Consider the following 53,014-nt stretch of genomic DNA (forward strand, 5'->3'; position numbering starts at 1 on the left):
GCTGGGCCGACATGTTCGACACCAAGAAATTCCCGGGCAAGCGCACCTTCTACAAATGGTCGGCGCCCGGCGTCATCGAGATCGCGCTGCTCGCTGACGGCGTTCCCGCCGACAAGCTCTATCCGCTCGATCTCGACCGCGCCTTCAAGAAGCTCGACACCATCAAGTCGGACATCGTCTGGTGGGGCGGCGGCGCGGAGTCGCAACAGTTGATCGCCTCCGGCGAAGCGACGTTCGGCCAGCTGTGGAACGGCCGCGTCTTTGCACTGGAGAAGGATGGCGCCGATGTCGGCGTCTCCTGGAACCAGAACCTGACCGCGGCCGATGTCCTGGTGGTGCCGAAGGGCGCCAAGAACAAGGACGCCGCGATGAAGTTTCTAGCTGCGGCAAGCAGCCCCACCGGCCAGGCGAAGTTTGCCGAAGCCAGTGGCTATGCGCCTGTAAACACGAAGGCCAAGGCCGAGATGCCGGCCGATGTGGTGAAGGCGCTGCCGGATGCTCATGTCGACGGGCAGATCAACCTCGACATGAACTATTGGGCACAGAATCGCGACGCCATCGCCGCACGCTGGTATGCCTGGCAAGCGAAGTAAGCCCGCTCCTTGAACAGCAAGGAACGAGACGGTCTCCGCCGTCTCGTTCCGTAGCCCGGGTCCGCTGCAATGTCGGTCGAAACACGCCAGAGCTTACCAACGTTTCGGATGCCGGCAGGCCTCAATGGGCTGCTGCCGGCCCTGGTCCTGATCGTGCTGTTCTTCGTCGTGCCGGTTCTGGCCCTGCTTTTGCGCAGTGTTACGGAACCCGAGCCCGGCTTGCAGAACTACGCGGCCCTGCTTGGCGACGGCACCTATGCGCGGGTATTCTTCAACACCTTCCTGGTCGCTTCGGTGGTCACTATCGTCACCGTCCTCGTCGCCTTTCCGGTCGCCTGGATGCTGGCGATCATGCCCTCGGCGCTGGCCTCGATCGTCTTCGGCATCATCATCCTGTCGATGTGGACGAACCTGCTTACCCGCACTTATGCTTGGATGGTGCTGCTGCAGCGCACCGGCGTCATCAACCGGACGCTGATTGCCGCCGGGATCATCGACCAACCGCTGCCGCTCATCAACAATCTCACCGGCGTTACCATCGGCATGGTCTACATCATGCTGCCCTTCATGATCCTGCCGCTGGTCGGCACGCTGCGAGCGATCGATCCGATGACGCTGCGCGCGGCGGCACTGTGCGGCGCAAGCCCCTTCCAGGCCTTCCGCCGTATCCTTTTGCCGCTGTCGCTGCCCGGTGTCGCGGCCGGCGGGCTGATGGTCTTCGTCATGTCGCTCGGCTACTTCGTCACCCCGGCACTGCTCGGCGGCACCTCGAACATGATGCTGGCCGAAATGATCGCTCAGATGATCCAGTCGCTGCTCAACTGGGGGCTCGGCAGCGCCGCCGCCTTCATCCTGCTTGTCGTCACCATGGCGCTCTATGCGCTGCAGCTGCGCCTCGTCGGTGCCAGGCGCATGAACGGAGGCGCCTGAGATGCTGCTCGACTATGACCGCATGGGCTGGCTGAAAATTGCCCTGCTCGGCTTCACCGCGCTGGTCGCCGGTTTTCTGCTGCTGCCTGTCATCTTCATCGTCCTGCTCTCCTTCGGCTCGTCGCGCTGGCTGGCCTTTCCGCCGCCCGGCTGGACGCTCAAATGGTACCAGGAACTGTTTGCCGATCCGGCCTGGCTCGACGCCGCGCTGACCAGTGCCCGCATCGCCACCCTGACAGCGATCCTTTCAGTGACGATCGGCCTGCTCGCCTCCTTTGCCCTGGTTCGCGGGCAGTTTGCCGGGCGCGAGATCCTGCGCGGCCTGCTGCTGACGCCGATGGTTCTGCCCGTCGTCGTCTTCGCCATCGCCATCTACGCCTTCTTCCTGCGCCTTGGCCTCGGCGGCACCAGCATCGGCTTCGTCATCGCCCACACCGTGCTGGCGCTGCCCTTCGCCATCATCCCGATCGCCACCGCACTTGAAGGCTTCGACAGGTCAATCGAGGACGCGGCCATCGTCTGCGGCGCCAGCCCGATCGAGGCCAGGCTCAGGATAACCTTGCCGTCGATCCGGATCGGCATCTTTTCCGCCGCGATCTTTTCCTTTCTCGCTTCCTGGGACGAGGTCGTGGTGGCGATCTTCATGGCGAGCCCCAGCCTGCAAACCCTGCCGGTCAAGATCTGGGGCAGTCTGCGCTCGGATTTGAGCCCGGTGATCGCCGCCGCCTCCAGCCTGCTCGTCGGGCTGACGCTGGCGCTGATGGTGCTGACGGCGCTGCTGCAGCGAAAGGTCCGGACATGACCCAACCCTTCCTCTCCATCCGCAATCTGCGCAAGACGTTCGGCGCGATCACCGCCGTGCATGACGTCACCCTCGACATACCCAAGGGTGAGTTCCTGACTTTCCTCGGGCCTTCTGGTTCGGGAAAATCGACGACGCTTTACGCCATCGCCGGCTTCCAAGATCCGAGTTCCGGCGATGTGCTGCTGCAGGACAAGTCGCTGCTTGCCGTGCCCCCTCACAAGCGCAATATCGGCATGGTCTTCCAGCGCTACACGCTGTTTCCACATCTGACGGTGGCCGAGAATGTCGCCTTCCCGTTGCGGGTTCGCCGCCGGCCGGAGGCCGAGGTGAAGAAGAAGGTGGCCGACATGCTGGCCCTGGTGCGGCTCGAAAGCTTCGCCGCACGCTTGCCGGGGGCGCTGTCGGGCGGCCAGCAGCAGCGCGTCGCACTGGCCCGCGCGCTGGCCTACGATCCGCCGATCCTGTTGATGGACGAGCCTCTATCGGCGCTCGACAAGAAGCTGCGCGAGGAAATCCAGGCCGAGATCCGGCGCATCCATCGTGAGACCGGCGTCACCATCCTCTATGTCACCCATGACCAGGAAGAGGCGCTGCATCTCTCGGACCGGATCGCGCTCTTCCGGGACGGCCGCATCGAGCAGACCGGCAGCGGCGAGGACCTTTATCTGAGACCAGCGACCGATTTCGTCGCAGGCTTCATCGGCAATTCGAATTTCCTCGCCGCCGAACATCTCGACACCAAGGATGGCACGGCAACGATACGGCTGGCCGATGGCTCGGTCGTTTCCGGCGTAAGGGCCAACGGCAGGTTCGACAAAGGCCAGAAGACCAGGCTGATGATCCGCCCGGAGGCATTTGGCATGGAGCGGAGCCCGGCAAGCGCGGAGCTCAACGTCGAGATCGTCGATGTCGCCTTCTACGGCGAGCGCCGGCGCATCGTCGCGCGCACGGCGGCTGGGCAGGAGGTCGACATCAGACCGACCTCCGCAGCCATGCGGTCGCCAGATCTGTCGCCCTGCAGCCGGCAGATCTTTTTCGATCCAGCGGCGGCATTCCTGTTTCCCGCCTGACGGGCCGGCTGATTGATTGCCGCCGGCCGTGCCAAACGAGCAAAATCCGAAAAAGTTTCAAGTTCTTCCCGACCGTATTTTACCCGAGATGGCCTGAATCTTGGAACTTTCATCCGAACCTGTCGCTTCCAGACGATCGTTGCTCCGCGATCCCAAAGCAGGCTCATGGATTCTGATGACCGCTGATCGCTTATCTTCTGCATGACCTTGCTGATCGTTCGACCGTCGTGCCGAGATAGCTCGACGTGTCGCTGCGACTGCTAGGGATGCTCACCGTGCGGGCATTCACGCGGGAGAATCGTGCCCAGCCGGAACCAAAGCAGGAGGCACCAGCCACCGCTCTTTTCACCATGTTGCGCTGCGTTAGATTTGTTGCATTGCGATATCAGCCCGACCGGCCGACACTGCCAAGGACTCGGGGCTGGGCTTGCACGAAGGATTTATCGTGGCGGCAGCGTTCCGGCCGGACATACAAGGATTGCGCGCGCTCGCCGTCGGCGGCGTCGTCGCCTATCATTTCGGCCTCACCGCGCTGCCCGGCGGCTTTGCCGGCGTCGATATCTTCTTCGTGATTTCCGGCTGGCTGATTTCAACCCACCTCATGCGGGAGATCGCTGAGACCGGCCGGCTCGATCTCTGGCGCTTCTATGCCAGGCGCGCGCGGCGGCTCCTGCCGGCAGCCCTGTTCGTCATCCTGGCCACGCTCGCCGCCGGCTACTTCATCCTGGCGCCGCAAGAGCAGACGCTCTACTCGCGCGGTGCCATGTTTGCCTCCGCCTACACCATCAATTTGTGGCTGCTGCGCTGGTCGTTCGACTATTTCGCCGCCGATGCCGCCAGCAATCCGTTCATTCACTTCTGGTCGCTGTCGGTGGAGGAGCAGTTCTACCTGGCCTGGCCGGCACTGCTTCTGTTGGCCGCCTGGCTGCGTCCTGGCCGCCGAACGGCTGCGACAGTAATCGGCGGCGCCGGCCTCGCCTCCTTGGCCGCCTGCTTGTGGCTGACCAGCGCAGCACCAGCCTGGGCCTTCTATTTCTCGCCGCTGCGCGCCTGGGAGTTCGCCGCCGGCGGCCTGGCGACACTGGCCCCAGTGGCTTTGCTGCGGTGGCGCCCAGGGCTGCTGGCGGCATTGGGCTGGCTCGGCCTGGCACTGATCGCGGCGGCCTATCTCTTGTTGAGCGAGAACCTGCCCTTCCCCGGCTGGCGTGCCCTGCTGCCGGTTGCCGGCACCGTGCTGGTGCTGCTGAGCGGCGCCGGCGCGGAACAGACCGGCAGGCACGCCCAACAGCGGACCGGCCGGCAGGCTTTTGCGCCGGCCACCGCTCTGTCGCTGCCGCCTTTGCAATGGATCGGCACGCTCTCCTATTCACTCTATCTCTGGCACTGGCCGGTCATCGTCTATGCCGGGATGCTGGTCCCGGACCTGTCCGTCCCGCAGCGACTGGGCTGCGGCGTACTGGCGCTGTCGCTGTCGGTGCTTACCTATCACCTGATCGAGAACCCGGCCCGGCGTGGCGCTTGGCTGGCGGCGGGCGTCCGGGCGCTGATCCCGGCCGCTGCCCTGACCGGTGCCGGCGTGGCGGTCGCCTATGCCAACGCGCATCTGGCCGCGCGCAACATCGACACTGCGCAGCGCGGCATCGAGCAGGCCGCCGAAAAACCTTCCATCGTGCGCGCCACCGACAAGAGCTGCCTGCTCGACTTCAACACGGTGACGCCAAAACCTTGCGTGTTCGGCGCGGCGGACGCCGCCCACACCATCGTGCTGTTCGGCGATTCGCATGCCGATCACTGGTCGACGCCTCTGGTCGAAGCGGCGAAGCGCAACGACACCAAAGTGATCACCTATCTCAAATCCTCGTGCCGCGCCTCGCGGCTCTCCACCTTCAATGCCGTGCTGAAGCGCGACTACACCGAATGCGATGCTTGGCGCGAGCAGGCGATATCGGACATCATCCGCCGCAAGCCGCGCCTGGTTGTGATCTCCGAATTCTCGATCGGCAATTTGATCCGCGACATGCCCGCCACCAGCCGCGCAGCCGAAATCGCGCGCTGGCAGGCCGGCCTGCGCTCGACCTTGCAGGCGTTCAGCCAGGCAGGGGTCGAGACGGCTGTCATTCGCGACACGCCGATCAACGCCAGCTTCGCCGACTCCTGCGTGGCGCGCGCTTTATGGTGGCGCGAAGCACCATCGCCGCACTGCGACACGCCCAGGACAGAGGCCGCCAACGACAGCACCGCGGCCGCCGAGCGCGCCGTGGTGAACAGCGTGCCCGACACGCGCTACATCGACCTCACCGACCGCTTCTGCGACCCGACCGCCTGCCATGTCGTCATATCAGGCCAACTCGCCTTTCGTGACAGGCATCACCTGGCAACGGCGTTTGCCGAGACGCTGGAAGGGCCGTTGGAGGGGGCGCTGTTCTAGGGGGTGAGACGAATCCATGGAACGAGGTCGCCTCTCGAGGGTTATATTAGGTCAACCTTGAAGAGGAGGCAGCTATGAAGAAGCTCCTGCTTGTTTCGGTTATCGCCATTGCTTCCGCGGCGGCGATGATCGCCCCCGCTGATGCCCGCAGTCATGTCTTTATCGGCATTGGGGCCGGCTACAACGACTATTACGGCAACGACTATTACGATGGTTATGGGGCCTATGGCGGCCGCTACGTCTACAGCCCGCGCTACGTCTACAGCCCCTATGACGACTACGACAACGGCTACAGGCCGCTTTATTTCCACCGGCACCACCGTTATTTCCACCGTTGCCACATCGAAGTGGTGAGGCACTGGCGCCACCATCACAGGATCATCGAAGAGATTCGCATCTGCCGATAACCCTGATGTTGAATGATCCGACCGGCATCGCCGGCCGGATCAGTGCGCCGTCTCTCAGCCCATCCGCCTCCCGATCATCATTCCATAATGCACCGCCAGTAAATCCAGCCCCACCTTCAACATCTTTGTCACCACATCCCTGTCCTCCCCCGTCTGCTCGGCCACGCCCTTGATCGACCCGCCCGCGCAGCAGACTCGTCGCACCACGGCGGCCACCTCCCAATGGCCTAGCGCCCTGGTGGCGGCGGCGTGGGCGCGGCCGGCATCCAGCACGCTGTCGGCGATTCCGCCGCCGTGGCGGCCGCCGTCGACGCGCTCGGTCCAGCGCATCGGCTTGACGCTGGCCTGCTGGCTGCAGCGAAAATCCTGACGGTAGCGCAGGCCGGCTTCGCGCTGCTGGCTCGACAGCGAGGTGATGCCTAGCAGCGGATCGATAGTGCCCACCCGCACGATGCCGCCGGTGGCGGTGAAGCCGTCGTTCGACACCTCGTAGACGCGGGCAGCCTCCCGCGTGCCGGCGGTCAGCCGCTTGCGGCCGAAGGCGTCGTCCTTCAGTGCGAAATCATGGCCGATCTCGCGGCGGATGCGCACCTGCTCGGCCTCGCCCTTCGGCAGTTTCGGCGCTTGGGGTTTGGCGGGTTTGGTTTTCCTGGACATGGGTAGGATCCTCGGTTGGGTGGGTGTGCGGGAGCTGGCATGGAGGCGAGCCTTCGCGCCCCTCTGGCGTGCCGGCCATCTCTCCCCACGCGGAGGGAGACTGGCAGCTTCGTCCTCGCCGCCCTTCCCACGACGCTGACGATTGGCGAGAGCCGAGAAACGTTCGACTCATCACAGCACCTGCCCAGCCGTGCCGGCATTCGGTGTGATGGAACCAGCGCGAATTTTCGACGTTATGCGGCGTCTACGGGAGACATGTCGATGACAGCTTTCGTGCCGATAACCCTGCGCTTTTGCGACAACAGAACCATGCTGGTCGGGTCGGTGGCCGAGGCAGCCGGGGCGCTCAAGCAGCAATGGCCCGACAAGACTTCGCCGGTCTATGTCGAGGCGGCCCGGCTGGTTGCGCTCGCCGTCGATGGTACCTGCAGCCAGCGCATCGCCTTTGAGGCTCTGACCAAAGCAGCCAGGCAACAGAACATACTGGTGGCCAAGCCGAAAAGCCGCGCCCGCGACTGGCTGGACGCCGTGGTCAGTCCGTGAAAGGCGCGCGCTGACCGGAGAATTGATGCAACCGCCCGCCCGCGCGGCGCGTTTAGTGGAGCGGTAAGTGAAGCCGCGCGCAAAGCGAAGGTGAACGCCGTGGGTACCATGAAGACCGGAGTGCCGCTTAAGGTGCGAATGAACGGAGATATTGAAGAGATCGACAGCGTCAGCGAGGCCGCCGATTTTCTGCAGCGCTGGCCGCTTGAGCGGCGCGGCCATGTCTACCGCAGCGCGCTCAACGCCTGCAGCGCTGCAATCGCCGCGCAGATTTCTGAAGCCGATGCCATGAAAGTGTTCACCGGCTTTGCCCGGGTGGCCAATATTCTGGTGGCCGATGGCGGCTCGACCATGACGCCCGAGGCCAAAACCATGCAAAGCCACATGCCCAAGCAGGGCCGGCAGGCGCCGAAATAGGGCGACGAGGCTTCTTTCTCCCCGTTTACGAGGAGAAGTGCCCGGCAGGGCAATGAGGGGCGGCGCTTCGGTCGGATGCTTGAAGTTCATATCTGCTTTCCACTTGAGTGCTGACCCTCATCTGCCTGCCGGCACCTTCGCCCCGCGAACGGGGAGAAGGGACGCTTTCTCTCACCCCGCCTCCACCGCAAAAACCCTGCGGCGGAAGCGCGCCTGGTGATAGGTGCAGTAGCTCTTCAGCGCACTGGTCCGCATGCCGCAGCACAGCATGTCGGCGCCTGGCCGGTCGCCGGGCGCATCCCGCTCTTCAGCAATGGAAATGTCGGTATCCTCTTCCACCGTCAGATCCAGCGGTGCGCGGCAGCGGGAGAACAGGCAGTCGATGAAGCGCATCGCCACGCCATGCGGCTGGCGGCCCACGGGTGCAGGCGGCGGCACCGGCACGGTGAAACGATAGGTCTGGCCGTCGGCGATCAGCACACCCGCCTCGGGCACCAACAGGCGCGGCGGCAGCCAGCCAGGCGAAGTGTCGCGCTTGGCGGCCGCCTTACGCATGCCGGTCCCATTGGCGGCGTTCGCGGCGTCGACCGTGCCGGCGACCGGCCTGGAGCTCTCTTTGCCGTGCGTCGGCGTTGTGCTCGCCAGCTTGCTTCCAGCGTGCTTGCCCACGGCCTGCTTGGCTCCGACCGGCAGCCCTTTGCCATTACCAAAGCCGATCGCGTCCAGCACGGCGTTGCGGTGCACGATGCCGACAATGGCATCGCGCGATACCGCACTGCCGCGCAGCGCGCTGAAAGCGGCGGCGATCCTCGAAGCGGAAAGCCCGGCCTCCAGCCAGCGGGCAATCTCCTGCAAGTCCGCCTCGGTGTAACTTGCCATTTCCAGGCTCCATCCAAAGTTCTGCCTTCGGCCGAGCGCCGCCAGGCAAGCGTCAAGGTTGGGCCCATTGGGCCGCACTCAGTGTTGTGTGGTTCGACGCCCGGCTTGCGCCGCCGGCTCAGCCGGACCGGGTTCGCTGTCCCGCCGCTTCGACGAGGCGCGAAAGCCGCGCCTCCGCCGTCTTTCTGTCGGGGGCCGAAACCGCCCTGCCGATCGCCCTGTCGCAAAGGATGACGGTGCCGTCTTCGGTGCGGATGCAGGATCGGCCAGATGGACCCGAAGACATCGGGCCGGCGCCATGCCGGTCGAATTGGGGGCCGGAGCCGAGGGGAGCGGCGGCTCCGGCCGTTCCCGTCGCCCGTGGCCCGCCGCCCCGGCCCCGGGCTGGGGCCTTGGAGCACCGGACCGCGGGCTGCGCCCCGGCCGGGGCGGAGGACGGCCGGGGCGGAAGGGTGCCGGCGACAGTCGCCGGATGCGCCCCATGGGAGTCAGGCGCCTCGGCGCCATGAAAGCTGGACAGGTTTTGCATGACCAGATATAAGCATAACTCAAAAAATAATGCAAGCCATTCTTTCATAGACGAGAGCCGCTTTCATCGCTCACATGGGTGTCATGGCTAAAACGGAATTGTCGATCAAGGTCGGGGCGGCTATCCGCAAGGCGCGCAAGCAGCGCGGCCTGGTCATGCGCCACATCGCCGAGCACAACGACACCGATGTCGCCGCCGTCGGCAACTGGGAAACCGGCCGCAACCTGCCCAAGACCGAGAACCTCTTGAAGACCGCCGCCTTCCTGCGCGTCGACCCGGTGGCACTGGGCCAAGGGCAGGTCGTCTTCCTCGACGATGCCGGTCCGGTCGCCGACGCCGAGATCGTCACCGATGCCGCCCCCCTGCCCGCCGGGTCGATGGATATCGAGGTGCTGGGCGCGGCCGTCGGCGGCGATGATGGCGATTTCACCTTCAACGGCGAGCCGGCGGGCCATGTCCAGCGCCCGCCGGGCGTCCGCAACGTGCCAAAAGTGTTCGCGCTGCACGTGCTGAGCGATTCCATGGTGCCGCGCTACGAGCCCGGCGACCTGATCTATTGCGGCGGCCGCGACGCCGTGCCGGGCGACCATGTCGTGATCGAGACGTTTCCAGAAGAAAACGAGCGCAACGGCAAGGCCTTCATCAAGAAGCTGGTCAAGCGCACCGCAGCCGAGCTGGTCGTCGAGCAATACAATCCGCCGAAGACGCTAACCTTCGACCGCTACGCCATAAAACACGTCTGGCGCGTGATTCCGCTGAAGGAATTGCTGGGGTATTGAGGATTCATCGCGCCCAAGTGCCATCATTCCACTGGCCGCGGCTTGCGCAACAGCGTATGATTAAGTCATACACATCCCATTTGCCCAGGGAATGACAATGCGCACCACCCAGCCACTGACCATTACCTTGCCACTTGAGATGGCGCAGATGGTGAAGGACAAGGTTTCATCCGGCGAGTACGCCACCGAAAGCGAAGTCATCCGCGATGGCTTGAGAACTCTTGCCGCACGCGACGCAGCGGTCGATCGCTGGCTGCGGGAAGAGGTTGCGCCAACAATGGATGCGCTTCAGAAGGATCCTTCGCTCGTCTCACCTCTTGAGGAAGTACGCAAGCGACTTCACAACCGCATTGATGCACTGGCGGGCAAGCGTTCACGCCAAGCATGACGCACAGGGTCGTCTTCAGTGAGGCCGCAGAAAATGACCTGCTGGATTTGCTGATCTATCTGGTTCCACAGGCTGGCGAACGAATTGCGCGAGCCTATGTCGATCGCCTCATCAATTACTGTTCGGACTTTGATACTTTCCCGAACGCGGGACGCGCCATGATGATGTCAGGCCAGGCCTCCGCACCGTGGGCTATCGCAGGCGGGCGACGATCGCATTCACCATCAAAGACAAGACCGTGACGATCGTTCGAATCTTTCACGGCGGGCGAGACGTCATCCTCTCCGACGAGGACGACGCCTTCTGACGGCCACATCATCAAGCCCGTCTCTCGACCCCTCGAGCGGCACCTCGCGCTCATTCAGCATCCGCGCTTCGCTGCGCACCCGCTGACGCTCGTCGATGAACGCCGCTTGGATCGTGACGGTTGCCCCCGGCAGCCCGTCGGCACGGCAGGCCGAGCAGACGATGCGGCCCGACAATGCGGCCAGCGGTGTATTTCCCGTCACCCCGAACCGCTTCAACTGTTCGGGCCGCCACCATCTGTTGCGGCCGCAATCGGCGCACTCGACCGAAATCGAGACGACATGCGCGATCACTGGTTCCCTGCCAGGCAATGCCATCGCCCCTCCTCACCTTTTTGTTCCTGATTTGTTCGCATATTCCTGTGTTTTGCGCCGGGAGTCGAGTCGCAGTTTTCAAACAGCTATAAAAGTTTTTCTTCTATAATTTTTTGAGTTATGCTTATCTACTTTGCAAATGTGAGTCGGGACACCAACCCACCGCCACATTAGTCCTGGGAGTGACAATGGACGCCGCCGATTTCGCCCGCGCCTGCGGTTATGCCGGCGACAGCCCAGCTCTGCTCGAAGCTTTCGAGGCGATCCGCCGCAATGGCATCGCCCATGCACGCCAGGATCACATCAGGCGCAAGGCTGTCATCGACGAACTGAAATACTCGGAGACCTTGTTCCTGGCCGCGCTCGGCCCGGCACTGTCGGCTGAAGAAGCCATCGCGGATGCCGTTCGCCTCATCGCCTGCTGGCGCAACCTGCCGCGCTGGCGCCAGGAGCGGCGCCTGCCTGACCTCATCAGAGCCAAACAGCAGCGCCTGGTGGCGCGCTACTTCCGCCGTTACGGCCATCTTCTGTGGGCATGCGAGGCTAAGATGCGGTTCGCATAGCGAGGCGAGATATCCGGCAGGACACAGAGGGGGTGGACGGGCGCTAACCGCTTCTCGTTGCCCTCACCGTCGCACCCGCGACTTCAGCCACCGGTCGAACGCCACTGCCAGGATCAGGATCAGGCCGATGACGATGCTTTGCGTGTAGGACGACACGTTGTTGAACTGCAGCCCGTTCTGCAGCACGCCGATCAGGGCCGCGCCGACCACCGTGCCGCCGACCGAGCCGATGCCGCCGAACAGCGAGGTGCCGCCGATGACGACGGCCGAGATGACAGTCAACTCGTAGCCAATGCCAGCCACCGCCTCCGATGAATTCAACCGCGCCGACAGCACGAAGGCGGCGAGCCCGGCGAAGAAGCCGACGATGACATAGACCGAGACCAGGATTCGGTCGACGCGCAGGCCGGAGAGCCTTGCCGCCTCGGCATTGCCGCCGACGGCGTAGACGGCGCGGCCATAGCGCGTGTATCGCAGCACGATGTGGCACAGGATGGCGGCCGCCGCGAAGATGAGCGCCGGCACCGGCACGGGGCCGATCAGCCCGGTCCCGAACCAGCGCATCGAGGCGTCGAAGCCCGAGATCGGGCCGCCGTTGGAGATGGTCAGCGTCAGCCCGCGAAACACCGTCAGCCCGCCCAGCGTGACGACGAAGGGCGGCACTTTCAGCCGGGTGATGACAAGCCCCTGCACACCACCGGCCGCCGCCCCCACAACTACGGCGGCGAGCAGAGCGGCGAACCACCCAAAACCTTGCGTGCCGGAGGTCGACAGCGACAGCGTGTTGGCGGTGCCACCCTTGGCCACCACGGCGGCGACCATGCCGCAGAAGGCAAGCAGCGAGCCGACCGAGAGGTCGATGCCGGCAGTGAGGATGACGAAGGTCATGCCAAGCGCGATCAGCCCGGTGATCGAGATCTGCCGGGTGATGTTGAACAGGTTGATCGGGTCCATGAAGCTCGGCTTCAGCATTGTGAAGACGACGATCAGCGCCAACAGGAACAGCAGCGGCCCGAAGCTCATCAGCAGGCGCGCGAAATTGATGCCGCCGCGCTGTTCCTCCGCCACGCTCATGGTGTCTCCTTGCGGTCAAGAGCCATCAGTTCCATCAGTCTTTCCTCGTTTGCCTCGACGCCCGGCATCTCGCCGGTGATGCGTCCCCGGCGCATGGTGACGATGCGGTCCGACACGGCCAGCACCTCGGGCAATTCGGACGAGATCATCATCACCGCGATGCCGCGCGCCGCAAGCTGCACCAGGATCTGGTGCACTTCCGTCTTGGCGCCGACATCGACGCCGCGCGTCGGTTCGTCGACGATCAGCACCTTCGGATCGCGCGCCAGCCAGCGCGCCAGGACCACCTTCTGCTGGTTGCCGCCTGACAGGCCCTCGATCGCCTGCTCGGGCGAGGCCATGCGGATCGACAGCATCTTCCTGAAGCCGGCAAGCGCATCGCGCTCGCGCCGCTCCGCCATGAAGCCGAAGCCGTTGCTGAAGCTGCCCAGCGATGCGACGGAGAAATTCGGCAGGATGCCCAGTGCAGCAAAGATCGCCTGGTGCTTGCGGTCCTCCGGCACCAGGCCGATGCCGAGCGCAATCGCATCGGCCGGTGACGCCGGGGTGATTTGCTTGCCGTCAAGCGTGATGGTGCCGGCCGCGATGCGGTCGGCGCCGAAAATCGCGCGCGCCAGTTCGGTGCGGCCCGAGCCGACGAGGCCGGCGACGCCGAGGATCTCGCCGGCCTTGAGGTCGATGTCGACGCCGTCGAGCACGATGGCATGCGGCGCCTCGGGATCGCGCACGGTGCGCAGGCCGCGCACCGACAGCACGACATCGCCGGCAACCGCGCGCTGCGCCGGCCGCGCATAAAGTTCCGACGCCGCCCGGCCGACCATCTTCTCGATGATCCTGGGCAGCGCGATCGGTCCGCCTTCGCGGTCGAGATGCCCGGCCAGCCTGCCGTCGCGCAGCACCGTCATGCGGTCGCAGATGGCGGAGGCCTCCTCCAGCCGGTGGGTGACGAACATGATGGCGACGTTGTCCTTGCGCAGCCGGTCCATGATCGACAGCAGCCGCTGCACCTCGGTCTCGGTCAGCGCCGAGGTCGGTTCGTCCATGATGATCAGCCGGCTTTTCAGCGACAGCGCACGCGCTATCTCGACCAGCTGCTGTTCGGCCACCGACAGAGCCGACACCGGCGTCGTCGGATCGATGGAGAGGCCGACGCGGGCGATGATGTCACGGGAGTCCTGCTCCATGCGCCGCCAGCTGACCAGCCCGAGCGGACCAACTGGCGCGCGGCCGATAAAAATATTCTCCGCCACCGTCAGCGTCGGGATCAGGCTGAGCTCCTGATAGATGGTGACGATGCCGAGCCGCTTGGCATCCTGGGGGCTCGATGGCTGATAGTCGGCGCCGTCGAAAATGATGCGGCCGCCCGACGGCGGCATGACGCCCGACAGGATTTTCAGCAGCGTCGACTTGCCGGCGCCGTTCTCGCCAAGCAAGCCGAGGATTTCGCCGGGGCGGACGTCGAGCGAGACATCTCTGAGCGCGGTGACGCCGGCGAAATGCTTGGTGATGCCCTCGACGGCAAGCAGGATAGGTTCGGGCGATGCGGCTTCAGCAGGCGACAATGGTTGCTTCCTCGATGCAGTTCATGCGGCCCCCTGTCGGCGCGTGAACACCCCCCTCTGTCCTGCCGGACATCTCCCCCTCAAGGGGGGAGATTGGCAACTTCACCGGCAGCACCTTTTCTTTCAACGTTGGGAATTGGCGAAAACAGAGTGAACAGCCGATCTCCCCCCTCGAGGGGGAGATGTCCGGCAGGACAGAGGGGGGCGCTGTCCCGCCAGCCTTGCCAATGAGCCTATCCCCGCCAATCACCCCTACTTCGTCTCGCCGATCCTCTCCGCCTTGTCGAGATTGTCCTTGCCGATGACGATCGGTGTGAGCAGCACCAGCTTCTCCTTCGGCTCGGTCTTGTCCTTGGCAAACGCCACCGCGATGCGGACCGCCGTGCGCGACTGCTCGCCGGGGAACTGCTCGACGGTGCCGGCAAGCTTGCCGTCGCGCACCGCGACCAGCGCTTCGGGAAGCGCGTCGAAGCCGTAGATCTTGACGTCGGTGAAGTTGCGCGCGGCACAGGCTTCCATGGCGCCGAGTGCCATGTCGTCATTGGCGCAGACGATGGCGTCCGGCTTGCCGTTGGCGGCAAGCCCGGCTTCGGTCACCGACAGCGCCTCGGCGCGGGCGAAGTTGGCGGTCTGCTCGAAGACGATCTGGTACTTGTCCTTCAGGGGATCGAGCACATTGTGCACGCCCTTGTTGCGGTCGATCGCCGGGCCGGCGCCTGGCTGGCCCTGCAGATGGAAGAGCTTGGCGCCGTTGGGGAACGCCGCAACCATGGCATTGGCCTCAGCCTCGCCGCCCTTGACGTTGTCGGCGCCGACATGGGCCAGAATACCCTCGACGCCGTCGACGCGGCGGTCGATCGTCACCACGGGAACGCCGGCCTTGACCGCTTCCTCGATGGCCGGCGCCAGCGCGTTGACGTCGAGCGGCGAGATGACGATGGCGTTGACCTTCTGCACCAGGGCCGCCTCGATGTCGGCGGTCTGTTTGGTAGCCGAGTTCTGGCCGTCGCTTTCGGTCAGATTGACGCCCTGCGCGGCGGCTTCCGCCTTGATCTCGTTCAGCATGTGCACGAAGAACGGAAAGCCGAGATTGGGCACGGAGCCCAGGATGGTGAGCTTGTTCTGCGCAAACGCCGAGGGTGCGGCAAGCATCATGGCGCCAAAGGCCGCGGACGACAGCAGGAATTCGCGTCTGTTCATGAGATCCTCCTCCACAAGGACGCACGACCCCGAGAAACCGGGATCGGTTTCAGGAAGTATCATGCGTCGGTTCAAAGTGTTGGAGCATCCTCCCTGCGCCCGAAAACGCATGCCGCTCCAGCCGGCCGCCGCTGTAAAAACGAGCCTCCCATCGACGCCTGCGCGGGGATGCTAGCCCGGGGTCAACCATTTGTGCAACATCGATATAACGGAGCTACCGGGCAACTTATCGGAATTGTCGGATTTTTGGATTGCGGCTTCCTGCCCTTTGGCGATCGGCTCGGGTCGGCCGGGCCTTGCAGTCCGTTCTTTTTCTGGGCCAGGAAGCGAAAGCGCTGCTCCGACACGTGCGGCCGTCTCGCGTGGTCGGGGCGCCTGACTTCCATTCCCTTGGTCCGGCACTACTTTGGGACAATGCAGATCGTCAAAAGTGGCACCGGTTTTGGGAGAACGATATGCACGACAACAAGACCTGAATTTTCGAAGCCCACGATTTGGAGAATTGCATGAAGCCGCAAATCATCTGCCATATGCTGGCATCCCTTGACGGCGGCCTCCACCCGAGCCGCTACACCAAGAGCCCCGACGGCACCCTGGCCGAATGGTCCAGCCTCTATGAGCATATCCACAATGACCTCGCGGGCGATGCCTGGATCGTCGGCCGCGTCACCATGGCCGAGATGAGCAAAGCCGTCGCGCATCCGCCGGCCAATGCCGGCAAGGTCGACCGGCCCTATCATTTCGCGCAGGCCGGTGCGGGCATTTATGCCGTGGCGCTCGATCCCTCGGGCAGGCTTCACTTTTCCAAACCCGACATCGGCGGCGATCATGTCGTGGTGCTGCTTGGGCGTGACGTTGCCGACAGCCATCTGGCCGAACTTGCCGCCGACGGCGTGTCCTATATCGTCGCGGAAACCGCCGACATCGATCTCGCGTCGATGGTCGAGGTACTCGGCCGCGAATTCGGCATCCGAAGGCTGCTGCTCGAGGGCGGCGCCGGCATCAACGGTTCTTTCCTCGCGGCAGGGCTCGTCGATGAGCTGAGCCTTCTCGTCGCGCCGGCGCTCGACGGGCGGGCGGCAAACCAGGGTTTCGTCGAGTTCGGCGAGAGCGGCCTGGCGGGCAAGATGCAGTTGTCCCTGACGAGCTGCGAAGCGCTCGCGCATGGGCTCGTTCATCTGCGCTACGCCGTCACCCCTGGCTGATCGCTCGCAAAACGGCCGGTAACCTGACTGTTACCGGCCGTATCTCGCCAGCCTTGGCGCCGAGGCTTCAGCCGTCAGTCGGCGTATGGCATGGCATCAAGATCGGCGATCAGTGTTGGGCCGGTCGGATGCCAGCCCAGCCGTGCCTGGGTCAGCGCGCTGGAGGCCGGCAGATCCATCGGCGCGAACATCGCCATCCTGCCGAAATGCTCCTCCGCCTTTTCCGGCGGTATCGAAACGACCGGCAATTTCAAACTCCGGCCAAGCGCCTCGGCGATTGCGCGCGCTTCGACACCCTCCTCGGCGACCGCGTGATAGCGCGCGCCCGGCTGCCGCTTTTCCACGACGAGCCGGTAAAGGCGCGCCGCGTCGAGGAGATGGCCCGCGGAGAAGCGGTTGCGGCCTTCGCCGATATAGGCCGAGACGCCTTTCTGGCGCGCGATTTCGATGAAAAGCGTGATGAGCCCCTGCTTGACCGGATTGTGAACCTGCGGCAGGCGCACCACCGAGAGGTTGATGCCGGCCTCCAGCAACGCATTGCCGGCGAGTTCCGAGGCAATGCGCGGATTGGGATGGCTGGGGTTGAAGATGTCCTCGACTGCCGGTTGGCCATGGCCGGCGCTGCCCGCGCCAACGCCGGAGGTGATCACCAGCGGCCGGTCGGACCCCGCCAATGCCTGGCCGAGGGCCGCGATGACGCGCTTGTCCTTTTCGCAATTCTCGGCAAATCGAGAGAAGTCATGGTCGAACGCAGTATGGATCACGGCTTCCGCCCTGGCCGCGCCATCGCGCAGGCCGTCGGGCTCTTCAAGCGTTCCCCGATGTACTTCGGCGCCAGCGGCGGCAAGCGCCTCGGCGCCGGCGTCGGAGCGGGCGACGCCGACCACCTGGTGGCCCGCCTTGATGAGTTCGGAAACCAGCGCCGAACCGATGAAACCGGTCGCGCCGGTGAGAAAGATACGCATGCAAAATCTCCTGCACAGTTGCCTGCGTAATATTGCTCGTCTATTATTCCATTAAAGTAGTGATCTTATCATGGTATAATGCCTAACAGGATGCCCATCAATTCGGCCGGCTCACTGGCAGCGTTCCTCAAGGACCGGCGCACCCGCCTCGATCCGGCGTCCTTCGGCTTCTCGGGGCGCAGGCGAACTCCGGGATTGCGCCGCGAAGAGGTCGCCCAGCGCGCCAACATCAGCCCTACCTGGTACACTTGGCTGGAACAGGGCCGCGGCGGCGCGCCCTCGGCTGACGTGCTGAACCGCATCGCCAAGGGGCTGATGCTGACCGAGCCGGAGCGCGAACATCTTTTCATGCTCGGGCTGGGTCGCCCGCCCGAAGTTCGCTACAAGGGCGTCGAGGGGGTCAATCCGCGGCTCCAGCGACTGCTCGACACACTCGATGCCAGCCCAGCTCTGATCAAGACCGCCACCTGGGACGTCGTTGCCTGGAACCGCGCCGCGCAAGTCGTGCTGACCGACTACAGCGCCCTGCCCGCCGGCCAGCGCAACATCCTGCGCTTCATGTTCCGCAGCCCTGTCATCCGCGCCAAGCAGCACGATTGGGAAAGCCTCGCCCGGTTCGTGGTGGGAGCGTTCCGGGCCGATGCGGCACGCGCCGGCGCGGTGTCGGAGGTCGCCCAACTGGTCGACGACCTTTGCAGCGTCAGCCCCGAGTTCGCCGCCTTGTGGCAGGAAAACGACGTGCTCAGCCACGGTGACGGGACAAAGCGCCTGAAGCACCCGCAGCTCGGCAACATCGAGCTGGAATACTCGGCATTCTCGGTCGATGGGCGCCCGGACTTGAGCATGATCGTCTACAACCCGATCGACAACACGGTCGCCGACCGTATCCGCGCCCTCGCGCGGCGCCCTTCAGGGCAAGGGGACCAGGGCTGATATCTGCGGCGACGGCGGACGGCGCGGATGCCGCCATTGCCCCATGCCCTGCATACAAGGCAGCAACACGGCTTGCGAAGCCATCGCGGCCCATGGCATCTGTCGGCTTCACCAACACAAATGGCACCATGACACCACGGCAGACACGACAAAGCGGCAGGCAGGCGGCGCCCGGCGTCAGCCTGAACCGGGCGCTGTCGAAGCTTGGCCTGTGCTCGCGCACGCAGGCCGAGGTGCTGATCGCGGAAGGCCGCGTGCGCGTCGGCGGCAAGGTGGTGCGTGATGCAGCGCTGCGCGTCGACCTCAACCGCGACCGCATCGTCGTCGACGGTGAGCAAGTCGTTGCCGAGCGCAAGGTCTATCTCATCCTCAACAAGCCGCGCGGGCTGGTCACCACCCGCGACGACCCGCAACAGCGCGACACCGTCTATGCCTGCCTGGAGGGGCTCGATTTGCCCTTCGTCTCGCCGGTCGGCCGCCTCGACAAGGCGAGCGAAGGCCTGCTGTTGATGACCAACGACACCCGCTTTGCCAACCGGCTGATGGACCCCGCCTCGCATTTGCCCAAGACCTACCATGTGCAGATCGGCACGGTGCCGGATGAGACGATGCTGGACAAATTCCGCGCGGGCGTCATCGTCGACGGCGAGACCCTGACCGCCAGCTCGATCCACCTCTTGCGCAGCGGCGGCCGCACAGCCTGGCTGGAGATCGTGCTCGACGAAGGCCGCAACCGCCACATCCGCCGCCTGCTTGCGGCGCACGGCATCGAAGTGCTGCGCCTGATCCGCATCGCCATCGGCCGCCTGCAGCTTGGCGACCTCGCCAAGGGCACCGCGCGGCATCTGACGTCGGATGAACTGGCGCTGCTGGCGGAGTGAGTGGGGCGTGTCGCCGGTGTCGGCGCACCGCGTCGGCGCCCTCCTGACGGAGGGCTGTCAGGAGACCTGGTCTATATCTGCCCATGGGGCGGCAGCGGCTCCAGCAATCCAGGAGCCATGCGATGAATTTCGTCTCTGTCCGCATCATCACGTCAGATGTCCAGCGCCTCGTGCGCTTCTACGGCGAAATCACCGGCAGGCCGGTGACCATGTACACGGAAGACTTCGCCGAACTCGCAACACCTTCCTGCACGCTGGCGATCGGCAGCACGCGCACTTTGATGCTGTTCGGCGGCGACATCGCCCGCCCGGCCGACAACCACACGGCAATCCTCGAGTTCCGCGTCGGCGACGTCGACGCGGAATTCGCCAGGCTCTCGGACACCTTAAGGGACGTCACGGTACAGAAGCCGACCACCATGCCCTGGGGCAACCGGTCTATGCTGTTCCGCGACCCGGACGGCAATCTGGTGAACTTCTTCACGCCGGTGACCGCCGAGGCGATCAGGAAGTTCGACAGATAGGACTCTTGCGCCCTACTTCTGGTTCCACTTGCGCACGACCGGCTCGCTCAAATCATGCTCGTAGCCGAGCACGCTGATACTGGCCGTATCGAGCACGAACAGCGCACCATCTTCGGGCGGCAAGCCGAGCCAGCGCGCCCCCAGCACGCGCAAAAAATGCGCGCTGGAAAACACCAATATATCGGCATTGGCCTTGCGCAATTCGGCGATGATCCTGTCCGCTCGCGCGCCGACATCGGCCGCAGTCTCGCCCTTCGGGCAACCATCGCGAAACACGGTCCAGCCGGGCCGCTCGGCCTGGATCTGTCTTGTCGTCAGCCCCTCATAGGCGCCGTAGTCCCATTCCTGCAGATCGTCCTTCTTGACGCTTTCGGCACCGAAGCCAGCCAGCACGCTGGTGTTGTAGGCACGCTGCGAAGGGCTCGACCACACCGCAGAGAATGACAGGCCTTTGAGTCGGTCCGCGACACCCCGCGCCGCGGCCTCGCCGGCCGGCGTCAACGGCATGTCGGTGCGGCCGGTGTGGTGCCCCGAAAGGCTCCACGCCGTCTCGCCATGCCGGACCAGATGGATCTGCGGAAACGCGCTGCTCATTGGATGCCTTTCGATGTCGCCCGCACCTTAGGGGACGATCCCGCAAAGGGGAATCCTGCTGACGCAAACGTGTGTGCAACCTGGCCCTGATCCGCATCGAGTTGGCCCTGTGATCAGCCCGATGGCGCGACTATATCAAGGGGAGCCTCCCAAGGCCCCCGCCACCACAACAGGTCGAGATCACCATGTACAAACATCTGCTCATTGCCACCGACGGATCGGAACTGGCCGACAAGGGCGTTGCCCACGGCCTGGCGCTGGCCAGCGGCCTTGGTGCCGCCGTCACTTTCATCACCGTCTCCGAACAATTCCCGATCTTCGCCTGGGGCGGCGCCATGGCTGGCTATGCCGCTGGCGATGAACTGGCGGCCTACCAGGAAGAGGCGCGCAAATATGGCAAGCAGGTTCTCGACAAGTGCAAGGCATCGGCGAATGCGGCCGGCGTCTCCGCCGAGGTCGTACATGTCGAGGACAAAAGGCCGGCCGAGGCGATCCTGGAGCTGTCGCAGGCTCGAGGCTGCGACTTGATCGTGATGGCCTCGCACGGGCGTCGCGGACTGGGCAAGCTGCTTCTGGGAAGCCAGACGGCGGAAGTGCTGTCCTACACCGAAATCCCGGTGCTGGTGGTGCGGTAGGGTCTGCTGCGGATCACGAGTTCCATCGAGCCATTGTGCCGTCCTCGCTTCACCGTAGTGACATTGTCGTAACGATCTGCTGTGCCTGGGCGATGAAGGGAGCTACCGATGCCACCGTCACGTGGTCTGTTGCCGAAGAGCGTTCCGATCAATATCCGCGTTAGGCCGGAAGTTCGCAATCTGATCGACCGGGCAGCGGAACTGCTCGGCAAGAATCGTGCGGACTTTGTGCTTGAAGCGTCGCAGCGCGCCGCTGAGGACGCGTTGCTTGGTCGTCTCGTGTTTACCGTCGAGCCGGATGTCTACGCTGTGTTTCTGGCACGTCTCGACACACCGCCGCAACCGAACGATCGATTGCACCGCACCATGACGACAAAGGCTCCATGGGACTCCGCGTGACGCGTCGGCTCCGGTTCCGCTCGCCGAGGCCCGGTTGTGCCGCAATTGCACCTCAGCTGCAGTTACCTCCACGGGTGGGTGGGTTGGTTGAATTTATGAGCTAGGGTCCGCGATAGGCGTCGCATAGACGACGATCGCGTATCCATCCCGAAGGGCTGCCTCCGCGGCATTTCGCAAAACGTCATCGCTTATTGAAGAAACTCCAACCGCTAATTCCTTAGCATCCCGCATCTCGGCACGCTGCCAGCCGCAGGTCATAAGATACGCCGGCGTTGCGGATAGGGCCGACTCCAGACTATTGGCATTGGCAAAAACCAAGAGCGCGTAGCGCTCGCCATCAATATATTGGTCGTGCCCGTCCGCGCATGCCACCAATTTCAGCACATGAAGGCTCATTTCGTCAGTCTGCTCTTGTACGGTCGGTAGGGCCGTAGTTGATCCAAGGGATAGGTCTACAACAACACCTCGCCCGCAAGATAGACCCCCAGCGCTAGCAACCCGACGAAGAACACCATGCGGAAGGTCTCGACGCTCATCTTCTGGCGCAGCGCCTGGCCGGCGAACATGCCGGCGAGAGCCGGCGCCAGGGCCAGGACCGACCCCGCCAGTTGCGCCGTCGGCGACGCGAGAGCGCCGGTCCTGAACAGCCCGATAGCGAGCGCTGCCGTCGACACGGTGAAGGAAAGGCCGAGCGCCTGGATCAGGTCTTCTTTCTCCAGCCGCAGCGATTGCAGATAGGGCACCGCGTGCCTGGCCTCGACAATGTCTGCCGGCTGGTCGCACAAGGCGGCGGCCTCGCCGTCGTGCCGGAAAGTGTCGCGCGCCGCTCGGCACGCTCAGTGCGTAGCCTGCGGCTGACCGACGACTGGGCGACGCGCCAGCTCAACCTCTGCGCTCGCCGCTTCGACGAGTTGACGCCGCAGGCAAAGCTGCTGGCCGCCGCGCTGGCCTGAATTCCACAGCCGAACAGCAAGCGGCTGCATCCGCGCCGGCGACCATTGTCCCCGTCAATGCGAAAACAACGCCTTGCATTTCAAAAATCCGTGACATAGCTTGTTTGCACATTGGCAAAGAAATTGCCGAAGTTTTTTCCTTTTGTGAAAGACGGGGACTTTGCGGGAACATCTCGATCTGACCGATCGGCGGCTGGTCAAACAGCTGTCGCAGGACGCCCAACCGGGCATCAACCGCATCGCCGAGATCTTGGCGGTTTCGGTTCCGACGGTGCGCTCGCGGCTGCGCAACCTGCTCGACCGCAACCTGCTCAAGATCGTCGGGCTGCTGAACCTGACCGAGCGGCCCGAGCTGATCTCGGCGATTGTCGGCATCAACGCCCAAGGGCGCGGCCGGGCCCGCGAGCTGGCGCAGCGCATTTCCGAACTGCCCTTCGTGAACTCGGCTTCGGTGGTAACCGGGCGCTTCGACATCATCGTCGACGTGACGGTGGCCGGTGATGTCGCCGATCTCTACCGCGTCACCAGCGAGTTGATCCCGGGCGCCGGCGAGCCGGGCGAAGTGGTGCGCAGCGAGACCTTCGTCGTCATGGCGTCCTGCAACAAATGGGTCAGCCTGCCCGAAGGCTGCTGGTCGGACGACCGCAAGGAGCCGGCATGAAGATCGCGGTTCTCGGTGGCCTCGGCCTGCAAGGCCGCGCGGCCATCGCCGACCTCGTCGTCAGCGACGGAGTTGAGGAAATTGTCTGCGTCGACACCGCAGCGGACGGTCCTGCCCGGCTTGCCGGCCTGACCGACCTTGCTCGCGTGCGCTTCGTCGTGCCCGATGGCGCCATCGGCCCGGCGCTGGCCAAAGTGCTTGATGATGTCGACGCCGTCATAGATCTGTTGCCGCAGCCGCTGATGCGCGAGGCGGTGCAGGCCGCCATCGCCACGCGGACGCCGCTGGTCACCACCAATTACGCCAAGTCGATCGCCGACCTGGCGCCGGCGGCCGAACAGGCCGGCGTCCCGATCATGACCGAATGCGGGCTCGACCCCGGCATCGACCTCGTGCTCTACGCCCGTGCCGCAAAGCAGTTCGACTCCATCACGGCAATCGATTCCTACTGCGGCGGCATCCCCGAGCCGAAGGCGATGGCCAAGCCGCTTTGCTACAAGGTGAGCTGGAATTTCGACATGGTTCTGGTCAGCCAGAACCGCGACAGCGTGATGATCGAGGACGGAAAACGCGTCGCTGTGCCGGCCGGTCAGCAGCACGCCAACCCTTTCATCCATGAGATCGAGGTCGCAGGCTTGGGCAAGCTCGAAGCCTTCCCCAATGGCGATGCGCTGCATTATGTCGAGATGCTAGACGCCGCCAGGGGGCTTCGCCGCTCCGGCCGCTACACGCTGCGTTGGCCGGGATGGTCGGCCTTCTGGGCGCCGCTGAAGGAGCTCGGCTTCCTCTCCGAAGACAAGGTGCCCGGCACCTCCAACAGTCCGCGCGAATTCCTCGGCCGGCTGCTCGGGCCTCAATTGCAATATGGCCCCGGCGAAAAGGATCTTTGCGTGATGCGCAATGTCTTTTCCGGCCTCGAAGGCGGCCGCGCCAAGACGGTGACGTCGGACCTGATCATCGAGCGGGACCTCGTCTCCGGCCTGTTCGGCATGAGCCTCGGCGTCGGCTACCCCGCCAGCATCGTAGCGCAGATGCTGGCACGCCGCGAGATCGGCAAGCCCGGCCTGCTCAACCCGCTGCTCGATGTGCCTGACGAGCCCTTCTTTGACGAACTTGCCAGACGCGGCATCAAGGTCACCGAAACGGTGGCCTGGGACTGAGGATTTTCGAACGGTGGCCGCCGCCGGCAACGGTAGCCGCCGCTCAAAAAACGGCCCGAGGAAATCCGCGGGCAGATATCAACGACAACAGGGAGGACTACCGAAATGAAGATTGCCAGACTTTTCATCGCCGGACTTGCGCTCGCCGGGCTCACCACTGCGGCCACAGCCGGAACACTGGACGACATCACCAAGCGCGGCGAACTGCGCGTCGCCGTGCAGACCCAGGGACCCCCCTTCTCGCTGGTCGGCGCCAATGGCGAACGCACCGGCAGTTCGGTTGAACTGGCCGAACTGATGGCCAAGGAAATGGGTGTGAAAATCACCTTCCTCGACTTCGACTGGGACGGCCTGATCCCGGCGCTCTTGTCCGGCAAGGCCGACCTTCTGGTCGCAGACATGACGCCGACATTGGCGCGCGGCATGAAGGTCGCCTTCACCACGCCTTATATGTATACGGGCAGCACCGTCTTCACCAAGGCCGACAGCAAGTTCAAGACCACCGAGGATTGCAAGGCCAAGGGCACCAAGATCGCCGTGCTGCTGGGCGCCACCGGCGAGAAGGAAGCCAAGACCGCCTTCCCCGATGCCGACATCAAGAGCTACAAGGGCGGTGGTCCGCTGCTGCTCGATGCCGTCAACAACGGCCAGGCCGATTGCGGCGTCAACGACATCTCGGCGGTCAAGGGCCAGTCGACCGCTTATCCGGCCGGCTCCTTCACCATCATGCCGGACCTTTTGTCGAAGGAACCGCTTGCCTTCGCCACCCGCTATGACGAGCCGGACCTGCTGGTCTGGATGAACCTGTTCCTCAACCAGGTCAGCATCGACGGCCGCCTGCAGAAGAACCTCGACTACTGGGTCAATTCCGACGCCTGGAAGAAAGACCACTGAGGAATTAGGAAGTAGCGAGTAGCGAATAGGGAGTGGTGAACGGCCGTTCCGGCCACGCTTTGCTGCTCCCTACTTCCCTACTTCCCTACTTCCCTACTTCCCTACTCGCTACTCGCTATTCGCTAATCACCCTTCCCTCTTCACCGCCGCGCGCACATGCTCGAGAATTTCAGCTTCCGCACAATCCTCGAATATCTGCCCCTGTTCGGGCAGGGCCTGATCACGACCGTCTGGCTGTCGGCGCTGTCCTTTGTCGGTGCGCTCGTCGTTGGCATAGTGCTGTGCGCGGCGAATCTGCAGCGCGGCTGGCTGTTCCGGACACCGGCCAAGGCCTATATCGACGCGGTGCGCGCCACGCCCCTGCTGGCGCAGCTTTATTTCCTCTATTTCGGCTTGCCCAGGCTCGGCTTCGTGCTGCCCGAGCTCGTCGTCGGGATCCTCGCGCTATCGCTCAACAGCGGCGCCTACATCGCTGAAATCATTCGCGCCGGCATCCTGTCGATCCCGCGTGGCCAGGTCGAAGCCAGCGTCGCCTCGGGCATGACCTATGTCCAGCGCATGCGCCTGGTCGTTCTGCCGCAAGCCTTCAAGGTGACGATCCCGCCGCTGCTCGGCCAGGCGATCGTGCTGGTCAAGGATTCCGCTCTTCTGTCGCTGATCTCTGTTTCCGAACTGACGCGCGCCGGCCAGTTGCTCGCCTCCGACCGCTTCATGCCGGCCGAAGGCTTCCTCACCATCGCCGCCTTCTACCTGCTGCTCTATTACGGACTGAAGGGGCTGGCTGGCCTCTCCAGCCGCTGGCTCGGCGCAGCGGGGGCCCGCACATGATCTGGCAACAGCTGCAAAGCCTCGCCGGCTCCTATCCGCTGGCCCTGCGCGGCCTAGGCATGACCGTGGTGCTGTCGCTGATCAGCCTGGTGCTCGGTACTTCGCTCGGCTTCGGTCTCGGCGTCTTGCGCACCGGTGGCAATCGGCTGATATCAGCCATCATAGGCGCCTGGGTCGACCTGATCCGCGGCACGCCCTTCCTGGTGCAGATCTTCCTGATCTTCTTTATCCTACCGGAGTTGGGCATCGAGCTCGACGCCTTCACCGCCGGCATCATCGCGCTGACCAATCTGGCCGCATGCTTCATCTGCGAGATCGTCGCCGCCGGCATCCGCTCGGTGCCGACAGGCCAGGTCGAGGCGGCACTGGCATCCGGCCTGTCGCGCTGGCAGCGCATGCGCCAGGTGGTGCTGCCGCAGGCAATGCGCATCGTGCTGCCGCCGCTGGTCGGGCAGTATGTACTGTTGATCAAGGATTCTTCTGTCGTCTCTGCCATCGGTCTGACCGACCTCACCCGCGTCGGCTGGCTGGTGGTCCAGCGTGTGCCGAACGGCCTCTTGGTCTTCTTCCTCGTCGGTGTCGGCTATTTCATCGTCTGCTATCCCCTGATCATGCTCGCCCGCCGGCTCGAGCGCCGCATGGGTGCGGCGCATGGCGAGGTGCAGCTGTGACATCGAACCCGAAGGGCCCAAAAGATATGACCAAAACGGGCATGATCGACTTTCGCGGCGTCAACAAATGGTTCGGCTCGCTCAACGTGCTCAGGGATATCACGCTCAGCGTCGAGCCGCGCGAAGTGGTCGTCGTCTGTGGCCCGAGCGGCTCCGGCAAGAGCACCTTGATCCGCTGCGTCAACGGCCTGGAGGCGATCAAGGACGGCGACCTCACCGTTGACGGCCAGCGCCTCGGCGACCCCGCTACCAACATGACGCAGCTGCGCACCGAGATCGGCTTCGTCTTCCAGTCGTTCAACCTCTACCCGCACAAGACCGCGCTCGAAAACGTGACGCTCGCCCCCATCCATGTCCGCAAGATCCCGCGCGCCGAGGCCGAAAAGGCCGGGCGCGAATTGCTGGCCAAGGTCGGGCTGGCCGACAAAGTCAATGCCTATCCCGCGCAGCTCTCCGGCGGCCAGCAGCAGCGCGTGGCGATCGCGCGTTGCTTGGGCATGCGGCCCAAGATCATGCTGTTCGACGAACCGACCTCCGCGCTCGACCCCGAGATGATTTCCGAAGTGCTCGACGTCATGGTGGCGGTCGCCGAGGAAGGCATGACGATGATGGTGGTGACGCATGAGATGGGCTTTGCCCGCAAGGTTGCCCAACGCGTGGTGTTCATGGACGCCGGCGCCATCGTCGAAAGCGGCACGCCCGACGAGTTCTTCTCGCACCCCAAGACCGACCGCAGCCGGGCTTTCCTCGGCAAAATTCTCAGGCATTGACGCGAAGCAGTCAGGTCGCCTCTTCCGGACTCCCGCCCATCACAAACGCAACCTTGCCGCCACGGCGCCTCAGCAGCGCGATGGCGAGGAAGGCGATGACGCCGCTCGCGGCGACTGCCACCAGCACCCACAGCGAATTGGCGACCGAAGTCCGCGCCATCATGAAGGCGAGCGCGAACGGCGCGAAGGACGAGGTGAACTGACGGGCGGCGCTCGCCCATCCGAGCCGCGCGCCATAGCCCTCGCGGCCGAAGAGTTCGAGCGGCAAGGTGCCGCCGACGATACTGGTGAGGCCGGAGCCGAGGCCGAACAGGAACACGAACAGGAAGGCGCCGGGCAGCCACGGTGTGGTCAACAGCAACGCGCACAGCCCGGCCGTGAGCAGCGAAGCTGCGATGACGGCAAGGTGCGTTTGCGGCAATCGCCCGCCAAACAGCATATTGATCAGCCGGCTGGCGACCTGTGACGGGCCGAACAGGGTCGAGACGAAGAGGCCGGCGGTGCCGAGCCCAAGCGCCGCTGTCAGCGGCACCATGTGGATGAGGATCGCAGACAGCACGAAGCCTTCGGTTGCGAAGCCCGCCAGCATCAACAGGAACGCGACCCGTCCGCGCCGCGCATCGAGCGGCGCTCCCGCTTCGGGGATCGGCCCGCGCTCTTGGCTCGCGGCCGTCGCGTGATGGCGCGACAGGCGCATCAGCCAGGCGTGGATCGGCAGGCAGAGCCCGAGATTGAGTGCGGCGAACAAAAGATAGACCTCGCGCCAGGTCAGCTGCGCATGCAGCGCCGAGGTCAGCGGCCAGAACAGGGTCGAGGCAAATCCCGCGATCAGTGTCAGGTGGGTGATGCTGCGTTGCGGACTCGGAACCCCGATCTGCACGATCGCCACGAAGGCGGCGCTATAGAGGACGAAGCTGGAGGCCAACTCCATCGCCAGCAGCGCCAGAACGAAACTGACGCGGCCGGGCGCGGTGGCGCACAGCGCCAGCGCCAAGGCTGCCGCGACCGAGCCCATGGTCATGATGCGCCCAGCGCCGAAGCGGTCGGCCCAGCGTCCGGCCGTCGGCGCGAACAGGCTGCCGGCGAACAGCGAGGCGGACAAGGCGCCGAACACCCAGCCTTCGGTGAGGCCGAATTCGCGGGCCATCGCCGGCGCCAGGATCGAGAAGCTGTAGTAGAGCGTGCCGTAGCCGATGATCTGGGTCAGCCCGAGCGCCCAGATCGCCTTGCGCAGGACAGATCGGTCAGGCATCGCTGGCTGCCATCGTCTCTCGCGCCTCGATGTCGGCCGGCGCGGTTGCACAGCCGCAGCCCGACGCGCCCTTTGCCTTGGCGTCCGCATCCCTGACGCAGCAGGCATCGACATTGGCGGGCGCGGGCCCACCGCAGCAGCCGGCGCTTTTCGACACCGTCACGACGCCGGTGGCGCTGCACACGCCGGTTTCCGGCAGCACCAGCCGCACCTCGCGAGCCGCGAGATGATCTCCAGCAATATCGGCGACCACCGAGCGGACCTGTTCATAGCCGGTCGCCATCAGGAAGGTCGGCGCGCGGCCATAGGATTTCGAGCCGACGATGGTAAAGCCCGGTTCGGGATGGGCGAGTTCCGCGATGCCATGTGCGGGAACCGTGCCGCATGAGTGGAAATTCGGATCGATCAGCGGCGCCAGGGCCGGCGGCGCCTCGACGGCGGGATCGAGTGCGATGCGGACTTCGCCGAGGAACGACAGATCGGGCCGGAAGCCGGTGGTGACGATGATCCGGTCGACGGCCAGGCTGAACGGCTTGCCGGCCAGACTGGCGTCGACGACGAGCCCCTCGCCTTGCACCTCGATGCGGTTGACGGCGAAAGGCGCCAGCATATTCAGCCGGCCATCCGCCATCGCCTGCGTGGCGGCCAGCCCGAGTGCGCCGCGTTCCGGCAACTGGTCGTTCAGCCCGCCGCCGAGCAATCTTTCGACGCTGGCGTGGCGCAGCGCCCAGAAAATCTCGGTGCCGGGTGCGGCGTCCTGCAACTCCATCAGCGCCAGGGCGACGTTGATGGCCGAGTGGCCGCCGCCGATGACGAGGACGCGCTTGCCCGCATAGCTGCTCCTCACTTTGCCGACCACGTCGGGAATGCCATAGGCGATGCGCCCGCGAGCCTCGCCTTCGCCGGGAACCGGCAGCCCGTCGACACCGATCGGGTTCGGCCGCCACCAGGTTCCGGACGCGTCGATGACGGCGCGCGCGTGGGCGCGGTGCTCGCCGCGGGCATCGCGGTAGCGGATGACGAAGGGCGCTTGCTTGCGGCCTTCATTGGCGATCTTGTCATGCCCCTGACGGGTGATCGCGGTGACCTCGGCGCCGAGCTTCAGATTGGCGGCGATCGCGGGAAGCCGGCCAAGCGGCGCCAGATAGTCGCGTACGATCTCGCCGCCGGTCGGCAGGGCTTGGCTGTCGGGCGCCGTCCAGCCGGAGCGGTCGAGCAGCGCCCGCGCCGCCGCGTCGACGTTGTATCTCCACGGCGAAAAAACCCGCACGTGACCCCATTCGAGCAGTGCAGCACCGACACTCTCGCCGCGCTCCAGGATCAGCGGGCGGATGCCGCGCTCGACCAGGTGCGCCGCGGCAGCGAGGCCGACCGGGCCGGCGCCGATCACCGCGACGGGAAGATCTGCCATCATGTCCATCGGTTCGATCCTTCCGGTATCTTCGAATTATACGTCCAAAAAAATCAGGCCGGCGCTTTGCTGGCGGCAGGCGCGCAGGTGGCGTCGGCGCAGCACTCGTCGGCCAGATAGCCGATCAGTGCGTTCATGCCGGGATAGTTGGCGCGGCAGATCAGCGTCGTCGCCTGCCGCTCCTGCGTGACAAGGCCGGTGTCGACCAGCCGCTTGAGGTGGTGCGACAGCGTCGAGGACGGAATGTCGAGCTTGCCCTGGACACTGCCGACGGCAAGCCCCTCCTCTCCGGCGCGCACCAGGATGCGATAGAGCTGAAGCCGCGTCGGATTGCCGAGCGCCTCTAGCTGGGCGGCTGCTTTTTCGAGTTTCATGGAAATAAGCTACGCGACACTTTTCGCGCCGTCAACAAAATTTCGAAAAATATAGAAATAGTGTCAGACCGTACGCTTGCCCGAGGCATCGATGACCACCTCGCCGTCCTCCTTGGTGAACGCGCCGATCTCCGGGTTGGGCAGGATGTCCAGCACCTTTTCCGACGGCCGCGCCAGGACGACGCCGAGCGGGCTGACCACGATCGGCCGGTTGATCAGGATCGGATGCTCGAGCATGAGATCGAGGATCTGCTCGTCGGTCCATTTCGGGTCGGCAAGGCCGAGTTCGGCATAGGGCGTGTCCTTCTCGCGCAGCAGGTCTCGTGGTGTCATGCCCATCGCCGCGATCAGTTCGACCAGCCTTTCGCGCGACGGCGGCGTCTTCAGATAGTCGATCACCTCCGGCTCCTCGCCCGACTGCCGGATGATGGCCAGCGTGTTGCGCGACGTGCCGCAGGCCCGGTTGTGATAGATGGTGACGGTCATTGCGCGGCCTTCATCTGTTTGATCGGTTTCGGTTCGGCGAGCAGCCAGCCCGCCAGGGTCATCGCCAGCAGCGCCCCCAGCAATTCGGCGGCTATGAAGCCTGGTAGGTCGACCGGACGGATGCCAGAAAAAGTGTCGGAAAAAGCGCGGGCGATAGCGACGGCCGGGTTGGCGAAGGAGGTCGAAGCGGTGAACCAGTAGGCAGCCGTTATGTAGAGCCCGACCAGCCAGGGGATCGCGTCGGAGCGGAAGCGCAGGCCTGCCAGGATGGTGAAGACAAGGCCGAAGGCGGCGACTGCCTCCGCGAGCCATTGCCCGGTTCCGGTCCGCACCGTAGCCGAGGCCTGCAGGATCGGCAGTTCGAACATGGCGTGGGCCAGAAACGTCCCGGCGATGCCGCCCGCGACCTGGGCGATGATATAGGCAAGCGCTGCGTTCGCCTCGATCTCGCGGCGAAGCGCGAATACCAGCGTGACGACGGGATTGAAGTGCGCCCCCGAGATCGGTCCCAGTATCGTGATCAGCACGACGAGGATCGCTCCCGTCGGCAAGGTGTTGCCCAGCAGTGAAACGGCGACGTCGTGGGTCAGCCGGGCGGCCATGATGCCGGAGCCGACCACAGTCGCGACGAGCAGCGCGGTTCCCAAGGCTTCCGCGACGATGCGGCGTGGCAAGTCACCTTCGGCAGGTTGCGGCCGAACTCGTCCACGCGCTTCTGGATCGCTCATCGGTGGTTGCCCCCTAGCAGTCACAGGTCACGGCATTGATGACAGGTCGACAGAGTTCCGGCGCGCCGTTGCAGCAATCTTCCATCAGATAGGCCAGAAGGTCGCGCAAGCCGGTCATGTCGGCGACGTAGCGCACGATCCGGCCGTTGCGTTCGGGACGGATCAGCCCGGCATGGGCGAGCACCTTCAGGTGCGCCGACATGGTGTTCTGGACCGTGTCCAGCCTTGCCGCGATCTCGCCCGCCGGAATGCCTTGCGGCCCGGCGGGCACGAGCAGCCGGAAGACATCCAGCCGCGTCTCCTGGCCAAGTGCGGCCAGCGCGTTCAAAGTGCCTTTCTTATCCATATATCCGAATCCTTGGATTTATGGATTTCCGGATATCGGGTTCGCCGCGATCTGTAAAGCGTGTTTGCACGCCGTCAGGTGACCGCCAGCACCTTTCCTGTATCGTGCTGGCGCACGAAGTCCACGCGGGCACCGTCCCAGTGATAGCTGTAATGTCGGCCCTGCACCGGAATGGTGATGACGTCTGGCCAGAAGATGCCGATGCAGCCGCCGCCCGGCATGCGCACGCTGTTCCACACCAGCCCGTCGCTGCCTGCCGCCCGCAGCGCACGCCCTTCCGCCTGCGAGGCGGAATAGTCGTCGGGGTCGAGCACATCAGGTACCGCGTTGACGTCATCGAGGTCGCGGTCGACGCTGCCGATCAGCACGCGGAAATCCGCCGTCCAGCCTGGATCCTCATGGGTGGCTCGCATGAATTTCTGGTGGTGATGGATGGTCTCGGCCAGCGCCACGTCCTCGCTGTCACCGGCATAGTAGATGCCGTAGCTGCCGTCCGAGAAGCGTCCGGGCCGCAGCGTCGAACAATGCACGAAGGGCGCCATCACGAAGCTGGCGCCGGGCCCGGAAGCCCGTCTTGCGGCGGCCACCTTGCCGAGGTCGCCGATCTCGAACCTTATGCGCGGGTTGGTCTTCGCCTCGACCGAGGCCAGCGCCTCCCAGTCGCGCGGGTCTGCGATGTCCTCGAAAAGGTCTATCGGCGGATGGATGGAGCGGATGATGCGGAAGGTCTGGTGCCAGTCGACGCGGCGACGGACCGCAAGCCCACTCACCATGCACCACGCTCCGCATCGAGCCATTCGCGCATCGCGGCAAGATCGGAAATTTCGCCGCGCAGCATCAGGTCGAGGGCCGACTGGCCGCCGAAAGTGGCATTGGGCTTGCGGATCCAGGCATAGCCGCGTGCCGGCTCCGTGAACAGGTAGCGCAGGCCCTTGTGGATGCCCATCAGGTGCGCCATGCGGGTGCGCAGGTCGCGGTCGATCCTGCCGATGCCGCCCTCCTTCCAGCGTGCCCCAGTCTTCCAACGTGCCCAAGTGCGGGCCGACATGCCGCCGAGCAGGATACAGGCTTCGAGGTCGGTGAGATTCCAGGCCTTGAACAGGTTGACGGTTGTGCGCGCGAGCGCGCCCGCCTCGTCGTCTGATATGACACTTCCCGCTGCGGCCGGTGTGGTGACTATGGACTGAAGCTGCATTTTGCACCTCGCTATTGGCAGATATATAGCATGCATCTGCCAATTGGCAAGACGGCGCTCGCCGGGCCGAGTCTATTCCGCCGCTTCGTACCGAAAAGGCGCAACGGCTCAGGATGGCCCGGCCCGCCCATATCAGCCCGTCCGTCTCTTGCTCATATAGACCGTCACGCCATTCATGAACGGCTCTTCCCGGTCCACGACATAGCCGTGCCTCCTGTAGAGCGACACATTGGCCTCGAAGGCGCCATTGGTCAGCAGGCGAAGCTCGACGCGGCCCGCTTCTATTGCCTGTTGCTCAGCCCGCTCCAGCAACAGTCGGCCGATCCCCCTGCCCTGCGCATCTGGTGCGACGCAGACATTCTCGATCCAGAGATGATCGTCGGCCAGGATGGTTTCGATCATCCCGACGATACGGCCACCCTCGACGGCAAGATCGAACGAATGCTCGGCAACGGTCTTGTCGTAGTCGGTGCGCATCGGCAGCGGCTCGCGGCCGATCACCGGCACCCATTTGGCATAGGCGGCCCGAACGATATCCCTGATCGCGGCGGCGTCCGCCGGCACGGCCGGCCGAAACCGGATGGAAGAGACGATGGTCATGAAAATGCTCCAGAGTATGAAAACCCCGCCGGCCTGCTTGAGGCGGACGGGGCTGGAAACGAACGAACCGGGCTATCGTGCCGGCCTTCGTCGTCGCGCAATCAGCTTGCCGCTCCGCACTGCGCAGGGGCGGCGTCGCTTGGCGTTGATGGGCGCAAAGACGAACATGTCGTCACGCTGGGCATGAAGCGTGGCGCTGTCAAGGCGGTTGCTCAATCGGTAAAGTCTCATGTCATGGATTCGCTGTAGGTCTCGCGGCAACGGCAATTGATCGATGGACAGAATATGACCGGGACGCTGAACAAGGCGGTGCGGATGGTCGCCATCCTGAACCTTGCCTATTTCGGAATCGAGTTTGCCGTAGCCGTTTGGATCGGATCGGTATCGCTGTTCGCGGACAGCATCGATTTTCTGGAGGATGCATCCGTCAACCTCCTGATCATGGTTGCGCTGGGCTGGACTATGCGCAACAGAGCGCGGCTCGGAATGGCGCTGGCGGGAGTACTTCTGATCCCGGCTTTGGCGACGTTATGGACGGCCTGGGAGAAATTCAACATTCCGATTCCGCCAGCGCCCGTTCCGCTAACGCTCACCGCGGTTGGCGCGATCCTCGTCAACCTGTCGTGCGCGCTCTTGCTGGCCCGCTATCGCCATCACAGCGGCAGCCTTACCCATGCAGCATTCCTGTCGGCCCGCAACGACGTCCTGGCGAATGTCGCAATCATTGCCGCCGGCCTGGTCACGGCGTTCGTGTGGAATTCGGCTTGGCCAGATATCATCGTAGGCCTTGCAATCGCCGTCATGAATGCGGATGCGGCCCGCGAGGTCTTCACGGCCGCAAGACGCGAGTTCGCACAAGGCCAAATTTCAAACTGAGATGTTCCCGCCCGATCCGGGCGCAAGCCTCGCGTCCTCGATACGCCGTCGGTCAACACGGATCTCGTTGATGCCGACCTCTTCCAACAGCACAATCCATCTGGATTGAACCTGCCGTCGCTCTATCTTCTTGCTCGAGCGTCACCTCTTCCAAGACGCAAGCGCCGGAGCGTTGCCGTGACCGACACAGAGCTGGCTGACAACTATCGAGGCTACATCGCTTGCCTCAACAATCAGGATTGGCGCAACCTGCATCGGTTCGTCCATGACGAGGTGCACTATAATGGCGACCGGGTCGGGCTGGCGGGTTACCGCAAAAAGCTGGAGCGGGATTTATCCGAGATTCCGGACCTCTATTTCGACATCCAGCTGCTGATTTCGGATACGCCCTTCATAGCCAGCCGGCTCCAATTCAACTGCACGCCGATCGGAGACTTCCTCGGCCTGCCCGTCAACGGCAGGAAGGTCTCCTTCAGCGAGAACGTCTTCTACGAATTTCTCGACGACAGGATCAGGCACGTCTGGTCGGTGATCGACAAGGCGGCCATCGAAGCGCAGCTTTAGTCTGACAATCGTTCGTAAAAATCGATCGTTCTAACGAAAATAATTCGTTGGAAAGATTGGTTCTGGAATGGCATTCCTCCGCGATACCAGCCCGGAGCATTGCATTGTCTTCCTTTACCCACATTGCGAACGATATTCCGAAAAGCCTGATTTCTGCCGATCTTCCCCGGGGACAAAAATCTCTCAAATGGAGCGGCATCGTGCCAGGCATCGTCTTGGTCGCGATGATCACCGGGGTCGCCTTCTCGGCCCGCAATGTCTCAGGTTTCGCTTTGTTCAGCCCGATGATAACCGCCGTCGTCGCCGGCATGATCTATTCCAACGTGCTCGGCACGCCCGCCCACGCCAAGGCCGGCATCGCGTTTTCGCAGCGCCGGCTGCTGCGCTTTGCCATCGTGCTGCTCGGCTTCCAGCTGACGCTTGGCCAGATGGTATCGATTGGCGCCTACGGCGTCAGCATCGTGGCGGCTACGCTCGGCGCCACCTTCGTCTTCACCATCACGCTTGGCCGGCTGATCGGCGTCGACGCCAAGCTGGCGCAGCTGATCGCCGCCGGCACTTCGGTCTGCGGCGCCTCGGCCATCGTCGCCACCAACATCGTCACCGATGCGCGCGACGAGGACGTCGCCTACGCCGTCGCGTCGATCACTTTGTTCGGCACCGTCGCCATGCTCGGCTTCCCGCTCATGGCGCCTATGCTCGGCCTCGACCAGCACGCTTTCGGCCTGTGGGCCGGCGCTTCGATCCATGAGGTGGCGCAAGTCATCGGCGCCGGCTTCCAGAACGGCACCCAGTCAGGTGAGATCGCCACCGTCGCCAAGCTGACCCGCGTCGCCATGCTGGCGCCGATGGTCATCACGCTCGGCCTGATGGCCCGCCGCAAAAGCAGCGGTCAGTCAGCCGCACGGCCGCCCATGCCTTGGTTCGTCGCCGCCTTTGTCGCCGTCGTGGCGCTGAACAGTTTGGTCACCATGCCGGCCGAGATGAAGTCGGCAATAGCGCTCGCCACCACGATCATGCTGACCATGGGGCTGGCCGCCATGGGCCTGCAGGCAGACATTTCGCAGCTGCGCTCGCGCGGCCTGCGCCCGCTGGCGCTCGCCTTCTCGGCCTTCCTGTTCATCGGCTGCTTCAGCCTGATGCTGGTGAAATTCGCCTAGTTCAGACCCGGCCAGGTTCAGACCCGGCCAGGGCATGTTGAGATTCAGGTCAGCCCGGGGCGAGAACGATGGCTTCCGAGAACCGGAGCGCAGCGTACTTAAGTACGTGAGCACCGGAAGCGCAGGAAGCCGCCGTTCGCAGCCCGGCCTCACCTGAATATCAGCATGCCCTAATCCTCGAACGAACTCGCCGCGGCGTAGATCGCCGCCAGCGTCTCTATGCCGGCCTGGTCGGCCTTGTCGAAGCGGGCCGGCAGCGGGCTGTCGAGGTCGAGCACGCCGAAGACGCCCTCATCGTCCTCCAGCAGCACCACCAGTTCCGAACGCGAATCGGCGTCGCAGGCGATGTGGCCTGGGAAATCATGCACGTCCGTGATCAGCATCGAGGTGCCGAGTTCGACCGCCGTTCCGCACACACCCTTGCCGACGGCGATGCGCACGCAAGCCGGCTTGCCCTGGAACGGCCCGAGTACCATTTCCTCGTCCGATTGCAGGAAATAGAACCCAGCCCAGTTGAGATCCGGCACCATCTGGAAGATCAGCGCCGCGGTGTTGGCGGCGTTGGCGATCGAATCGCGCTCGCCGTCGAGCAGCGCCTTAAGCTGGGCTGCAAGGTCGCGATAGAACGCGGCCTTGTCTGAGGTGTCGATGGCTTTGGCCACAAGCATGGCTTGTCTCCGTAGTCAGAATCGCGGTTGCGTTTCCGCAAGCTCTCTGCACCAAACGACCACCGGACGATACTAGCTTGAACTCCAGTCGCAGCGAAAGTCGGAAGAAGATGCCTGTCCGACACTCGGCAGCACGGCACGTCCATCGAACCGTGCTGCCTTGATCAAGAAGGCAAGTCCATCAGCCGGCGGGTTTGTACGCGCCGGCTGCCTTGTTGGCGGCCGCGAGCACTGCCTTCATGTCGAGTTCTTCCAGAACAACCATCTCGGTCAGCGAGCCGCTCGCTCGCACCGCAAGGGACATGCCAATCCCCGCTGACTGGTCCGGCACCTCGCCATTGACGACGACGTCATAGATGCCGCGCGTGAACATCATGCTGGTCATCTTGCCGCCAACGCTTTCAAAAAGCGCCTTGACCGCAGCTTGCCTGTCCGAGCCTTGCATCAATCCTTTGGCGGCATGAGGCGCATAGTTTGCCAAAATAGTCACTTTCATGGGTATTTCCTCCAAATGTCACTGTCTCGTGGCTGCTCCATAATTCGAGCGGCACGGAGTGATTTTTCGGTAACAATCGCAGGCGCCCTTGGACGCGTTGGCGGCCGAGGGCCCGCTGCCTGAGAAATATGCGCCTTAGCTAATGTAATGACAATACCAGACAGGCCGTTAGCAGCCACCGGATTGCGGAAGTGATCTGGCTGGATCTCGGCTCGGCCAATGGCATCGAGCTCGGGCCGGAAAGTGGCGGCGGCGCCGCAGATTCACATCGGGCGTTTGGGTTCGCTCTTTGATGGCGTCGCCGTGTTGAAATCGGATTTCTTGTGCTTGTCGGCGGCAATCCTGCGGATGCGGTCGAAGCGGCTTTCCTCGGTTTTTTCGGTCGTCACGACCGTCTCTGGCTTCCGCACGAACGTGATCATGGATCCGTCTCCTGGGCTAGAGGCCTGCACGCCGGGAGAAAATACCCCCGGCGGTAGTTATCCAGGCTCCATTGAAGAGCCGGGGTGGCTGATTCTGGACAGGTCTGAAAGGTGGCTTTTATGAAATCACCTTTCGCAGGACTGCCGAATCCTTAGTAGCCGCCCATGCCGCCGCCACCGCCGCCCGCAGGTGCGGCATCCTTGGCCGGAATGTCGGTGATCATGGCTTCGGCGGTGATCAGAAGGGCTGCGATCGAGCCGGCATCCTGCAGCGCGGTGCGCACCACTTTCGCCGGGTCGACGATGCCCGCCTTGATCATGTCGACATAGGTCTCGTTCTGGGCGTCGAAGCCCTGATTGTGGTCCTTGCTGTCGATCAGCTTGCCGACGACGATCGAGCCTTCGACGCCGGAATTCTCGGCGATCTGGCGGATCGGCGCTTCCAGAGCCCGAAGCACGATCGAGATGCCCGCGGTGACATCGGCATTGGCGCCATTCAAGCCGGCCAGTGCCGACCTGGCACGCAGCAGTGCCACCCCGCCGCCCGGCACGATGCCTTCTTCAACCGCGGCGCGCGTTGCATTCAGCGCATCGTCGATGCGGTCCTTCTTTTCCTTGACTTCCGACTCGGTTGCGCCGCCGACGCGGATAACGGCAACGCCGCCGGAGAGTTTGGCCAGCCGCTCCTGCAGCTTTTCCTTATCGTAGTCGGAGGTCGTCTCCTCGATCTGGCCCTTGATCTGGGCGACGCGCGCCTGGATGGTTGCCTTGGTGCCGGCGCCGTCGATGATCGTGGTGGTGTCTTTCTCGATCAGCACGCGCTTGGCGCGGCCGAGCATTTCGACCGTGACGTTTTCGAGCTTGATGCCGAGATCCTCGGAGATCATCTGGCCCGATGTCAGCACGGCGATGTCTTCCAGCATCGCCTTGCGGCGGTCGCCGAAACCCGGCGCCTTGACGGCCGCGACCTTCAGGCCACCGCGCAATTTGTTGACGACCAGCGTGGCGAGTGCCTCGCCTTCGACGTCCTCGGAGATGATCAGCAGCGGCCTGCCGCTCTGCACCACCGCTTCGAGGATCGGCAGCATCGCCTGCAGATTGCCGAGCTTCTTCTCGTGGATGAGGATGTAGGGGTCTTCCAGCTCGGCTCGCATCTTGTCGGCATTGGTGACGAAGTAGGGCGAGAGGTAACCGCGGTCGAACTGCATGCCTTCGACGACGTCGAGCTCGGTGTCGGCGGTCTTGGCCTCCTCGACGGTGATGACGCCGTCATTGCCGACCTTGTCCATCGCCTTGGCGATCATCTCGCCGACGCTGGCATCGCCATTGGCGGCGATGGTGCCGACCTGGGCGATTTCGGCCGACGACTTGACCTTCTTGGCGCGGGCCTGGATTTCCTTGACCACGGCGGAAACTGCCTGGTCGATGCCGCGCTTGAGGTCCATCGGGTTCATGCCGGCGGCGACCAGCTTGGCGCCTTCGCGCAGGATCGATGCGGCCAGCACCGTAGCGGTGGTGGTGCCGTCACCAGCCAGATCGTTGGTCTTCGAGGCGACTTCGCGCACCATCTGCGCGCCCATGTTCTCGAACTTGTCGGCAAGCTCGATTTCCTTGGCGACGGTGACGCCGTCCTTGGTGATGCGCGGAGCGCCATAGGCCTTGTCGAGGATGACGTTGCGGCCCTTGGGACCGAGCGTGACCTTCACAGCATTGTTGAGGATCTCGACGCCGCGCAGCATGCGGTCGCGCGCATCGGTGGAGAATTTGATTTCCTTGGCAGACATGATTTTTATCCAGTTCGGTCGAAGAAAATGAGATCAGGCAGCTTTCTTGGCGGTCGCGCTCTTGTCGATGACGCCCGTCTCGCTCTTGTCGATCACGCCAGTCTCGCTCTTGTCGATGACGCCCATGATGTCAGCTTCCTTCATGATCAGAAGGTCCTCGCCATCGATCTTGACCTCGGTGCCCGACCATTTGCCGAACAGGATGAAGTCGCCTGCCTTGACGTCGAGTGGAACAAGCGCGCCGTTTTCGTCACGGGCGCCAGGCCCAACGGCGATGACTTCGCCTTCCGCGGGCTTTTCCTTGGCATTGTCCGGGATGATGATACCGCCCTTGGATTTGATATCGCCTTCGGCGCGACGAATGACGACGCGGTCGTGGAGTGGCCGAAATTTCATGGGAACATTCTTTCTGGGGCCGGCACAGGCGGCCACGCCCCCTTTCTATAGACGCATTGGCACTCGATAGATAGGAGTGCCAAAAATTATTCGCGCCCGAATTAAATATTCAAAAGTATTATTTCGGCGGCCGGTTTCGTGATATCCGCAGATCGTCAAATAATTCAAAAGATTGAATTTTGCCGATCGAGTGCCTATTTGTCGGACGAGTTCACTTTCACGATTTCAGGTACAAGGGAGATTTCTTCGATGGCCGAAGGCAATCAGACGATCATGGAAAAAGCTGAAGCCCGCTTTGTCGACAAGCAGAAGAAGACAGCGGAGAAAAACAAGGCAACCGCCGAATATATGTCCGAAGCGAGGGCCCGGGAGATCAAGACGGCAAGGCTCAGGGAACTGCGGCTGGCCAAGGAAGAGGCTGACCGCGTCGCCGAGGCTCTCAATCCTACGCCGAAGAAGAAGCGGGTGACCAAGAAAGCCACGGAGGCCAAGACATGAGTCTCACCTTCCCCAACCGTAGCCGCAGCTATGACGAGGCCGGCCAGCGCATCCGTTTCGTCGGCTATGATGGCATGTTCCAGATCTCCTTTTCGGTCGCCGCCGACGCGATGGCGAAGATGCAGCCAGCAGCCGCAGCCAATGAGGCCGGTTACCTCGCCACATTCGACACCGAGGGCAGCGCCATCCGCGAAGTGGCGTCGAGGGCTTACGACCGCACCCACAGGAGCATGTATGTGCTGACGGCAGCCGATTTCGGCTGAGGACCGAATGGCGGCGACGGCGATCAGGGCCTGCGCCCTGCCCTCCGCGCGTCCTAACGCCGGGTCCGTGGCGCTCGCGGCTCCACACCGCAGTCTTGGGTATCGATGGTCACGCAACGCAGGGTCATGATCGTCGAGGCCAAGACGCTTCCAAGTGAAAGCGATGCTGGCCTCTGAAGTTCCGCCCACCTTTCGTCACGAAAGGTGGGTTAGGTAGCCTCGAGTTCCATTACCTTCACTGCCGCTTTGGCGAGAAATCCAGAACGGGTGTAACCATGAGCCTCGGCGAAGGCATCTATTCGCTGAAGAACGTCATCTGGTAGAGTGACGTTTACCCGCACCGCCTTTTTTGCTTCGGTTTTCAGGCCAACTAGAATGGCGACACCATCGCGGTTGACAGACGACGCCATAACCTCGGTTAGAGACGAGGGTTCTGGAATAGCCTCCCCATCTTCGACAAGCCCTTCCACATGAAAGGCAAGGGCCTCTTCGGCCATAACTCGCGCGTCATCCAAGTCCTTACCTGCCGTAATCAAGCCAGGAAAATCAGGAAAAGACACGCCGAAGTCGCTTTCGCCATCCTTATGGATAAGTCCAATATACTGCTTCATGTCTCTCACCTCAGTCTCAATCCGGACTGCTTTTCGATACTGCGCAGGGTGCCGATGGGTATGTCTCGCTTGGGGCGCGGAACCGTGACCCGTCCCGGTTTGTCGTTATGCTTGAACTGAGCATGACTGCCTTTTCGAGCAACTTCGAACCATCCATCGCCAACCAATCTTGCAATCACATCGGCGCCCTTCATGTGTGTATGAATACACACTTATCCTCGCGATATCAATGAAAACTGGTCCAGGCGAATCAGCCTATATGACCGCGGCGGTCGCTTGGCGAACATCGTCGCTGTCGCCGCTGTTGTCGAAAGCAGTGCCGGTTCCATCGTGGTTCGATTCCCTGGATCATCTGGCTCGCGCTCAACGGCAACTCAGGCGATGAGGTCGCGGACTCAATGGTGCGGCCCGACGGCAGCCGGTTTCGGCGGATCAGCCGAGATCCATCTCCTCGACCATCGGGGCGAAATCCAAACCTGAAGTCATTACCTGTCCAGACCATTTTTCCGCTTGAACGACCATCAGATCTGGCTTAGCCTTAGTTTGAGAAAAGGTTTTTCCAAACATTTCCGATCGGGCTTGGCCACGTGCCGGTTCTTTTCCGGGCTGTAAGAGAAAACCTTTTCCCAGCTAAGGATTCTCGGCGCGATGCCATCGGACGATCTGCCTGTTCCGGTCTTTTCCAAGCCAGTCACCTTGCGTGACGTGGCCGCGCAGGCCGGTGTCAGCGTCGCTACCGCCTCGAAGGCGCTCAACAACCAGGGGCGAATGACCGGCGAAACGCGCGAACGCATCCGCGAGACGGCGCGGCGCCTCGGCTTCCGGCCCAACAGCCTGGCGCAGAGCCTGCTCCGGCGGCGCAGCTTCACTGTCGGCCTGCTCACCAATGATACCTATGGCCGCTTCTCGCTGCCGCTGATGTCGGGCATCTCGGACGCGCTGGTCGACAATGGCGTGTCGGTGTTCCTGTGCAATGTCGAGGAGGATCCGCGGCTGGGTCAGATGCATGTCGATGCCATGCTCGACAAGCGCGTCGACGGCATCATCGCCACCGGCAAGCGCATCGACCGCCATCTGCCCGTCGACCTCAGCAATCTGCGCGTCCCGGTGATCTATGCCTTCACGCAGCCCGATCCCGACGCCATCGCCTTCGTTTCGGACGATTCCGACGGCGCCCGGCTGGCGGTCGAGCACCTTTGCCGGCTGGGCTGGAAGCGCATCGCCCATGTCACCGGCCCAGCGAGCTTTGCCGTGGTGCACGCCCGCGCCCAGGCTTACCGCGACGTGCTGATCGAAAACGGCCTGCCGGTCACCGAGCCGCTGCTCGGCTCCTGGTCGGAAGCCTGGGGCCACGCGGCGGTGGCGCAGCTATTCGACGGCAAGAGCGAGAGGCCGGACGCCGTCTTCTGCGGCAACGACCAGATCGCGCGCGGCGTTATCGATGCCTTGCGCGAGCGCGGCCTGAACGTTCCGCGCGATGTCGGCGTCATCGGTTTCGACAATTGGGAGATCGTGGCCGAGGCAACGCGCCCGCCGCTGACCTCCATCGACATGAACCTGGTCGCACTCGGGCGCGAGGCCGGGCTGACCCTGCTTTCGCTGGTCGGCGGCAAGCCCGCCGCGCCGGGCATTCGAAAACTGCCGTGCCGGCTGGTGGTGCGGCAGTCATGCGGCCATCCGCTGGATGGCTGAAAACCAAGCGCCGCGCAATCGGCGCCAAGCCGCGGAGCGCGGTCAAACCTGGAGGAGGAGAACTTGAGGAACCTGATTGCCAAACTGGCCCTGGCCGCTGCCGTTCTGGGTAGCGGTCTCGGTACTGCCGCCGCCGAGACGGCCAACATCTGGGTACGCGCCGACGGCTCGAATTTCATGCCGAGGATCGTCGACGCCTACAACAAGGCGCACACCAACCAGGTCAAGCTGGACATCATCCCCAATGCCGAGATCATCCCGAAATATGGCGCTGCGGCCGCCGGCGGCACTGCTCCGGACGCGCTGTCGCTCGACCTGATCTACACGCCATCCTTCGCCGCTGCCGGCCAGTTGGAGGACATCACCGACTGGGCCAAGTCCCTGCCCTATTTCGCCAGCCTGTCGCCGGCGCATGTGAAGACCGGCACCTACAAGGACCACATTTACGGCCTGCCGTTCTCCGCCGACGCTTCGGTGCTGATCTGGAACAAGAAGCTGTTCAAGCAGGCCGGCCTCGACCCTGAGAAGGGACCGACCAACTGGGCCGAGATCGCGGCCGACGCCGAGAAGGTCAACGCTCTCGGCGGCAACATCAAGGGCTTTTACTTCTCGGGCAATTGCGGCGGCTGCAATATCTTCACCTTCACGCCGCTGATCTGGGCGTCTGGCGGCGACATCCTCTCGGAGGACGGGTCCAAGGCGACGCTGGATAGCCCGCAATTGCGCGGCGCCATCGATCTCTACCGCTCGATGGTCAAGAAGGACCTGGTGCCGGCAGGCGCGCAGACCGACACCGGCGCCAACTTCTTCGCCGCCTTCGCCGCCGGCAATATCGGTATCTCACCCTCCGGCGCCTTCGCCATCGGCGCGCTCAACACCCAGTATCCCGATATCGACTACGGCGTCACCTTCCTGCCGGGCAAGGATAGCGGCTGGTCGTCCTTTGCCGGCGGCGACAATTTCGTCGTCACCAAGGGCACCACGAAACTGCCCGTGGTGAAGGAATTCCTCGATTTCGCCTATTCGCTCGAGGGCCAGACCATCCTCGCCAAATACGGCAGCCTGCCGGTGCGCGGCGACATCGCCAAGGAAGCGCTGAAGGATCTCGATCCGCGCTACCAGATCGCCGCCGAGGCCATGGCCAAGGGCCGCACGCCCTATTCGGTGGTGTTCAACGACCTGATCAACTCCGCCAACGGGCCGTGGACGCAGATGATCAACGAGGTCTTCTTCGGCGACGACGTCGACGGCGCGATCGCCAATGCGCAGGAGACGATGCAGTCGATCATCGACCAGGCGCCGCAGAAATAGCGGCGTCTGCCGGCCGCCCGCTCGTCTCCCTGGGCGGGTGGCCGCCCCAGCTCCCCCTTGAGGGGAGGATGACATCGCATCCGTCAATGCAGGCTATTCGACATGGAAGCTTTGAGACATCCGCTCGGCCTATCCAGCTTGGGTTCCTCACCCCCACGTGAGTGGGGGAGAGGTGGCTCGGCGAAGCCGAGACGGAGAGGGGGACTGCGCCCTACGAAGGCCCCCTCTCCAGCCGCTTCGCGGCCACCTCTCCCCCGCCTCTGGCGGGGGCGAGGAACCCAAGCTGGAATTCCCTCCTCACAAGGGGAACGGAAAGCAAGAGCAGAGCAGCCATGACCTCCATCGCAACCATCACCGCGCCGCCCCGCGCCCGAAGACTCGTCGGCGCCGGACGGCAATGGATCGGCCTGCTCTATGTAGCGCCGGCCATCGCGCTGGTCGTCGTCTTCTTTCTCATCCCGCTCGGCATGACGGCATGGATGTCGCTGCACAACTGGCCCTTGATGGGCGAGCACAGCTATGTCGGCCTCGGCAACTATGTCGCTATCCTGCGCGACACAAGGTTCTGGAACGCGCTGCGCTTCACCGCCTACTACACCGTGATCGTCACCATCGCGATCTTCGTGGTGGCGTTCCCGCTGGCGCTGTTCGTCGAACGCCCACGGCCCCTGACCAATCTCTACCGGACCATGTTCTTCATGCCGGCGGTGGTCGGTTTCGCCTCGGCCAGCCTGCTCTGGTCATGGCTCTTGAATGTCGATTCCGGCCTGTTCAGCCCGGCCGCCTACGATCTCGGCCTGATCGACAAGAAATTCAACCTGCTGGCCACCTTCCAGCCGGCCTTCTGGTCGATCATCGCCATGGTCGTCTGGAAGGTCGCCGGCTTCACCATGATCATCCTGATGGCCGGCCTGCAGTCGATCCCGCAGGACCTGCAGGAGGCCGCAGTCATTGACGGCGCCGGGCCGTTCGCCAGGTTCCGCGCGATCACCCTGCCGCTGATGCGCCGCACACTGGCGCTCGCGCTGATCCTGTCGGTCGCCGGCTCGATCCTCGCTTTCGACCAGTTCTACATCATCCTGCGTGGCGGTCCGCGCAACCAGACGCTGACGGCCGTCTACTGGATCTTCAACCAGTCTTTCGTCTCGTTCAAGCTCGGTTACGGGGCCGCGCTCTCGATGGTCCTGCTCGTCGTCCTGGTGGCGCTCAGCCTCGTCCAGCTGTGGCTGCTGCGCAAGCCGGAGGGGCTCGACTGATGGCGCAGGCCGCTTCCCCCAACCGCCGGCTCCTCGCTAGCATCGGCGAGCATTCGACCGGCATCATCGCCTCGGTGCTGTTTGCGGCGCCGATCGTGTGGGCGGTGCTGTCGGCGTTCAAGCCAGCGGCCGAGGCACGCCTGCCGCCGCTGCCGCCCTGGCCGACATCAGGCTTTTCGCTGGAGAACTATGCCACGCTCAACAGCTTCGGCGACGGGCTCTGGGTCTCGGCGCAAAACAGCATCTACGTCTCGGTGATGACCGTGCTGCTATCTGTCGCCGTCAGCGTGCTGGCCGGCTACGGCTTTTCGCGGTTCCGGTTTCCGTTCAAGGACCTGTTCTTCATCCTCATCCTGTCGACGATCATGATCCCGTTCCAGTCGATCCTGACGCCCATCTTCCTGGTGCTGACCAAGCTTGGCCTGCACAACACGCTGACCGGCCTGGTCGGCGTCTATGTGACGCTGCAGCTGCCGTTCTCGATCTTCATGATGCGCAATGCATTCGACGCGGTGCCGCGCGAGATCGAGGAAGCCGCCCGCATGGACGGTGCCGGCAATCTCACCATGCTGTTGAAGGTGATGCTGCCGCTGGTCTGGCCGGGCGTCGTCACCATCGCGCTGTTTGCCTTCCTCGGCGCCTGGAACGAGTTCCTCGCAGCCCTCGTGCTGATGACCGACCAGTCCAAGTTCACGCTGCCGGTGATGATGACCGCACTGCAGTCGGGCCGCTTCGGCGCCATCGACTGGGGTGCGGTGCAGGCGGGCGTCACAGTCATGATGGTGCCTTGCCTCATCCTGTTCCTGGTCCTGCAGCGCTTCTACATCCGCGGCCTGATGGCCGGGGCCATCAAATAGACAGACCGAATGGAGTGAGTACATGACCGCATCGCCATCCGCAAAAACCGGAAAACCAAAGCTCGCCTTCCGCCCGCTGCCGGTGCCGCAGGTCGACGTGCACGGCTTCTGGGGCGACCGCGCCGACGCGGTAGCCACACGCACCGCCGATATCCTCTACGACCGCTGCGTCGAGGCCCGCATGCTGGAGCAGATCGACCCGGACCGGCCCTCGCCCGGCGTCGTCATTCCTTTCCACTCGCCCTCGCCCGACGAAGCCGACCGCCAGGGCGCGGAATTCACCGGGTCGACGGTGACCACGCAGATGTTCTGGGATTCCGATCTCGGCAAGACGATCGAGACCGCGGCCTATTCGCTCTACCGGCGCAAGAATCCAGAACTGGAGAAGAAGATCGATGCCGTCATCGACATGTACGGCAAACTGCAGCAGGAGGACGGCTATCTCTCGAGCTGGTACCAGCGCATCCAGCCCGGCAAGCGCTGGACCAATCTGCGCGACTGCCATGAACTCTATTGCGCCGGCCACCTCATCGAGGGTGCGGTCGCCTATTACCAGGCGACGGGAAAACGCAAGCTGCTCGACATCATGTGCCGCTATGCCGACCATATCGCGTCGGTGCTCGGCCCCGAACCCGGCAAGAAGAAGGGCTATTGCGGCCACGAGGAGATCGAGCTGGCGCTGGTCAAGCTGGCGCGGGTGACCGGCGAGCGAAAATACATGGATCTCGCCAAATACTTCATCGACCGGCGCGGCCAGCAGCCGCATTATTTCGACGAGGAGGCCCGCGCCCGCGGCGCCGACCCGAAGGCCTACCATTTCAAGACCTATGAATACAGCCAATCGCACATTCCAGTGCGCGAGCAGGACAAGGTGGTCGGCCATGCGGTCAGGGCGATGTACCTCTATTCGGGCATGGCCGACATCGCCACCGAATATGGCGACGACAGCTTGCGAGTGGCACTCGACCATCTGTGGGACGATCTCACCACCAAGAGCCTCTACATCACCGGCGGGCTCGGGCCGTCGGCTCACAATGAAGGTTTCACCAGCGACTACGATCTGCCCAACGAAAGCGCCTATGCCGAGACCTGTGCCGCGGTCGGACTGGTGTTCTGGGCGAACCGCATGCTCGGCATGGGGCCGAATGCCCGCTATGCCGACATGATGGAACGCGCCCTCTACAATGGCTCGATCTCGGGCCTGTCGCTCGACGGCTCGCTGTTCTTCTATGAAAACCCGCTGGAAAGCCGAGGCAAGCACAATAGGTGGAAATGGCACCGCTGCCCCTGCTGCCCGCCCAATATCGGGCGCATGGTCGCCTCGATCGGCAGCTATTTCTACAGCCTGGCCGACGACGCGCTGGCCGTCCATCTCTATGGCGACTCGACCGCCCGCTTCGATATATCAGGCGTGCCGGTGAGCCTGACGCAGGCAAGCCGCTATCCCTGGGACGGTGCCGTCGAGATCACGATCGAGCCGCAGGCGCCGGTTGCGTTCACATTGCACCTGCGCATCCCGGCGTGGAGCACCGACGCTGCGCTCAAGGTCAATGGTGAGGCGGTCAAGTTGGCGGATGTCACCAGCGACGGCTACGCGGCGATCCGGCGGACATGGAAGAAGGGCGACCAGGTGCGGCTCGATCTCGAAATGCCGATCGAGCGGCTTTACGCCAACCCGCAGGTGCGCCAGGATGCCGGCCGCGTCGCGCTGTCGCGCGGGCCGCTGATCTACTGCGTCGAGGCGACCGACAATGACAGCCAGCTGCATCGGCTGACGCTGCCAAGGACGGCCAGCCTCGAAGCGCAGCACCGGCCCGAGCTTCTCGGCGGCGTGGTGACGCTGTCGGCTACAGCACTTGCCGATGCCGCAGACGGATGGCAAAGCGGGCTCTACAGGCCCGAACCGCCGGCCACTACCGAGACGCGCCTGACCGCCATTCCCTACTTCGCCTGGGACAACCGCGAGCCTGGCGAAATGCTGGTTTGGCTCAGAGATGGGTGAAGCGGCCTATCTCCTCGGCCACCAGTTCCTGCAATCGCCAAAGATTACGGTCGCGGATACCGCAGGTTTCGAGGTGACGGATGGTCGCGAACAGATATTCAGCGCCCGAGCCCCAATGACCGACGGCCGTGGCCAGCGTTGCCGCGATCACCTGCTTGTCGAGCTTGCCGGCATAACGCGGATTGGCGGGATCGACGACGAAGCCAAGCGCGCGGCATAGGCCGTCACCTGTCCTGACCCGCAGCCAGCGCGGCACGTTGACGGCGGGCAGAACGGTCATCTCGCGGCGCAGCAGCGCTTCGAGATTGGCCGCCACCGGTTCGGCGATCTCGAACACCATGCCCTGGCACTGGCCGCCACGATCGAGCGCCATCATCAGGCCGGGCCGCTCGACCGTGCCGCGAAAACGCTTGACGGTGAAACAGAAGGACCGATGCCAGCCCGTTGCCACCGCCCTTTCGCCGCCACGCAATTCGCCAACCGGATTCCACAACAGTGAACCATAGGCGAACAGCCTTGTGGGCCCCACCGGGGCCGAAGCCAGCACCTCGTCGCGGACGCGCGCATAGTCGGCGTCGGTCATGTAGACCATGCCCGGCGTCGGCCCGGCATCCTCGACCGCGCGCATGGTGCGGGCGACGAGCTCCTCGGTCAGCGCCATCGGCGCCTTGCGCGGCGATACGGCAGAAATCGGCTTGTTCATTTTCGCGCCCCCGGCCCTCTCCGCCATGTTTGCCCAAGGCAGAGGGATACTCAAGGTCCATGTGACCGGCGCGAAATCCGGTGACTGATGCCGGGCGTGCGCGATTTGCTCGCCCGGCTGCTGGTCTATTCTAGTGTTTGGTGCTCTTGCCGCCGATGGGAATGCGCTTTGTCCTGCTCTGCGCCTTCTCGGACTTCGGCAAAGTGACGAACAGCACGCCATTGCGGAAATCGGCCGCTACCTTGTCCTCTTCGACTTCGAAACCGATCGGAATGCGACGTTCGAAGCGGCCGTAGAACCGCTCGGAGAACTGACGTTCCTTGTCGTCGGTTTCGGCCTGTTTTTCACCGCGCAACGTCAGGACGCCGTCATCGAGCAACACCTCGATGTCCTTATCCTCCATGCCGGGTATCTCGGCCGTCACACGGATCTCCTTGTCCGTTTCGGAGATTTCCACGCTGGGCCAGCTACCGCCGGCCGAAGACAACATGGACGGAAGCCGTGAGCCGAAGCCGCGAAACATGTCGTCGACAAGGCGGCTCATCTCGCGATGCAGGCTCATGAACGGGTCCTGGTCGCGGTCGCGAAACAGGGTAGAAGCCTGGTTGGCGTCGCGGCTCCATGGCATTAGATCACGAATGGTCATTGCATTGCTCCTTTCTTGATCCTGGTTTTTGTTCGTTTACATGCCATGCTCCGGGGGACAATGTGCCGTCCGACCCACACCCCATTTGCGCTTTCTGTTTTTCGCTCCCTTCTGTTCCGATCCGCTCCACCTGGGAAACACCCTGGACCAGGTCTCGCGGGCCTTCATCGCCTCCGGCTACCTGGTGCCCGAGTTTGACGGCCACAAAACCACCACTCTCCGCGGCGCCGCCATGAAGCCGGCGCCCGCGTCGGCACCGGTATGATTGATTTGGGGTTTGCCGCGGTGGGGTCAAGATCCGATAATGCAATGTGATCGTAGAACTGCGGTGGCGCCGGCGCGCGTGGCGGTCACGGCGGAGGCCGCCGGCCGGTGCGAAATCCGGACACCGCGGAACGAGACCAAGTCTGAGGCGTTTTACTCAGTTGGAGGGCGTTATGAACGATGCGTCGGCGAAGCCCATCGGGCCGGTGCTTACATCGGCCGAACGGGTCAACACGCTATCGCATTTTCATCGCGCTGAGATCGCGCGCATGGCGGGGTGGCGAGATCGGCTCGACCGGACGACGAACTGGGCGATCACGGTGGTGGCGGCGCTGCTTTCGGTGTCGCTGTCCACGGCCAGTGCGCATCACGGCGTGCTGCTGTTCGCCATGCTGCTGATCCTCCTGCTGCTGTGGATCGAGGCGCGCCGCTATCGCTTCTTCGATTTCTATCGGGCTCGCGTGCGCCAGTTCGAGCGTCACTATTTCGCGCAGATCTTCTCCCCGCAACCCGACTTTGCCTCTGATTGGCTGCTCATCGTCGGCGAAGGCCTGCGCGCGCCGAAGTTTCTGCTGTCGCAGCGCGCTGCGCTGGCGCGCCGCCTGCGGCGAAACTACATCTACCTGTTCCTGATCCTACTGCTGGCCTGGATGGTCAAGATATCGACCCCCAGTCTTCAGGCCGTGGGCCTCAGGACCGGGTTTGTCGGTTCGCTTCGCGAGGCCGTCGACAGCGCCGCCCTTGGCCCCATTCCCGGTGTGGCGATCGTGGTCGTTGTGGCGGCATTCTATGCCGGGCTGTTCGCCATCGTCTTTTTCGTGGCCGGCGACGACGGCGAACTTTCCTTCGGCGACGTCCATGTTTGACGTCGATGTCTGGCGACACGCGGCTGCAACGCAAATGATGGCCTGCGCGTTGTGATGGTCAGTCTGCCGAGGCGTTTTGAGGGAATTCATGACCTGTCGAATCGGCAACGACGTCACGCAGCATTGCGCCGGCCCTTTTGCTGGCCGTATTCGGTTTGGCGTCGGCAGGCACGACCTTCGCCGCGCAGCCGGCAGGCCACGCTTCGGGCATGGGTGGCTCGGCGGAGGGGGTGTTCGTCGCCGAGATCGTCTTGCTGCTTCTGGTCGGCCGGGGTGTCGGAGAGATCTTCCAGCGCCACGGTCAGCCGGCGGTCATGGGCCAGCTCATCGGCGGCATCCTGCTCGGGCCCTCATTGTTCGGCTGGCTGTGGCCCGACGCGCAGCACCTGATCTTCTCGACCGATCCGGCGCAGAAAAGCATGATCGACGCGGTCTCGCAGCTCGGCATTCTGCTGCTTCTGCTGTTGACCGGCATGGAGACAGACCTGCGCCTCGTGCGTCGGGTGGGCGCGGCCTGCTTTTCGATCTCGATCACCGGCGTCATCGTGCCCTTCGTCTGCGGTTTCGCACTGGCGCAGTTCCTGCCCGACACATTGCTGCCCAACCCGACGCAGCGCGTCGTCGCCGGGCTGTTCCTGGGCACGGCGCTATCGATCTCCTCAGTCAAGATCGTCGCCATGGTGGTGCGCGAAATGAACTTCATGCGCCGCAATCTCGGCCAGGTCATCATCTCATCGGCGATCATCGAGGATACGATCGGCTGGCTCATCATCGCCGTCACCTTCGGCATCGCCACCAACGGCAGCCTGCAGCTGCTGCCGCTGCTCACCACGGTCGCCGAGGTGGCGCTGTTCATGGTGTTCTCCTTCACCATAGGCCGCCGGCTGGTGTTCATGCTGATCCGCTGGAGCAACGACTCTTTCCGCAGCGAATACGCCGTCATCACCGTCATCCTCCTCATCATGGGCGTGATGGCGCTGATCACCAATCTGATCGGTGTGCACACCGTCCTCGGTGCCTTCGTCGCGGGCATCCTTGTTGGCGAATCGCCGATCCTGTCCGCCCACATCGAGGGCCAATTGCGCGGCGTCATCACAGCGCTGTTCATGCCAATCTTCTTCGGCATGGCCGGCCTGTCAGCCGACCTCACCGTGCTTGCCGACCCGACGCTGGCGCTGCTGACGCTGGCGCTGCTGGTCATTGCCAGTATCGGCAAGTTCGGCGGCGCCTTCCTCGGCGGCAGGATTGCCGGCATGTCGCTGAAGGAGGCAATCGCCGTCGGCAGCGCCATGAACGCACGCGGCTCGACCGAGGTTATCGTCGCCAGCATCGGCCTGTCGATGAACATCCTCTCCCACAACCTCTTCACCATGATCGTCACCATGGCCGCCCTCACCACGCTCGCCATGCCACCAATGTTGCGCTGGGCGCTCGGCCGCTTGCCTGTCGACGATGTCGAGAAGCAGCGCGTCGACCGCGAATTGCTCGACGAGCGCGGCTTCATCTCGAAGCTTGAGCGGTTGCTGCTGCTGGTCGACGACAGCCCGATCGGCAAGTTCACCGCCTACCTCGCCGGACTGGTTGGCGGCGGCAGCGGCATGCCGACCACTTTGCTCCATCTCAAGGATGGCAAGCTCGCCGGCCCGACCCGCGACAAGGGCCCGGAACAGTCAGTCAAGGAAGTGAAGAAGGGTGCGCGGAAGAGCGCAAAGGCCGTCAGCAAGGCCGAGGACACCTTGGTCGCGAAAGTCCATCTGACCACCCGCACTG

General features: G+C 63.8%; 63 protein-coding genes and 1 pseudogene (1 of these 64 cut by a window edge). 36 read left to right on the forward strand and 28 right to left on the reverse strand.

Going from position 1 to position 53,014, the window contains the following annotated elements:
- The 6 genes from NKH57_RS19175 to NKH57_RS19200 form a co-directional block, all read left to right on the forward strand.
- Positions 1-593, forward strand: a 593-nt coding sequence (locus NKH57_RS19175) for an extracellular solute-binding protein (protein WP_352946221.1), incomplete at its 5' end; no start/stop codon positions are given.
- A gap of 108 nt (positions 594-701) precedes the next feature.
- Positions 702-1,523: an ABC transporter permease gene (locus NKH57_RS19180; protein WP_352946224.1), complete on the forward strand. Its 822-nt coding sequence runs from the start codon at positions 702-704 to the stop codon at positions 1,521-1,523.
- A 1-nt stretch (position 1,524) separates the two neighbouring features.
- A complete protein-coding gene (locus tag NKH57_RS19185) occupies positions 1,525-2,325 on the forward strand; it encodes an ABC transporter permease (protein ID WP_352946227.1) in 801 nt (266 codons plus the stop codon).
- A complete protein-coding gene (locus tag NKH57_RS19190) occupies positions 2,322-3,398 on the forward strand; it encodes an ABC transporter ATP-binding protein (protein ID WP_352946229.1) in 1,077 nt (358 codons plus the stop codon). The genes NKH57_RS19185 and NKH57_RS19190 overlap by 4 nt, the downstream gene beginning before the upstream one ends.
- Positions 3,399-3,843: 445 nt before the next feature.
- A complete protein-coding gene (locus NKH57_RS19195; protein ID WP_352946231.1) occupies positions 3,844-5,826 on the forward strand; it encodes an acyltransferase family protein in 1,983 nt (660 codons plus the stop codon).
- Between the two features lie 74 nt (positions 5,827-5,900).
- Positions 5,901-6,233, forward strand: coding sequence for a hypothetical protein (locus NKH57_RS19200; RefSeq protein ID WP_023760069.1), 333 nt, complete (start codon positions 5,901-5,903; stop codon positions 6,231-6,233).
- Positions 6,234-6,287: 54 nt separating this feature from the next.
- Here the strand turns inward: NKH57_RS19200 and NKH57_RS19205 are convergent, their stop codons facing one another.
- Entirely contained in the window at positions 6,288-6,890 is a 603-nt protein-coding gene (locus NKH57_RS19205) for a DUF6456 domain-containing protein (protein WP_352946234.1), read from the reverse strand.
- A gap of 261 nt (positions 6,891-7,151) precedes the next feature.
- Between NKH57_RS19205 and NKH57_RS19210 the strand changes: the two genes are divergently transcribed.
- Together NKH57_RS19210 and NKH57_RS19215 are read left to right on the forward strand one after the other, a co-directional pair.
- The gene (locus NKH57_RS19210) at positions 7,152-7,433 is read left to right on the forward strand and encodes a DUF982 domain-containing protein (RefSeq protein WP_031260436.1); all 282 of its coding nucleotides are present in this window, start codon (positions 7,152-7,154) and stop codon (positions 7,431-7,433) included.
- 108 nt (positions 7,434-7,541) lie between these two features.
- Positions 7,542-7,850: a DUF982 domain-containing protein gene (locus tag NKH57_RS19215; RefSeq protein ID WP_023760066.1), complete on the forward strand. Its 309-nt coding sequence runs from the start codon at positions 7,542-7,544 to the stop codon at positions 7,848-7,850.
- Between the two features lie 171 nt (positions 7,851-8,021).
- Here NKH57_RS19215 and NKH57_RS19220 read toward each other — a convergent pair whose 3' ends face one another.
- Positions 8,022-8,729, reverse strand: a complete 708-nt coding sequence (locus NKH57_RS19220) for a GcrA cell cycle regulator (RefSeq protein WP_352946237.1) — start codon at positions 8,727-8,729, stop codon at positions 8,022-8,024.
- Positions 8,730-9,332: 603 nt separating this feature from the next.
- Here NKH57_RS19220 and NKH57_RS19225 point away from each other — a divergent pair.
- Positions 9,333-10,037 (forward strand): XRE family transcriptional regulator, encoded by a 705-nt coding sequence (locus NKH57_RS19225; protein WP_352731035.1) that lies wholly within the window; start codon positions 9,333-9,335, stop codon positions 10,035-10,037.
- A gap of 97 nt (positions 10,038-10,134) precedes the next feature.
- Complete coding sequence (locus NKH57_RS19230; RefSeq protein ID WP_023760062.1) at positions 10,135-10,425, forward strand: ribbon-helix-helix domain-containing protein; 291 nt, start codon at positions 10,135-10,137, stop codon at positions 10,423-10,425.
- Positions 10,426-10,700: 275 nt separating this feature from the next.
- On the opposite strand, the gene NKH57_RS19235 is transcribed toward NKH57_RS19230, so the two are convergent.
- Positions 10,701-11,048 carry a hypothetical protein gene (locus tag NKH57_RS19235; protein WP_352946239.1) on the reverse strand — a complete coding sequence of 116 codons (348 nt, stop codon included), beginning with the start codon at positions 11,046-11,048 and terminating at the stop codon, positions 10,701-10,703.
- A 185-nt stretch (positions 11,049-11,233) separates the two neighbouring features.
- Here NKH57_RS19235 and NKH57_RS19240 point away from each other — a divergent pair, with 185 nt between their 5' ends.
- Positions 11,234-11,608 (forward strand): hypothetical protein, encoded by a 375-nt coding sequence (locus NKH57_RS19240; protein ID WP_352946242.1) that lies wholly within the window; start codon positions 11,234-11,236, stop codon positions 11,606-11,608.
- 63 nt (positions 11,609-11,671) lie between these two features.
- On the opposite strand, the gene NKH57_RS19245 is transcribed toward NKH57_RS19240, so the two are convergent.
- The 3 genes from NKH57_RS19245 to NKH57_RS19255 form a co-directional block, all read right to left on the reverse strand.
- Positions 11,672-12,682: an ABC transporter permease gene (locus NKH57_RS19245; RefSeq protein WP_352731030.1), complete on the reverse strand. Its 1,011-nt coding sequence runs from the start codon at positions 12,680-12,682 to the stop codon at positions 11,672-11,674.
- Complete coding sequence (locus tag NKH57_RS19250; RefSeq protein ID WP_352946245.1) at positions 12,679-14,244, reverse strand: sugar ABC transporter ATP-binding protein; 1,566 nt, start codon at positions 14,242-14,244, stop codon at positions 12,679-12,681. The genes NKH57_RS19245 and NKH57_RS19250 overlap by 4 nt, the downstream gene beginning before the upstream one ends.
- A gap of 252 nt (positions 14,245-14,496) precedes the next feature.
- Complete coding sequence (locus NKH57_RS19255) at positions 14,497-15,444, reverse strand: substrate-binding domain-containing protein (protein ID WP_352946247.1); 948 nt, start codon at positions 15,442-15,444, stop codon at positions 14,497-14,499.
- A gap of 506 nt (positions 15,445-15,950) precedes the next feature.
- Here NKH57_RS19255 and NKH57_RS19260 point away from each other — a divergent pair.
- Positions 15,951-16,649: a RibD family protein gene (locus NKH57_RS19260; protein WP_352731025.1), complete on the forward strand. Its 699-nt coding sequence runs from the start codon at positions 15,951-15,953 to the stop codon at positions 16,647-16,649.
- A 74-nt stretch (positions 16,650-16,723) separates the two neighbouring features.
- Here the strand turns inward: NKH57_RS19260 and NKH57_RS19265 are convergent, their stop codons facing one another.
- On the reverse strand, positions 16,724-17,614 hold the full coding sequence (locus tag NKH57_RS19265; protein ID WP_352946251.1) for an SDR family oxidoreductase: 891 nt from the start codon (positions 17,612-17,614) through the stop codon (positions 16,724-16,726).
- A gap of 90 nt (positions 17,615-17,704) precedes the next feature.
- Here NKH57_RS19265 and NKH57_RS19270 point away from each other — a divergent pair, with 90 nt between their 5' ends.
- The 3 genes from NKH57_RS19270 (at position 17,705) to NKH57_RS19280 (ending at position 19,952) form a co-directional block, all read left to right on the forward strand.
- Positions 17,705-18,547, forward strand: coding sequence for a helix-turn-helix transcriptional regulator (locus NKH57_RS19270; protein ID WP_352946254.1), 843 nt, complete (start codon positions 17,705-17,707; stop codon positions 18,545-18,547).
- Positions 18,548-18,675: 128 nt separating this feature from the next.
- Positions 18,676-19,428, forward strand: a complete 753-nt coding sequence (locus NKH57_RS19275; protein WP_352946320.1) for a pseudouridine synthase — start codon at positions 18,676-18,678, stop codon at positions 19,426-19,428.
- Positions 19,429-19,550: 122 nt separating this feature from the next.
- Entirely contained in the window at positions 19,551-19,952 is a 402-nt protein-coding gene (locus NKH57_RS19280; protein WP_352946256.1) for a VOC family protein, read from the forward strand.
- A gap of 12 nt (positions 19,953-19,964) precedes the next feature.
- Here NKH57_RS19280 and NKH57_RS19285 read toward each other — a convergent pair whose 3' ends face one another.
- Positions 19,965-20,546: a histidine phosphatase family protein gene (locus NKH57_RS19285; protein WP_352946259.1), complete on the reverse strand. Its 582-nt coding sequence runs from the start codon at positions 20,544-20,546 to the stop codon at positions 19,965-19,967.
- A 185-nt stretch (positions 20,547-20,731) separates the two neighbouring features.
- Between NKH57_RS19285 and NKH57_RS19290 the strand changes: the two genes are divergently transcribed.
- Positions 20,732-21,181 (forward strand): universal stress protein, encoded by a 450-nt coding sequence (locus NKH57_RS19290; RefSeq protein WP_352946262.1) that lies wholly within the window; start codon positions 20,732-20,734, stop codon positions 21,179-21,181.
- Positions 21,182-21,289: 108 nt separating this feature from the next.
- A complete protein-coding gene (locus tag NKH57_RS19295) occupies positions 21,290-21,580 on the forward strand; it encodes a type II toxin-antitoxin system TacA family antitoxin (RefSeq protein ID WP_352608557.1) in 291 nt (96 codons plus the stop codon).
- 93 nt (positions 21,581-21,673) lie between these two features.
- Here NKH57_RS19295 and NKH57_RS19300 read toward each other — a convergent pair whose 3' ends face one another.
- Both NKH57_RS19300 and NKH57_RS19305 read right to left on the reverse strand, forming a co-directional pair.
- Complete coding sequence (locus NKH57_RS19300; RefSeq protein ID WP_352608558.1) at positions 21,674-21,976, reverse strand: hypothetical protein; 303 nt, start codon at positions 21,974-21,976, stop codon at positions 21,674-21,676.
- Positions 21,977-22,032: 56 nt separating this feature from the next.
- Positions 22,033-22,326: pseudogene (locus tag NKH57_RS19305) on the reverse strand (TSUP family transporter); the annotation flags it as partial.
- On the opposite strand from NKH57_RS19305, the gene NKH57_RS19310 reads away from it, so the two are divergent.
- The 7 genes from NKH57_RS19310 (at position 22,309) to NKH57_RS19340 (ending at position 27,517) form a co-directional block, all read left to right on the forward strand.
- On the forward strand, positions 22,309-22,533 hold the full coding sequence (locus tag NKH57_RS19310) for a LysR substrate-binding domain-containing protein (protein WP_502907310.1): 225 nt from the start codon (positions 22,309-22,311) through the stop codon (positions 22,531-22,533). The pseudogene NKH57_RS19305 and the gene NKH57_RS19310 sit on opposite strands and share 18 nt — an antisense overlap.
- 160 nt (positions 22,534-22,693) lie before the next feature.
- A complete protein-coding gene (locus NKH57_RS19315; RefSeq protein ID WP_023760043.1) occupies positions 22,694-23,194 on the forward strand; it encodes an Lrp/AsnC family transcriptional regulator in 501 nt (166 codons plus the stop codon).
- Positions 23,191-24,354: a saccharopine dehydrogenase family protein gene (locus tag NKH57_RS19320; RefSeq protein WP_352946268.1), complete on the forward strand. Its 1,164-nt coding sequence runs from the start codon at positions 23,191-23,193 to the stop codon at positions 24,352-24,354. The genes NKH57_RS19315 and NKH57_RS19320 overlap by 4 nt, the downstream gene beginning before the upstream one ends.
- 105 nt (positions 24,355-24,459) lie before the next feature.
- On the forward strand, positions 24,460-25,248 hold the full coding sequence (locus NKH57_RS19325; RefSeq protein ID WP_352608562.1) for an ABC transporter substrate-binding protein: 789 nt from the start codon (positions 24,460-24,462) through the stop codon (positions 25,246-25,248).
- A 156-nt stretch (positions 25,249-25,404) separates the two neighbouring features.
- Complete coding sequence (locus tag NKH57_RS19330) at positions 25,405-26,076, forward strand: amino acid ABC transporter permease (RefSeq protein ID WP_352946270.1); 672 nt, start codon at positions 25,405-25,407, stop codon at positions 26,074-26,076.
- On the forward strand, positions 26,073-26,747 hold the full coding sequence (locus NKH57_RS19335) for an amino acid ABC transporter permease (protein WP_352833678.1): 675 nt from the start codon (positions 26,073-26,075) through the stop codon (positions 26,745-26,747). Before NKH57_RS19330 ends, NKH57_RS19335 begins: the two co-directional genes overlap by 4 nt.
- 26 nt (positions 26,748-26,773) lie before the next feature.
- The gene (locus tag NKH57_RS19340) at positions 26,774-27,517 is read left to right on the forward strand and encodes an amino acid ABC transporter ATP-binding protein (RefSeq protein ID WP_023760037.1); all 744 of its coding nucleotides are present in this window, start codon (positions 26,774-26,776) and stop codon (positions 27,515-27,517) included.
- A 10-nt stretch (positions 27,518-27,527) separates the two neighbouring features.
- Here the strand turns inward: NKH57_RS19340 and arsK are convergent, their stop codons facing one another.
- The 9 genes from arsK to NKH57_RS19385 all read right to left on the reverse strand — a co-directional run bounded on the left by arsK (position 27,528) and on the right by NKH57_RS19385 (position 33,909).
- Positions 27,528-28,769: an arsenite efflux MFS transporter ArsK gene (gene arsK, locus NKH57_RS19345; RefSeq protein WP_352946274.1), complete on the reverse strand. Its 1,242-nt coding sequence runs from the start codon at positions 28,767-28,769 to the stop codon at positions 27,528-27,530.
- Entirely contained in the window at positions 28,762-30,189 is a 1,428-nt protein-coding gene (locus NKH57_RS19350; RefSeq protein ID WP_352946276.1) for an NAD(P)-binding domain-containing protein, read from the reverse strand. Before NKH57_RS19350 ends, arsK begins: the two co-directional genes overlap by 8 nt.
- A gap of 44 nt (positions 30,190-30,233) precedes the next feature.
- Complete coding sequence (locus tag NKH57_RS19355; RefSeq protein WP_352833690.1) at positions 30,234-30,554, reverse strand: ArsR/SmtB family transcription factor; 321 nt, start codon at positions 30,552-30,554, stop codon at positions 30,234-30,236.
- Between the two features lie 63 nt (positions 30,555-30,617).
- Positions 30,618-31,040 carry an arsenate reductase (glutaredoxin) gene (gene arsC, locus NKH57_RS19360; protein ID WP_352946278.1) on the reverse strand — a complete coding sequence of 141 codons (423 nt, stop codon included), beginning with the start codon at positions 31,038-31,040 and terminating at the stop codon, positions 30,618-30,620.
- A complete protein-coding gene (locus NKH57_RS19365; RefSeq protein WP_050589544.1) occupies positions 31,037-31,768 on the reverse strand; it encodes an aquaporin in 732 nt (243 codons plus the stop codon). Before NKH57_RS19365 ends, arsC begins: the two co-directional genes overlap by 4 nt.
- Before the next feature lie 13 nt (positions 31,769-31,781).
- Positions 31,782-32,114, reverse strand: a complete 333-nt coding sequence (locus NKH57_RS19370) for an ArsR/SmtB family transcription factor (RefSeq protein WP_023760028.1) — start codon at positions 32,112-32,114, stop codon at positions 31,782-31,784.
- 74 nt (positions 32,115-32,188) lie between these two features.
- Entirely contained in the window at positions 32,189-32,887 is a 699-nt protein-coding gene (locus NKH57_RS19375) for an RES family NAD+ phosphorylase (RefSeq protein ID WP_352946281.1), read from the reverse strand.
- A complete protein-coding gene (locus tag NKH57_RS19380; RefSeq protein WP_352608574.1) occupies positions 32,881-33,309 on the reverse strand; it encodes an antitoxin Xre/MbcA/ParS toxin-binding domain-containing protein in 429 nt (142 codons plus the stop codon). Before NKH57_RS19380 ends, NKH57_RS19375 begins: the two co-directional genes overlap by 7 nt.
- A gap of 132 nt (positions 33,310-33,441) precedes the next feature.
- Positions 33,442-33,909 carry a GNAT family N-acetyltransferase gene (locus NKH57_RS19385; protein ID WP_352946283.1) on the reverse strand — a complete coding sequence of 156 codons (468 nt, stop codon included), beginning with the start codon at positions 33,907-33,909 and terminating at the stop codon, positions 33,442-33,444.
- A 285-nt stretch (positions 33,910-34,194) separates the two neighbouring features.
- Here NKH57_RS19385 and NKH57_RS19390 point away from each other — a divergent pair, with 285 nt between their 5' ends.
- The 3 genes from NKH57_RS19390 (at position 34,195) to NKH57_RS19400 (ending at position 36,509) form a co-directional block, all read left to right on the forward strand.
- Positions 34,195-34,785: a cation efflux transmembrane domain-containing protein gene (locus NKH57_RS19390; RefSeq protein ID WP_352730977.1), complete on the forward strand. Its 591-nt coding sequence runs from the start codon at positions 34,195-34,197 to the stop codon at positions 34,783-34,785.
- A gap of 177 nt (positions 34,786-34,962) precedes the next feature.
- Positions 34,963-35,349 (forward strand): ester cyclase, encoded by a 387-nt coding sequence (locus tag NKH57_RS19395; protein WP_352608577.1) that lies wholly within the window; start codon positions 34,963-34,965, stop codon positions 35,347-35,349.
- Between the two features lie 104 nt (positions 35,350-35,453).
- Positions 35,454-36,509 (forward strand): YeiH family protein, encoded by a 1,056-nt coding sequence (locus NKH57_RS19400; RefSeq protein WP_352833708.1) that lies wholly within the window; start codon positions 35,454-35,456, stop codon positions 36,507-36,509.
- A 170-nt stretch (positions 36,510-36,679) separates the two neighbouring features.
- Here the strand turns inward: NKH57_RS19400 and msrC are convergent, their stop codons facing one another.
- The 5 genes from msrC to NKH57_RS19425 form a co-directional block, all read right to left on the reverse strand.
- A complete protein-coding gene (gene msrC / locus NKH57_RS19405) occupies positions 36,680-37,177 on the reverse strand; it encodes a free L-methionine (R)-S-oxide reductase MsrC (RefSeq protein WP_352946286.1) in 498 nt (165 codons plus the stop codon).
- 181 nt (positions 37,178-37,358) lie between these two features.
- Positions 37,359-37,673: a GYD domain-containing protein gene (locus NKH57_RS19410; protein ID WP_352730973.1), complete on the reverse strand. Its 315-nt coding sequence runs from the start codon at positions 37,671-37,673 to the stop codon at positions 37,359-37,361.
- 263 nt (positions 37,674-37,936) lie between these two features.
- Positions 37,937-38,095, reverse strand: a complete 159-nt coding sequence (locus tag NKH57_RS19415; RefSeq protein ID WP_352833713.1) for a hypothetical protein — start codon at positions 38,093-38,095, stop codon at positions 37,937-37,939.
- A 152-nt stretch (positions 38,096-38,247) separates the two neighbouring features.
- Positions 38,248-39,879 carry a chaperonin GroEL gene (gene groL / locus NKH57_RS19420; protein ID WP_352833716.1) on the reverse strand — a complete coding sequence of 544 codons (1,632 nt, stop codon included), beginning with the start codon at positions 39,877-39,879 and terminating at the stop codon, positions 38,248-38,250.
- 33 nt (positions 39,880-39,912) lie between these two features.
- Positions 39,913-40,275 (reverse strand): co-chaperone GroES, encoded by a 363-nt coding sequence (locus NKH57_RS19425; protein ID WP_352946289.1) that lies wholly within the window; start codon positions 40,273-40,275, stop codon positions 39,913-39,915.
- A gap of 249 nt (positions 40,276-40,524) precedes the next feature.
- Here NKH57_RS19425 and NKH57_RS19430 point away from each other — a divergent pair, with 249 nt between their 5' ends.
- Both NKH57_RS19430 and NKH57_RS19435 read left to right on the forward strand, forming a co-directional pair.
- Positions 40,525-40,773 carry a hypothetical protein gene (locus NKH57_RS19430; RefSeq protein WP_023760015.1) on the forward strand — a complete coding sequence of 83 codons (249 nt, stop codon included), beginning with the start codon at positions 40,525-40,527 and terminating at the stop codon, positions 40,771-40,773.
- Entirely contained in the window at positions 40,770-41,036 is a 267-nt protein-coding gene (locus NKH57_RS19435; protein ID WP_023760014.1) for a DUF1488 family protein, read from the forward strand. Before NKH57_RS19430 ends, NKH57_RS19435 begins: the two co-directional genes overlap by 4 nt.
- A gap of 209 nt (positions 41,037-41,245) precedes the next feature.
- On the opposite strand, the gene NKH57_RS19440 is transcribed toward NKH57_RS19435, so the two are convergent.
- Positions 41,246-41,647, reverse strand: a complete 402-nt coding sequence (locus NKH57_RS19440) for a type II toxin-antitoxin system HicB family antitoxin (protein ID WP_352833720.1) — start codon at positions 41,645-41,647, stop codon at positions 41,246-41,248.
- 5 nt (positions 41,648-41,652) lie between these two features.
- Positions 41,653-41,841, reverse strand: coding sequence for a type II toxin-antitoxin system HicA family toxin (locus tag NKH57_RS19445; RefSeq protein WP_352833723.1), 189 nt, complete (start codon positions 41,839-41,841; stop codon positions 41,653-41,655).
- 454 nt (positions 41,842-42,295) lie between these two features.
- On the opposite strand from NKH57_RS19445, the gene NKH57_RS19450 reads away from it, so the two are divergent.
- From NKH57_RS19450 to NKH57_RS19470, 5 genes are all read left to right on the forward strand, one after another.
- On the forward strand, positions 42,296-43,339 hold the full coding sequence (locus tag NKH57_RS19450; protein ID WP_023760012.1) for a LacI family DNA-binding transcriptional regulator: 1,044 nt from the start codon (positions 42,296-42,298) through the stop codon (positions 43,337-43,339).
- A 63-nt stretch (positions 43,340-43,402) separates the two neighbouring features.
- On the forward strand, positions 43,403-44,650 hold the full coding sequence (locus NKH57_RS19455; RefSeq protein WP_023760011.1) for an ABC transporter substrate-binding protein: 1,248 nt from the start codon (positions 43,403-43,405) through the stop codon (positions 44,648-44,650).
- 332 nt (positions 44,651-44,982) lie between these two features.
- Complete coding sequence (locus NKH57_RS19460) at positions 44,983-45,906, forward strand: carbohydrate ABC transporter permease (protein WP_352606373.1); 924 nt, start codon at positions 44,983-44,985, stop codon at positions 45,904-45,906.
- The gene (locus NKH57_RS19465; protein WP_023760009.1) at positions 45,906-46,763 is read left to right on the forward strand and encodes a carbohydrate ABC transporter permease; all 858 of its coding nucleotides are present in this window, start codon (positions 45,906-45,908) and stop codon (positions 46,761-46,763) included. Before NKH57_RS19460 ends, NKH57_RS19465 begins: the two co-directional genes overlap by 1 nt.
- A gap of 22 nt (positions 46,764-46,785) precedes the next feature.
- Entirely contained in the window at positions 46,786-48,765 is a 1,980-nt protein-coding gene (locus NKH57_RS19470) for a glycoside hydrolase family 127 protein (RefSeq protein WP_352946295.1), read from the forward strand.
- Here NKH57_RS19470 and NKH57_RS19475 read toward each other — a convergent pair.
- Together NKH57_RS19475 and NKH57_RS19480 are read right to left on the reverse strand one after the other, a co-directional pair.
- A complete protein-coding gene (locus tag NKH57_RS19475) occupies positions 48,752-49,468 on the reverse strand; it encodes a gamma-glutamylcyclotransferase (RefSeq protein WP_023760007.1) in 717 nt (238 codons plus the stop codon). The genes NKH57_RS19470 and NKH57_RS19475 overlap by 14 nt on opposite strands.
- A gap of 130 nt (positions 49,469-49,598) precedes the next feature.
- The gene (locus NKH57_RS19480; protein WP_031260414.1) at positions 49,599-50,114 is read right to left on the reverse strand and encodes an Hsp20/alpha crystallin family protein; all 516 of its coding nucleotides are present in this window, start codon (positions 50,112-50,114) and stop codon (positions 49,599-49,601) included.
- Positions 50,115-50,551: 437 nt separating this feature from the next.
- On the opposite strand from NKH57_RS19480, the gene NKH57_RS19485 reads away from it, so the two are divergent.
- Complete coding sequence (locus tag NKH57_RS19485; RefSeq protein WP_023760004.1) at positions 50,552-51,244, forward strand: DUF2270 domain-containing protein; 693 nt, start codon at positions 50,552-50,554, stop codon at positions 51,242-51,244.
- Between the two features lie 209 nt (positions 51,245-51,453).
- Positions 51,454-53,014: the 5' portion of a cation:proton antiporter domain-containing protein gene (locus NKH57_RS19490; RefSeq protein ID WP_502907314.1), read on the forward strand. 650 nt of this gene lie beyond the right edge of the window; 1,561 of the gene's 2,211 nt are visible here — the first part of the coding sequence; the start codon lies at positions 51,454-51,456; the stop codon falls past the right edge of the window.

It is taken from the genome of Mesorhizobium sp. M1050 (genome assembly GCF_040318715.1).
Taxonomy (GTDB): Bacteria; Pseudomonadota; Alphaproteobacteria; order Rhizobiales; family Rhizobiaceae; genus Mesorhizobium.

Excerpts from the sequence above, each read along its gene's own strand:
- NKH57_RS19245 (WP_352731030.1), bottom strand. The coding sequence starts at position 12,682 with ATGAGCGTGGCGGAGGAACAGCGCGGCGGCATCAATTTCGCGCGCCTG.
- NKH57_RS19325 (WP_352608562.1), top strand. The coding sequence starts at position 24,460 with ATGAAGATTGCCAGACTTTTCATCGCCGGACTTGCGCTCGCCGGGCTC.
- NKH57_RS19390 (WP_352730977.1), top strand. The coding sequence starts at position 34,195 with ATGACCGGGACGCTGAACAAGGCGGTGCGGATGGTCGCCATCCTGAAC.
- NKH57_RS19290 (WP_352946262.1), top strand. The coding sequence starts at position 20,732 with ATGTACAAACATCTGCTCATTGCCACCGACGGATCGGAACTGGCCGAC.
- NKH57_RS19465 (WP_023760009.1), top strand. The coding sequence starts at position 45,906 with ATGGCGCAGGCCGCTTCCCCCAACCGCCGGCTCCTCGCTAGCATCGGC.
- NKH57_RS19200 (WP_023760069.1), top strand. The coding sequence starts at position 5,901 with ATGAAGAAGCTCCTGCTTGTTTCGGTTATCGCCATTGCTTCCGCGGCG.
- NKH57_RS19225 (WP_352731035.1), top strand. The coding sequence starts at position 9,333 with ATGGGTGTCATGGCTAAAACGGAATTGTCGATCAAGGTCGGGGCGGCT.
- NKH57_RS19295 (WP_352608557.1), top strand. The coding sequence starts at position 21,290 with ATGCCACCGTCACGTGGTCTGTTGCCGAAGAGCGTTCCGATCAATATC.
- NKH57_RS19450 (WP_023760012.1), top strand. The coding sequence starts at position 42,296 with ATGCCATCGGACGATCTGCCTGTTCCGGTCTTTTCCAAGCCAGTCACC.
- NKH57_RS19260 (WP_352731025.1), top strand. The coding sequence starts at position 15,951 with ATGAAGCCGCAAATCATCTGCCATATGCTGGCATCCCTTGACGGCGGC.
- NKH57_RS19210 (WP_031260436.1), top strand. The coding sequence starts at position 7,152 with ATGACAGCTTTCGTGCCGATAACCCTGCGCTTTTGCGACAACAGAACC.
- NKH57_RS19205 (WP_352946234.1), bottom strand. The coding sequence starts at position 6,890 with ATGTCCAGGAAAACCAAACCCGCCAAACCCCAAGCGCCGAAACTGCCG.
- msrC (WP_352946286.1), bottom strand. The coding sequence starts at position 37,177 with ATGCTTGTGGCCAAAGCCATCGACACCTCAGACAAGGCCGCGTTCTAT.
- NKH57_RS19410 (WP_352730973.1), bottom strand. The coding sequence starts at position 37,673 with ATGAAAGTGACTATTTTGGCAAACTATGCGCCTCATGCCGCCAAAGGA.
- NKH57_RS19460 (WP_352606373.1), top strand. The coding sequence starts at position 44,983 with ATGACCTCCATCGCAACCATCACCGCGCCGCCCCGCGCCCGAAGACTC.
- NKH57_RS19330 (WP_352946270.1), top strand. The coding sequence starts at position 25,405 with ATGCTCGAGAATTTCAGCTTCCGCACAATCCTCGAATATCTGCCCCTG.
- NKH57_RS19365 (WP_050589544.1), bottom strand. The coding sequence starts at position 31,768 with ATGAGCGATCCAGAAGCGCGTGGACGAGTTCGGCCGCAACCTGCCGAA.
- NKH57_RS19350 (WP_352946276.1), bottom strand. The coding sequence starts at position 30,189 with ATGGACATGATGGCAGATCTTCCCGTCGCGGTGATCGGCGCCGGCCCG.
- arsC (WP_352946278.1), bottom strand. The coding sequence starts at position 31,040 with ATGACCGTCACCATCTATCACAACCGGGCCTGCGGCACGTCGCGCAAC.
- NKH57_RS19445 (WP_352833723.1), bottom strand. The coding sequence starts at position 41,841 with ATGAAGGGCGCCGATGTGATTGCAAGATTGGTTGGCGATGGATGGTTC.
- NKH57_RS19340 (WP_023760037.1), top strand. The coding sequence starts at position 26,774 with ATGACCAAAACGGGCATGATCGACTTTCGCGGCGTCAACAAATGGTTC.
- NKH57_RS19275 (WP_352946320.1), top strand. The coding sequence starts at position 18,676 with ATGACACCACGGCAGACACGACAAAGCGGCAGGCAGGCGGCGCCCGGC.
- NKH57_RS19185 (WP_352946227.1), top strand. The coding sequence starts at position 1,525 with ATGCTGCTCGACTATGACCGCATGGGCTGGCTGAAAATTGCCCTGCTC.
- NKH57_RS19270 (WP_352946254.1), top strand. The coding sequence starts at position 17,705 with ATGCCCATCAATTCGGCCGGCTCACTGGCAGCGTTCCTCAAGGACCGG.
- NKH57_RS19385 (WP_352946283.1), bottom strand. The coding sequence starts at position 33,909 with ATGACCATCGTCTCTTCCATCCGGTTTCGGCCGGCCGTGCCGGCGGAC.
- NKH57_RS19265 (WP_352946251.1), bottom strand. The coding sequence starts at position 17,614 with ATGCGTATCTTTCTCACCGGCGCGACCGGTTTCATCGGTTCGGCGCTG.
- NKH57_RS19435 (WP_023760014.1), top strand. The coding sequence starts at position 40,770 with ATGAGTCTCACCTTCCCCAACCGTAGCCGCAGCTATGACGAGGCCGGC.
- NKH57_RS19430 (WP_023760015.1), top strand. The coding sequence starts at position 40,525 with ATGGCCGAAGGCAATCAGACGATCATGGAAAAAGCTGAAGCCCGCTTT.
- arsK (WP_352946274.1), bottom strand. The coding sequence starts at position 28,769 with ATGCCTGACCGATCTGTCCTGCGCAAGGCGATCTGGGCGCTCGGGCTG.
- NKH57_RS19485 (WP_023760004.1), top strand. The coding sequence starts at position 50,552 with ATGAACGATGCGTCGGCGAAGCCCATCGGGCCGGTGCTTACATCGGCC.
- NKH57_RS19415 (WP_352833713.1), bottom strand. The coding sequence starts at position 38,095 with ATGATCACGTTCGTGCGGAAGCCAGAGACGGTCGTGACGACCGAAAAA.
- NKH57_RS19220 (WP_352946237.1), bottom strand. The coding sequence starts at position 8,729 with ATGGCAAGTTACACCGAGGCGGACTTGCAGGAGATTGCCCGCTGGCTG.
- NKH57_RS19230 (WP_023760062.1), top strand. The coding sequence starts at position 10,135 with ATGCGCACCACCCAGCCACTGACCATTACCTTGCCACTTGAGATGGCG.
- NKH57_RS19320 (WP_352946268.1), top strand. The coding sequence starts at position 23,191 with ATGAAGATCGCGGTTCTCGGTGGCCTCGGCCTGCAAGGCCGCGCGGCC.
- NKH57_RS19235 (WP_352946239.1), bottom strand. The coding sequence starts at position 11,048 with ATGGCATTGCCTGGCAGGGAACCAGTGATCGCGCATGTCGTCTCGATT.
- NKH57_RS19370 (WP_023760028.1), bottom strand. The coding sequence starts at position 32,114 with ATGGATAAGAAAGGCACTTTGAACGCGCTGGCCGCACTTGGCCAGGAG.
- groL (WP_352833716.1), bottom strand. The coding sequence starts at position 39,879 with ATGTCTGCCAAGGAAATCAAATTCTCCACCGATGCGCGCGACCGCATG.
- NKH57_RS19285 (WP_352946259.1), bottom strand. The coding sequence starts at position 20,546 with ATGAGCAGCGCGTTTCCGCAGATCCATCTGGTCCGGCATGGCGAGACG.
- NKH57_RS19180 (WP_352946224.1), top strand. The coding sequence starts at position 702 with ATGCCGGCAGGCCTCAATGGGCTGCTGCCGGCCCTGGTCCTGATCGTG.
- NKH57_RS19190 (WP_352946229.1), top strand. The coding sequence starts at position 2,322 with ATGACCCAACCCTTCCTCTCCATCCGCAATCTGCGCAAGACGTTCGGC.
- NKH57_RS19355 (WP_352833690.1), bottom strand. The coding sequence starts at position 30,554 with ATGAAACTCGAAAAAGCAGCCGCCCAGCTAGAGGCGCTCGGCAATCCG.
- NKH57_RS19380 (WP_352608574.1), bottom strand. The coding sequence starts at position 33,309 with ATGCAGCTTCAGTCCATAGTCACCACACCGGCCGCAGCGGGAAGTGTC.
- NKH57_RS19425 (WP_352946289.1), bottom strand. The coding sequence starts at position 40,275 with ATGAAATTTCGGCCACTCCACGACCGCGTCGTCATTCGTCGCGCCGAA.
- NKH57_RS19375 (WP_352946281.1), bottom strand. The coding sequence starts at position 32,887 with ATGGTGAGTGGGCTTGCGGTCCGTCGCCGCGTCGACTGGCACCAGACC.
- NKH57_RS19300 (WP_352608558.1), bottom strand. The coding sequence starts at position 21,976 with ATGAGCCTTCATGTGCTGAAATTGGTGGCATGCGCGGACGGGCACGAC.
- NKH57_RS19480 (WP_031260414.1), bottom strand. The coding sequence starts at position 50,114 with ATGACCATTCGTGATCTAATGCCATGGAGCCGCGACGCCAACCAGGCT.
- NKH57_RS19240 (WP_352946242.1), top strand. The coding sequence starts at position 11,234 with ATGGACGCCGCCGATTTCGCCCGCGCCTGCGGTTATGCCGGCGACAGC.
- NKH57_RS19470 (WP_352946295.1), top strand. The coding sequence starts at position 46,786 with ATGACCGCATCGCCATCCGCAAAAACCGGAAAACCAAAGCTCGCCTTC.
- NKH57_RS19335 (WP_352833678.1), top strand. The coding sequence starts at position 26,073 with ATGATCTGGCAACAGCTGCAAAGCCTCGCCGGCTCCTATCCGCTGGCC.
- NKH57_RS19475 (WP_023760007.1), bottom strand. The coding sequence starts at position 49,468 with ATGAACAAGCCGATTTCTGCCGTATCGCCGCGCAAGGCGCCGATGGCG.
- NKH57_RS19440 (WP_352833720.1), bottom strand. The coding sequence starts at position 41,647 with ATGAAGCAGTATATTGGACTTATCCATAAGGATGGCGAAAGCGACTTC.
- NKH57_RS19280 (WP_352946256.1), top strand. The coding sequence starts at position 19,551 with ATGAATTTCGTCTCTGTCCGCATCATCACGTCAGATGTCCAGCGCCTC.
- NKH57_RS19215 (WP_023760066.1), top strand. The coding sequence starts at position 7,542 with ATGAAGACCGGAGTGCCGCTTAAGGTGCGAATGAACGGAGATATTGAA.
- NKH57_RS19255 (WP_352946247.1), bottom strand. The coding sequence starts at position 15,444 with ATGAACAGACGCGAATTCCTGCTGTCGTCCGCGGCCTTTGGCGCCATG.